General features: G+C 60.6%; 56 protein-coding genes and 1 pseudogene (2 of these 57 only partly in view). 36 read left to right on the top strand and 21 right to left on the bottom strand.

The genetic code is table 11. From position 1 onward, the window contains the following. The 5 genes from PSH57_RS17435 to PSH57_RS17455 form a co-directional block, all read left to right on the top strand. On the top strand, positions 1-269 hold the 3' end of the coding sequence (locus tag PSH57_RS17435) for a sensor histidine kinase (RefSeq protein ID WP_305384431.1). It extends 1,078 nt beyond the left edge of the window; only the last 269 of its 1,347 coding nucleotides appear in the window; its start codon lies off the left edge, out of view; its stop codon occupies positions 267-269. Positions 270-371: 102 nt separating this feature from the next. Continuing rightward, on the top strand, positions 372-893 hold the full coding sequence (kefF, locus tag PSH57_RS17440) for a glutathione-regulated potassium-efflux system oxidoreductase KefF (protein ID WP_305384432.1): 522 nt from the start codon (positions 372-374) through the stop codon (positions 891-893). Position 894: 1 nt separating this feature from the next. Further along, positions 895-2,721, top strand: a complete 1,827-nt coding sequence (gene kefC, locus PSH57_RS17445; protein ID WP_305384433.1) for a glutathione-regulated potassium-efflux system protein KefC — start codon at positions 895-897, stop codon at positions 2,719-2,721. Between the two features lie 198 nt (positions 2,722-2,919). Beyond that, entirely contained in the window at positions 2,920-3,300 is a 381-nt protein-coding gene (locus PSH57_RS17450; RefSeq protein WP_305384434.1) for a RidA family protein, read from the top strand. 500 nt (positions 3,301-3,800) lie between these two features. Then, positions 3,801-4,355, top strand: a complete 555-nt coding sequence (locus tag PSH57_RS17455; protein ID WP_305384436.1) for a thioesterase family protein — start codon at positions 3,801-3,803, stop codon at positions 4,353-4,355. Between the two features lie 66 nt (positions 4,356-4,421). Here the strand turns inward: PSH57_RS17455 and PSH57_RS17460 are convergent, their stop codons facing one another. The 4 genes from PSH57_RS17460 to PSH57_RS17475 all read right to left on the bottom strand — a co-directional run bounded on the left by PSH57_RS17460 (position 4,422) and on the right by PSH57_RS17475 (position 8,682). After that, positions 4,422-4,757 carry a lipoprotein gene (locus tag PSH57_RS17460; RefSeq protein WP_047227691.1) on the bottom strand — a complete coding sequence of 112 codons (336 nt, stop codon included), beginning with the start codon at positions 4,755-4,757 and terminating at the stop codon, positions 4,422-4,424. Between the two features lie 247 nt (positions 4,758-5,004). Next, entirely contained in the window at positions 5,005-6,237 is a 1,233-nt protein-coding gene (locus PSH57_RS17465; RefSeq protein ID WP_305384438.1) for a nucleoside permease, read from the bottom strand. 181 nt (positions 6,238-6,418) lie between these two features. Further along, entirely contained in the window at positions 6,419-7,519 is a 1,101-nt protein-coding gene (locus PSH57_RS17470) for a sugar phosphate isomerase/epimerase family protein (protein ID WP_305384440.1), read from the bottom strand. Then, on the bottom strand, positions 7,516-8,682 hold the full coding sequence (locus PSH57_RS17475; RefSeq protein WP_305384442.1) for a Gfo/Idh/MocA family protein: 1,167 nt from the start codon (positions 8,680-8,682) through the stop codon (positions 7,516-7,518). Before PSH57_RS17475 ends, PSH57_RS17470 begins: the two co-directional genes overlap by 4 nt. Positions 8,683-8,860: 178 nt before the next feature. On the opposite strand from PSH57_RS17475, the gene PSH57_RS17480 reads away from it, so the two are divergent. The 4 genes from PSH57_RS17480 (at position 8,861) to PSH57_RS17495 (ending at position 13,427) form a co-directional block, all read left to right on the top strand. Continuing rightward, positions 8,861-9,880 (top strand): LacI family DNA-binding transcriptional regulator, encoded by a 1,020-nt coding sequence (locus tag PSH57_RS17480; RefSeq protein WP_305384443.1) that lies wholly within the window; start codon positions 8,861-8,863, stop codon positions 9,878-9,880. A gap of 111 nt (positions 9,881-9,991) precedes the next feature. Beyond that, positions 9,992-10,942: a TAXI family TRAP transporter solute-binding subunit gene (locus PSH57_RS17485; protein ID WP_305384444.1), complete on the top strand. Its 951-nt coding sequence runs from the start codon at positions 9,992-9,994 to the stop codon at positions 10,940-10,942. Positions 10,943-11,022: 80 nt separating this feature from the next. Next, complete coding sequence (locus PSH57_RS17490) at positions 11,023-13,050, top strand: TRAP transporter permease (protein WP_305384445.1); 2,028 nt, start codon at positions 11,023-11,025, stop codon at positions 13,048-13,050. Beyond that, positions 13,047-13,427, top strand: a complete 381-nt coding sequence (locus PSH57_RS17495; RefSeq protein ID WP_305384447.1) for a DUF1850 domain-containing protein — start codon at positions 13,047-13,049, stop codon at positions 13,425-13,427. The genes PSH57_RS17490 and PSH57_RS17495 overlap by 4 nt, the downstream gene beginning before the upstream one ends. 117 nt (positions 13,428-13,544) lie before the next feature. Here the strand turns inward: PSH57_RS17495 and PSH57_RS17500 are convergent, their stop codons facing one another. Next, positions 13,545-14,636, bottom strand: coding sequence for an SMP-30/gluconolactonase/LRE family protein (locus PSH57_RS17500; protein WP_305384448.1), 1,092 nt, complete (start codon positions 14,634-14,636; stop codon positions 13,545-13,547). Positions 14,637-14,734: 98 nt separating this feature from the next. After that, on the bottom strand, positions 14,735-15,865 hold the full coding sequence (locus tag PSH57_RS17505) for a sensor histidine kinase (protein WP_305384449.1): 1,131 nt from the start codon (positions 15,863-15,865) through the stop codon (positions 14,735-14,737). 259 nt (positions 15,866-16,124) lie between these two features. On the opposite strand from PSH57_RS17505, the gene PSH57_RS17510 reads away from it, so the two are divergent. After that, on the top strand, positions 16,125-17,096 hold the full coding sequence (locus tag PSH57_RS17510) for an EamA family transporter (protein ID WP_305415958.1): 972 nt from the start codon (positions 16,125-16,127) through the stop codon (positions 17,094-17,096). Between the two features lie 59 nt (positions 17,097-17,155). Here the strand turns inward: PSH57_RS17510 and PSH57_RS17515 are convergent, their stop codons facing one another. From PSH57_RS17515 to PSH57_RS17525, 3 genes are read right to left on the bottom strand one after another with little or no spacing between them, the layout of a single operon-like run. Next, the gene (locus PSH57_RS17515; RefSeq protein WP_305384450.1) at positions 17,156-17,788 is read right to left on the bottom strand and encodes a Vgb family protein; all 633 of its coding nucleotides are present in this window, start codon (positions 17,786-17,788) and stop codon (positions 17,156-17,158) included. 34 nt (positions 17,789-17,822) lie between these two features. Then, the gene (locus PSH57_RS17520) at positions 17,823-19,049 is read right to left on the bottom strand and encodes a helix-turn-helix domain-containing protein (protein ID WP_305384452.1); all 1,227 of its coding nucleotides are present in this window, start codon (positions 19,047-19,049) and stop codon (positions 17,823-17,825) included. Between the two features lie 37 nt (positions 19,050-19,086). After that, positions 19,087-19,620, bottom strand: coding sequence for a cysteine hydrolase family protein (locus PSH57_RS17525; RefSeq protein ID WP_305384454.1), 534 nt, complete (start codon positions 19,618-19,620; stop codon positions 19,087-19,089). Positions 19,621-19,822: 202 nt separating this feature from the next. Between PSH57_RS17525 and PSH57_RS17530 the strand changes: the two genes are divergently transcribed. Beyond that, positions 19,823-20,257, top strand: coding sequence for a GNAT family N-acetyltransferase (locus PSH57_RS17530; RefSeq protein WP_305384455.1), 435 nt, complete (start codon positions 19,823-19,825; stop codon positions 20,255-20,257). Positions 20,258-20,385: 128 nt separating this feature from the next. Here the strand turns inward: PSH57_RS17530 and PSH57_RS17535 are convergent, their stop codons facing one another. Then, positions 20,386-20,736: a hypothetical protein gene (locus PSH57_RS17535; protein WP_305384457.1), complete on the bottom strand. Its 351-nt coding sequence runs from the start codon at positions 20,734-20,736 to the stop codon at positions 20,386-20,388. 142 nt (positions 20,737-20,878) lie between these two features. Here PSH57_RS17535 and PSH57_RS17540 point away from each other — a divergent pair, with 142 nt between their 5' ends. The 8 genes from PSH57_RS17540 to PSH57_RS17575 all read left to right on the top strand — a co-directional run bounded on the left by PSH57_RS17540 (position 20,879) and on the right by PSH57_RS17575 (position 25,182). Next, positions 20,879-21,139, top strand: coding sequence for a hypothetical protein (locus tag PSH57_RS17540; protein ID WP_092399159.1), 261 nt, complete (start codon positions 20,879-20,881; stop codon positions 21,137-21,139). 2 nt (positions 21,140-21,141) lie between these two features. Beyond that, the gene (locus tag PSH57_RS17545) at positions 21,142-21,477 is read left to right on the top strand and encodes a DUF6388 family protein (protein WP_305384458.1); all 336 of its coding nucleotides are present in this window, start codon (positions 21,142-21,144) and stop codon (positions 21,475-21,477) included. A gap of 234 nt (positions 21,478-21,711) precedes the next feature. Then, on the top strand, positions 21,712-22,104 hold the full coding sequence (tusD, locus tag PSH57_RS17550) for a sulfurtransferase complex subunit TusD (RefSeq protein WP_305390413.1): 393 nt from the start codon (positions 21,712-21,714) through the stop codon (positions 22,102-22,104). After that, positions 22,104-22,466: a sulfurtransferase complex subunit TusC gene (gene tusC, locus PSH57_RS17555; RefSeq protein ID WP_305384460.1), complete on the top strand. Its 363-nt coding sequence runs from the start codon at positions 22,104-22,106 to the stop codon at positions 22,464-22,466. Before tusD ends, tusC begins: the two co-directional genes overlap by 1 nt. Next, complete coding sequence (gene tusB / locus PSH57_RS17560) at positions 22,466-22,759, top strand: sulfurtransferase complex subunit TusB (protein ID WP_305384463.1); 294 nt, start codon at positions 22,466-22,468, stop codon at positions 22,757-22,759. The genes tusC and tusB overlap by 1 nt, the downstream gene beginning before the upstream one ends. After that, complete coding sequence (locus PSH57_RS17565; protein WP_305384464.1) at positions 22,756-23,091, top strand: TusE/DsrC/DsvC family sulfur relay protein; 336 nt, start codon at positions 22,756-22,758, stop codon at positions 23,089-23,091. Before tusB ends, PSH57_RS17565 begins: the two co-directional genes overlap by 4 nt. Next, on the top strand, positions 23,088-24,089 hold the full coding sequence (locus PSH57_RS17570; protein ID WP_305384465.1) for a glycosyl transferase family protein: 1,002 nt from the start codon (positions 23,088-23,090) through the stop codon (positions 24,087-24,089). The genes PSH57_RS17565 and PSH57_RS17570 overlap by 4 nt, the downstream gene beginning before the upstream one ends. A gap of 88 nt (positions 24,090-24,177) precedes the next feature. Continuing rightward, positions 24,178-25,182 carry a glutathione S-transferase family protein gene (locus PSH57_RS17575; RefSeq protein WP_305384466.1) on the top strand — a complete coding sequence of 335 codons (1,005 nt, stop codon included), beginning with the start codon at positions 24,178-24,180 and terminating at the stop codon, positions 25,180-25,182. A gap of 140 nt (positions 25,183-25,322) precedes the next feature. Here PSH57_RS17575 and cysG read toward each other — a convergent pair whose 3' ends face one another. From cysG to PSH57_RS17605, 6 genes are all read right to left on the bottom strand, one after another. After that, positions 25,323-26,717, bottom strand: coding sequence for a siroheme synthase CysG (cysG, locus tag PSH57_RS17580; protein WP_305384467.1), 1,395 nt, complete (start codon positions 26,715-26,717; stop codon positions 25,323-25,325). Continuing rightward, positions 26,718-27,998 carry a serine--tRNA ligase gene (gene serS / locus PSH57_RS17585; RefSeq protein WP_305384468.1) on the bottom strand — a complete coding sequence of 427 codons (1,281 nt, stop codon included), beginning with the start codon at positions 27,996-27,998 and terminating at the stop codon, positions 26,718-26,720. Between the two features lie 15 nt (positions 27,999-28,013). After that, a complete protein-coding gene (gene crcB, locus PSH57_RS17590) occupies positions 28,014-28,388 on the bottom strand; it encodes a fluoride efflux transporter CrcB (RefSeq protein ID WP_047227715.1) in 375 nt (124 codons plus the stop codon). Then, positions 28,385-29,710 (bottom strand): replication-associated recombination protein A, encoded by a 1,326-nt coding sequence (locus tag PSH57_RS17595; RefSeq protein WP_305384470.1) that lies wholly within the window; start codon positions 29,708-29,710, stop codon positions 28,385-28,387. Before PSH57_RS17595 ends, crcB begins: the two co-directional genes overlap by 4 nt. A 242-nt stretch (positions 29,711-29,952) precedes the next feature. After that, complete coding sequence (gene lolA, locus PSH57_RS17600) at positions 29,953-30,576, bottom strand: outer membrane lipoprotein periplasmic chaperone LolA (protein ID WP_305384471.1); 624 nt, start codon at positions 30,574-30,576, stop codon at positions 29,953-29,955. A 58-nt stretch (positions 30,577-30,634) separates the two neighbouring features. Next, the gene (locus tag PSH57_RS17605; protein ID WP_305384473.1) at positions 30,635-33,040 is read right to left on the bottom strand and encodes a DNA translocase FtsK; all 2,406 of its coding nucleotides are present in this window, start codon (positions 33,038-33,040) and stop codon (positions 30,635-30,637) included. Between the two features lie 319 nt (positions 33,041-33,359). On the opposite strand from PSH57_RS17605, the gene trxB reads away from it, so the two are divergent. The 4 genes from trxB (at position 33,360) to infA (ending at position 36,156) form a co-directional block, all read left to right on the top strand. Next, entirely contained in the window at positions 33,360-34,319 is a 960-nt protein-coding gene (trxB, locus tag PSH57_RS17610; protein ID WP_305384475.1) for a thioredoxin-disulfide reductase, read from the top strand. 72 nt (positions 34,320-34,391) lie between these two features. Continuing rightward, complete coding sequence (gene aat, locus PSH57_RS17615; protein WP_305384478.1) at positions 34,392-35,072, top strand: leucyl/phenylalanyl-tRNA--protein transferase; 681 nt, start codon at positions 34,392-34,394, stop codon at positions 35,070-35,072. A gap of 57 nt (positions 35,073-35,129) precedes the next feature. Continuing rightward, complete coding sequence (locus PSH57_RS17620; RefSeq protein WP_305384479.1) at positions 35,130-35,837, top strand: arginyltransferase; 708 nt, start codon at positions 35,130-35,132, stop codon at positions 35,835-35,837. A 100-nt stretch (positions 35,838-35,937) separates the two neighbouring features. Then, a complete protein-coding gene (gene infA, locus PSH57_RS17625; RefSeq protein WP_002553999.1) occupies positions 35,938-36,156 on the top strand; it encodes a translation initiation factor IF-1 in 219 nt (72 codons plus the stop codon). A 341-nt stretch (positions 36,157-36,497) separates the two neighbouring features. On the opposite strand, the gene clpA is transcribed toward infA, so the two are convergent. Continuing rightward, positions 36,498-38,768: an ATP-dependent Clp protease ATP-binding subunit ClpA gene (gene clpA, locus PSH57_RS17630; protein ID WP_047227721.1), complete on the bottom strand. Its 2,271-nt coding sequence runs from the start codon at positions 38,766-38,768 to the stop codon at positions 36,498-36,500. 29 nt (positions 38,769-38,797) lie between these two features. Continuing rightward, positions 38,798-39,160: an ATP-dependent Clp protease adapter ClpS gene (gene clpS / locus PSH57_RS17635; protein ID WP_003180089.1), complete on the bottom strand. Its 363-nt coding sequence runs from the start codon at positions 39,158-39,160 to the stop codon at positions 38,798-38,800. 227 nt (positions 39,161-39,387) lie between these two features. On the opposite strand from clpS, the gene cspD reads away from it, so the two are divergent. Beyond that, positions 39,388-39,660, top strand: a complete 273-nt coding sequence (cspD, locus tag PSH57_RS17640; RefSeq protein WP_422766042.1) for a cold shock domain-containing protein CspD — start codon at positions 39,388-39,390, stop codon at positions 39,658-39,660. Positions 39,661-39,741: 81 nt separating this feature from the next. On the opposite strand, the gene icd is transcribed toward cspD, so the two are convergent. Next, positions 39,742-40,998 (bottom strand): NADP-dependent isocitrate dehydrogenase, encoded by a 1,257-nt coding sequence (icd, locus tag PSH57_RS17645; protein ID WP_256228949.1) that lies wholly within the window; start codon positions 40,996-40,998, stop codon positions 39,742-39,744. Positions 40,999-41,480: 482 nt separating this feature from the next. Between icd and PSH57_RS17650 the strand changes: the two genes are divergently transcribed. The 9 genes from PSH57_RS17650 (at position 41,481) to aceA (ending at position 52,135) form a co-directional block, all read left to right on the top strand. Next, on the top strand, positions 41,481-43,706 hold the full coding sequence (locus PSH57_RS17650; RefSeq protein WP_305384481.1) for an NADP-dependent isocitrate dehydrogenase: 2,226 nt from the start codon (positions 41,481-41,483) through the stop codon (positions 43,704-43,706). A 199-nt stretch (positions 43,707-43,905) separates the two neighbouring features. Next, the gene (locus PSH57_RS17655) at positions 43,906-44,352 is read left to right on the top strand and encodes an NUDIX hydrolase (protein ID WP_305384482.1); all 447 of its coding nucleotides are present in this window, start codon (positions 43,906-43,908) and stop codon (positions 44,350-44,352) included. 59 nt (positions 44,353-44,411) lie between these two features. Beyond that, positions 44,412-45,536: a tRNA 2-thiouridine(34) synthase MnmA gene (mnmA, locus tag PSH57_RS17660; protein WP_305384483.1), complete on the top strand. Its 1,125-nt coding sequence runs from the start codon at positions 44,412-44,414 to the stop codon at positions 45,534-45,536. Then, positions 45,533-46,156 carry a high frequency lysogenization protein HflD gene (hflD, locus tag PSH57_RS17665; RefSeq protein WP_047227727.1) on the top strand — a complete coding sequence of 208 codons (624 nt, stop codon included), beginning with the start codon at positions 45,533-45,535 and terminating at the stop codon, positions 46,154-46,156. The genes mnmA and hflD overlap by 4 nt, the downstream gene beginning before the upstream one ends. 124 nt (positions 46,157-46,280) lie before the next feature. After that, the gene (gene purB / locus PSH57_RS17670; RefSeq protein WP_305384485.1) at positions 46,281-47,651 is read left to right on the top strand and encodes an adenylosuccinate lyase; all 1,371 of its coding nucleotides are present in this window, start codon (positions 46,281-46,283) and stop codon (positions 47,649-47,651) included. Positions 47,652-47,734: 83 nt separating this feature from the next. Further along, the gene (locus PSH57_RS17675; protein WP_305384487.1) at positions 47,735-48,901 is read left to right on the top strand and encodes a ribosomal protein uL16 3-hydroxylase; all 1,167 of its coding nucleotides are present in this window, start codon (positions 47,735-47,737) and stop codon (positions 48,899-48,901) included. Then, on the top strand, positions 48,894-49,319 hold the full coding sequence (locus PSH57_RS17680) for a GNAT family N-acetyltransferase (protein ID WP_305415959.1): 426 nt from the start codon (positions 48,894-48,896) through the stop codon (positions 49,317-49,319). Before PSH57_RS17675 ends, PSH57_RS17680 begins: the two co-directional genes overlap by 8 nt. A 270-nt stretch (positions 49,320-49,589) precedes the next feature. Then, positions 49,590-50,351, top strand: coding sequence for a secretin N-terminal domain-containing protein (locus PSH57_RS17685; RefSeq protein WP_305384490.1), 762 nt, complete (start codon positions 49,590-49,592; stop codon positions 50,349-50,351). A gap of 458 nt (positions 50,352-50,809) precedes the next feature. Further along, the gene (gene aceA / locus PSH57_RS17690; RefSeq protein ID WP_014337679.1) at positions 50,810-52,135 is read left to right on the top strand and encodes an isocitrate lyase; all 1,326 of its coding nucleotides are present in this window, start codon (positions 50,810-50,812) and stop codon (positions 52,133-52,135) included. A gap of 121 nt (positions 52,136-52,256) precedes the next feature. On the opposite strand, the gene PSH57_RS29325 is transcribed toward aceA, so the two are convergent. Both PSH57_RS29325 and PSH57_RS29330 read right to left on the bottom strand, forming a co-directional pair. Next, positions 52,257-53,120, bottom strand: coding sequence for a methyl-accepting chemotaxis protein (locus PSH57_RS29325; protein ID WP_422766105.1), 864 nt, complete (start codon positions 53,118-53,120; stop codon positions 52,257-52,259). A 39-nt stretch (positions 53,121-53,159) separates the two neighbouring features. Next, positions 53,160-54,179, bottom strand: a pseudogene (locus PSH57_RS29330) (methyl-accepting chemotaxis protein); the annotation flags it as partial. Positions 54,180-55,048: 869 nt separating this feature from the next. Between PSH57_RS29330 and PSH57_RS17700 the strand changes: the two are divergent. The 3 genes from PSH57_RS17700 to nuoC form a co-directional block, all read left to right on the top strand. Then, positions 55,049-55,462 carry an NADH-quinone oxidoreductase subunit A gene (locus tag PSH57_RS17700; protein ID WP_011062185.1) on the top strand — a complete coding sequence of 138 codons (414 nt, stop codon included), beginning with the start codon at positions 55,049-55,051 and terminating at the stop codon, positions 55,460-55,462. 10 nt (positions 55,463-55,472) lie between these two features. Next, positions 55,473-56,147: a NuoB/complex I 20 kDa subunit family protein gene (locus PSH57_RS17705; protein ID WP_003180065.1), complete on the top strand. Its 675-nt coding sequence runs from the start codon at positions 55,473-55,475 to the stop codon at positions 56,145-56,147. A 72-nt stretch (positions 56,148-56,219) separates the two neighbouring features. Continuing rightward, positions 56,220-56,304 carry the 5' portion of an NADH-quinone oxidoreductase subunit C/D gene (gene nuoC, locus PSH57_RS17710; protein WP_305384493.1) on the top strand. Its footprint extends 1,700 nt past the window's final position, so only the first 85 of its 1,785 coding nucleotides appear in the window; it begins with the start codon at positions 56,220-56,222; its stop codon lies beyond the right edge, outside the window.

Below are 56,304 nucleotides of genomic sequence, written 5' to 3' on the forward strand. Positions count from 1 at the left end.
GCAGCGAGCCGGGCGTTCAGCTCAAGGCGTTCATGGACCGCGTCGAAATTCGCGTCCACGACCGCGGACCTGGCATCGCGCCGCAGTTGCACGAGCAAGTCTTCGCACCCTTCTTCCGCATCGAGGGCTCACGCAACAAGAACACCGGTGGTGTCAGCCTGGGGCTGTCGGCGGCACGGGCGACGGTGCTGGAGCATGGCGGGACGCTGACCCTCAGGAATCGGCGCAGCGGCGGCCTGGAGGTCAAGGTCTCGCTGCCGCTCAACTGACCCGAACACGACACGCCGGCAAACAATGTTCTAAACAACACGCGCCTTCCTCGGTAGGATATCCGGCCTTTTGACCCGGACCGGCCTCCCGGAATTACCCTGATGATTCTGATCATTTACGCCCACCCCTACCCCGACCAATCACGGGTCAACCAGCAAATGCTCCAGCGGGCATCCAGCAATCCGGACGTGGTCATACGGTCGCTCTACGAGCTTTATCCGGACTTCAACATCGACGTCGGGGCCGAACAGCGCGCCGTCGAACAGAGCCAACTGCTCGTTCTCCAGCACCCGATGCATTGGTACAGCATGCCGCCGCTGCTGAAATTGTGGATCGATAAAGTGTTCACCCATGGCTGGGCCTATGGCAGAGACGCCACAGCCCTCAAAGACAAGCCCCTGCTATGGGCTGTTACCACGGGTGGCAACCACGATCATTTCCAGATCGGCGCCTGCCCGGGTTTCCAGGTGCTGGCCCAGCCCCTCCACGCAACGGCCATCTACTGCCACATGCGCTGGCTGGAGCCGGTCGTGGTACACGGCGCGTATGCCGGCGCGTCCGAGACCCTGGACGCACAAATCGAACACTACAGCGCACGCCTGGCCTCCTGGAAGGAAGATTGATATGGAGACTCACAGCCTGATTGAACTGCTTATCTACCTGGGTTCGGCGGTGTTGATCGTGCCGATTGCCGTCAGGTTGGGCCTGGGCCCGGTGTTGGGTTATCTGCTGGCCGGGTGCGTGATCGGCCCGTGGGGGCTCAAGCTCGTGACTGACGTACAGGCGATTCTGGAATTCGCCGAAATCGGTGTCGTCCTGATGCTGTTCGTGATCGGGCTCGAACTCGATCCCAAGCGGCTCTGGGCGTTGCGCAGGATGGTGTTCGGTGGCGGCGCCTTGCAGATGCTCGCCTGTGGCGGGGCAATCGCGGTGTTCTGCGCGGCCCTGGGGCTGAATTGGACGGCCGCGCTGCTGGTCGGCCTGACCCTGAGCCTGTCCTCCACGGCCATCGCCATGCAAGCGATGAACGAGCGCAACCTGACGTCGACCGCCGTCGGGCGCAGCAGCTTCGCCGTCTTGTTGTTCCAGGACATCGCGGCCATTCCCCTGGTTGCCATGATTCCGTTGTTGTCGGCCCACGGTGAAACGCCGTCAGGCACCGCTCTGGTGCTTTCGATCGTCAAGATCGTCGTGGCCATCAGCGTCGTCGTGCTGTTGGGACGCTACGTGACGCGCCCGCTGCTGCGCTTCGCCGCGCGGTCGGGTCTGCGTGAAATCTTCAGCGCCGTGGCGCTGTTCCTGGTGTTCGGTTTCGGTTTTCTTCTGGAAGAGGCCGGCTTGTCGATGGCCATGGGCGCGTTCCTCGCCGGGGTGCTGCTGGCCAGCTCTGAATATCGCCATGCCCTGGAAAGCGACATCGAACCGTTCAAAGGCTTACTGCTGGGGCTGTTTTTTATCGGCGTCGGCATGTCGATCGATTTTGGCACGCTGATCAATGCACCGCTGAAGGTCCTGACCCTGACCCTGGGTTTCATTCTGATCAAATTGCTGGTGATCAAGACCGTCAGCCGGTTCCTCAACGTCCCTACCGGCCAACGCTCATGGCAAGCAGTGTTGCTCGGCCAGGGCAGCGAGTTCGCCTTCGTGGTGTTCGGCGCCGCCACGCTGGCTGGCATTCTGACAGACCAGTGGGGCAAGAGCCTGACGCTGGCGGTGGCCCTGTCCATGTGCCTGACGCCCTTGCTGATCCTGCTGCTGGATCGAATAGAGTCCAACACCAGCAAAGACCGCCAGGAATCCGACCTCGTCGATCAGCAGAACCCACGGGTGATCATCGCCGGGTTCGGCCGCTTCGGACAGATCGCCGGACGTCTCTTGATGTCCTGCGGCGTCGAGGTGGTGGTGCTGGACCATGACCCCGACAACATCGAGACGCTGCGCAAATTCGGCGTGAAAGTGTTCTACGGCGACGCCACTCGCCTCGATCTGCTCCACGCGGCCGGTGCCGGCCAGGCGGTGGTGTTGATCAATGCGATCGACGACCAGCAGGACAACCTGACGCTGACCCGACTGGCCCGGGAGCACTTCCCCGCGTTGAAACTGATCGTCCGTGCGCGGGACATGGGGCACCTGATCACCCTGCGGCAGATGGGCGTGCAGGCCGCCGAGCGGGAAACCTTCGAGAGCGCGTTGGCATTGGGCCGAAATGCGCTGGTGCAGATGGGTGTCGGGGCTTACGAAGCGCGCGAGCGCGCGGATCAGTTCCGTCGTTTGAATCTGCAGATGCTGGAGGAAATCGTCGCCCAGCCGGAAGACGACCTCAAGTTCAGGCACGACGCCTACCGGCGCGCCAACGCGTTGCTCACGCAGATGTTCAACGAAGACCGTGCGCGCCCCGTCGACAGTTGGCCTGACCATCATCGAAACGAGACGGATGAGGCGCGCAGCTGATCTGTCTCCCGGCGTCGCACGCGCCCAAACTGGCGCCGATGCGATGGCCGGGCTCGAAGGCCGGATGCGGGAGTCGAGGGTTGTTCATGGGCAGAGAAAGGAAATCACGAAAGGCTCGACGATGGACGGTAAACTGGCCGCGCAAGGGCCGTCTGCGTCGCGACCGCCCCATTACCCTTTCCTGAACAAGAGGCTTTCATGGCAAACCAAGACATCACGTTCATTCCCGACCCAGACGCGGACTCCATCTCCTCCGACGTTGCCGGCTTCGGCGGCCTGCTGGTTTCCACCCAGATCCCCACTCGCCCTGACGGCAGCCTGGAACTGGGTGACATCACCCTGCAAAGCGAATGCACATTGCAGGCACTCAAGACAGCCCTGGAAGGCGCCGGCAGTTCCATGGAGCGGGTCTTGCACCTGACCATTTACCTCACCGACATGGCCGACCGCGCGGCCTTCAACGAGGTGTACCAGCGTTTCTTCGCCAAACCCTGGCCGGTACGCGCCGCAGTGGGGGTGGCAGCGCTGGCGGTTGAAGGGATGCGAGTGGAAGTGACTGCGATGGCGGCCAAAGGCTGAGGTTGCGGCTTTGTTGAACATCCGGCGCGGAGTTTGAAGCCCCCATAAGGTGAATCCAAAGTACCTCTTGTGACGAGGGAGTGGCCGCCGCGTCTGCGACGCTTCGTTGTCGCGCGGGGAACTGGCTCCTGTGGCGAGGGGATTTATCCCCGTTGGGCTGCGCAGCAGCCCCCAAACCAGGTAACTCGGTGCGCCAGGAAGATTGCGTTAACTGCTTTAGGGCCGCTACGCAGCCCAACGGGGATAAATCCCCTCGCCACAAAGGAGGCGCACTCACCTAACTGAGATCACATTGCCGCGTTGTGTTTGGCAGATTAAAAGTCAGCAGGTTGTAGTTTGTTCCGTGAGAGCTTGCTCCCTCGCCACAGGTTCTTGATGAGTTCAACCCGCCGGACATGTCCCAAATGCGCGACTTGCGCGAAAACAGTCATTTGCGCACCTAGCCCAAGCCTCGGCACCTGTCTAAAGTGCAGCGTTTTCCACCCTTGCGGGCGCATTTTATGAATCTCTGGTTCCGGCTGTTGCTAATGCTGTTTCGGCGTCCCTGGCGCAAGCCGACGGGTCCCCTGGATACCACCGTGGTGCGCATGCGGGTGTGGCCGTTGGACCTGGATCTCAACCGCCACGTTACCAATGGGCGCTACTTCACGCTGGCCGACGTAGGGCGTATGGATTACGTGCTGCGCAGTGGCGCTTACAAAGTGGCATTGCGCAACCGGGCAGTGCCGATCGTGGGGGATGTGTGGGGCAAGTTTCGGCGGGAGCTGAAGCTGTTCGAAGCGTTCGAGGTGCACACCCGCCTGTTGGGCTGGGACGAGAAGTGGACCTTCATGGAACACCGTTTCCTGAGCCAGGGGCGCGTGGTGGGCGTGGTGATGATGCGTGGCCTGTTCCGTTCGGCCCAGGGCACGATTGCACCGCAAGAATTTATTCGCGCGCTGGGGTTGGCCGAACACTCACCGGCCATGCCCGAATGGCTCAGCGCCTGGTCGCAAAGTTGCGATGGCATGAGCCTTGAGCTTCGGGAGGAGGAAGGTGCTCGCTCTGTTGGCTAGCGGTGACTGGATAAAATCACCACGCCAGCCAGCACTGCACATCCCTCCCCCACAACAGCTGGGGTCTTACTGAACGGTTTTCAGCTTGACCACATCACCGGACACCTTGGTGGTGTAACCGGTCAGGACCCAGGCCCAGAACCAGTCTTCCTGCACTTGGGTGTTGATCATGGCGTCGCCGCCCTTGGCCAGGATCGCGGCATTCTGAGCACGCACGAAACGGTTGTTCTGGCGGATCGGGATCATGCCGAACAGCAGCAGGCCGGTGGCCTTCGCTTCACTGTGACCGACAACGGTGTATTGGCTGCTGTCGTACTGCTTGGTTTTCATCGGGGTGCCGGTGCAACCCGCCAGGGCCAGGCCAACCAGTGCGCAGGCGACAATTTTGCTGAGGTGGTTCATTGAATACTCCATGAGAAAACGCCCGGGATCCATCTCTCGGGCGGCGCGTACTCTAACCGATCAGCATCAAATTGACATCACCCCGCTCAATCACCCGTAAAGCTCGACGCAGAGCCATTCCTCAGGTGCCACTGCAGCGCTCCGGGCCTTCGTCGATCCCCTGGACAACCTCGGTTCTTCCAGCGAAGGCGGAAAAGTCACCTACACCAAACTGGACGTCAGCCATACATGACTGACGTCCAGCACCTCAGGCCTTTGAAGCGGCCACGACCGCCTGCCGGCCGTTGAAGGTAAACAGGAAGCAGACCAGCACCAGCAGCGCAAAACCGGCCGGGAACAACCAGATGCTTCTCCACTCATGGCCGCCGTCCACGGCATAGTGATCGGTCACCTGCCCCGCCACCCAGAAGCCGATCAGCATGCCAACGCCATAGGTCGCCAACGTAATCAGCCCCTGGGCTGAGCTGCGAAAACGCTCCGGCGCCTTGGCATCGGTGTAGATCTGCCCCGAGACAAAGAAGAAGTCATAGCAGATGCCATGCAGGGCGATACCGGTGAAGAGCATGAACGCCAGATCGCCGTTATTGCCGTAGGCAAACAGCACGTAACGCAGCGCCCACGCCAGCATGCCTACCAGCAGCGCCAGTTTGATGCCAAAGCGCTGGATGAACAGCGGCAACAGCAACATGAACAGCACTTCGGACACTTGCCCGATGGCCATTTTCGCCGTGGGGTTGGTCATGCCGGTTTCGGCCAGGAACGGGTTGGCGTTCTGGTAATAGAACGCCAAGGGGATGCAGATCAGGATCGAGGCGATGAAGAACACCAGGTAGCTGCGATCCTTCAACAGGCCCAGGGCATCCAGGCCCAGCAGTTGTTTGACGTCACCTGCGCTCGCTTGCGCCTTGAGCGGTGCGGTGGCCGGCAACGTGAAGCTGTAGAGTCCCAAGACCAACGAGGCGATGCCCGCCATCAGGAAGGTATTGCGCAAGCCGCCCGCCGAGATCGCTTCGCGCGAATCCCAGGCAAACACAAAGCTGATCACCACGCCCGCGACGATCCAGCCGATCGTGCCCCACACCCGGATGCGGGAGAACTCCAGCGCCGGGTCGCGCATCTGGCGGAACGCCACGGAATTGACCAGGGCCAGCGTCGGCATGTAGATCACCATGTAGGCCAGCACGTACGGGTAGAACACGTCGAAGTCCGGCGCCGAATACAGCTGATACAACAACACCGCGCCCAACAGGTGCAGCACCGCCAGGATGCGTTCGGCATTGAAGTAGCGGTCGGCGATCAGGCCGATCACGAAGGGCGCAATGATCGCTCCCCAGGACTGGGTGGAGAACGCCATGCCGATCTGCCCACCGCTGGCGCCCAGGGAGCTGGACAGAAAGGTCCCCAGGGTGACGAACCAGCCACCCCAGATAAAGAACTGCAAAAACATCATCACGCTCAAGCGTGCGTTCATCGTGGTCATGACAGTCACCGTTTTATTGTTGTTCTTGTGAAGAAAAATGCTCAGGAGCGCTGTTGTGGGAGCAAGGCTTGCCCGCGATGGCCGCGCCGCGGTCTAACCGTTGAACCGCGTTTTCGTTCATCGCGGGCAAGCCTTGCTCCCACAATGAGTTTCCTCGCCATAGGGTTCTGGCTTGGGCCGGCTACCTCAATAGGCCCAATAACCGTCGGTTGGAATCTTCATCGGCTGTTACACCGGCAAAATCGTCAAACGCCTTTCGGGTCTTGCTGATCATGTGCTGACGGATGAACGCCGCGCCTTCTGCGGCGCCCTGTTGCGAGTCCTTCAGGCAACACTCCCATTCCAACACCGCCCAACCGCTGAAATCGTATTGGGTCAGTTTGCTGAAGATCGATTTGAAATCGATCTGGCCATCGCCCAGCGAACGGAACCGCCCGGGACGATCGACCCAGCCCTGGTAGCCGCCGTACACACCGGAACGGGCATCGGGCCGGAACTCGGCGTCCTTGACGTGGAACATGCGAATGCGCTCGTGATAGCGGTCGATGAAGCCCAGGTAGTCCATCTGTTGCAGGAGCAAATGGCTGGGGTCGTAGAGGATCGCCGCCCGTGGGTGATGATCGACGGCCTGTAAAAAGCGTTCGAACGAGGCGCCATCGTGCAGGTCTTCACCCGGATGTATTTCGTAGCACAGGTCCACGCCGGCTGCGTCGAAGCAGTCCAGAATGGGCAGCCAGCGTCGGGCCAGTTCGGCGAATCCTTGCTCTACCAGGCCAGACGGACGTTGCGGCCACGGGTACAGGTACGGCCACAGCAGCGCACCGGAAAACGTCGCATGGGCGGTGAGGCCCAGTCGCTGGCTGGCGCGGGCGGCGAGCTTCAATTGCTCTACCGCCCATTCGGTCCGCGCCTGGGGCTGGCCGCGCAGATGGGCCGGGGCGAAATCGTCGAACAGCGCGTCGAACGCCGGGTGCACCGCCACCAACTGGCCTTGCAGGTGCGTCGACAACTCACTGATCTGGACACCGGCCTGGGCGCAAGTGGCCTTGAGTTCGTCGCAGTATTCCTGGCTCTCGGCGGCGCGGGCCAAGTCGATGTATTGCGTGCCCGACGTCGGCAGTTGTATGGCCGTGTAACCTTGCGAGGCCGCCCATTGGGCGATGTTGGCCAGGGTGTCGAAAGGCGCATCGGCGGACATGAACTGCGCGAGGAAAATACCTGGGCCACGCAGGCCGGTGGGGGTTTGGGCAGTGGGATTCACGACGGGGCTCTCCTGATTCATTGGGTGCAGGCCAGTGCGGTCCACTTCGCGTCGCCGCGATGGTTGGCGATGGCCGCTTCGATAAAGGCCATGCCCCGCAGGCCGGTTTCGATGCCAGGTACGCCGGGGGCGTCTGGCCCTGGCGCCGGGTCCCGTATGGCGCGAGCCAAATCACCGTAGAGGTTGGCCATCGCCTCCAGATAACCTTCGGGATGCCCGGCCGGCAGACGCATCCGCTGGCGGGCGGCTTCACACAGCCAGGGCTGACCCACGCCGGAACGCAAGACTTGCAGTGGTTGATCGATGGAGCGATGGATCAGGCTGGCCGGTTCTTCCTGGCGCCATTCCAATCCACCCTTATCGCCATACAGGCGGATTTTCAGCGGGTTCTCTTCACCCGCGCAGACCTGGCTGGCAATCAGCACGCCGCTGGCGCCACCGGCCATGCGCAACAGCATTGCCGCGTCGTCGTCCAGTTGCCGACCCGCAATGTGGGTGCCCAACGCCGCGCATATCTGCTCGATGGGTTGGTCGGCGACGAACTCCGCCAGGGAAAACGCGTGGGTGCCGATGTCGCCAATACAACCACCCAGCCCTGACTGTTCAGGATCGTCGCGCCAGCCGGCCTGTTTGTTGCCTTGCCCGGCGACGTCCTGGCTGAGCCAGCCCTGGGGGTATTCGACCAACACTTTGCGCACCGCACCGATCACGCCGCTGCGTACCATCTCCCGGGCCTGCCAGACCATCGGATAACCCAGATAGGTGTGGGCCAGGCCGTAGAGCCGGTCGCTACCTTCAAGCACTTGCTTGAGGGCCAACAATTCACGCAGATTCAAAGCGGCGGGCTTTTCGCTGAACACATGAAAACCCGCCTTCAGCGCCTGGCTGGCGATGGGGGCGTGCAGATGATTGGGGGTGACGATCACCAGCAGCTCCATGCGCAGGTGGGCCGGCAGCGCCGCTTCGCTGTCGAGCATGCCTTGCCAATCGCTGTAGCAACGGGACGCGGCCAGCCCCAGGGCCGCGCCGGTCTGCTGATTGTTGTGCGCATCACGGCTGAACGCACCGCACACCAGTTCAAAACCACCGTCCAGGCCCGCGGCCTGACGGTGGGCCTGGCCGATGAAAGCGCCTTCTCCACCGCCGACAAAGCCCATTCTTATTTTGGCTGCTACAGGATTCATCACGACTCTCTTATGCTGGGACTGATGACGATGTAACCGGTTACATCATGGCGGAAATCTAGGCTCAGTTTTGCAGCGTGTCAAACCCGTTGGGCCATGCATGAGCATTTGTGCGAGGCGCAACCTGCGGTAAGCTCCCCAACCGTGCCGGCATTCCTGGCGCCGAATCGAGGTGATTTTGTCCAATATCCGTGAAGTGGCCCGGCTGGCCGGTGTGTCGGTGGCCACGGTATCCCGAACGCTGAAATCTCCCGAACGGGTGCTACCCCAGACTCGCGACAAGGTTAACGCGGCGGTGGAACAGGCCGGTTATCGGCCCAACCTGATGGCCGTGCAGTTTCGCTCCCGACGAACCGGCAACCTGGTGATTCTGGTCCCGACCATCGCCAATACCTTTTTCGCCCGGGTCATCAGCGGCGCCCAGCAGGCTGCGCAGGCGGCCGGTTATCGATTGCTGTTGTGCGACACCCAGGGTCGGGAAGAAATCGAGCGCGAATTTGCCGCCCTCGTCTACGCGCACCAGGCCGACGGGGTGATCCAGTTGCGGGCGAGCAACCCTTTCGAGTCGCTTCCTCCTGGCGCCGAATCCTTGCCGCTGGTCAACGCTTGCGAAGTAGTCAAAGGCGCCCCCTACCCGACCATCAGCCTCGACAACCGGGCCGCCGCCCAGGCCATGACCGAACACTTGATCGGCCTCGGCCACCGGCGCATCGGCATCATCAAAGGGCCCCGAAGCAGTCCTCTGACCCTGGATCGCGTGGCCGGTTACCAGGATGCCTTGCGCCAGGCCGGTATCGCCGCCGACCCAAGCCTGATCTGCCACGGCGACTTCACGTTGAAGGCCGGTTATGACGGGGCCGGCGCGATGCTGGCCTTGGCCGAGCGCCCCAGCGCGCTGTTTTGTGAAAACGACGAGATGGCCATTGGCGCGCTCAAGCGCATCAAGCAAATGGGCTTGCGGGTGCCCGAGGACATTTCGCTGGTGGGTTTTGATGACATCCCTTTCGCCGGGTATTGCGATCCGCCACTGACCACCCTTTCGCAACCCGCCGAAACGTTCGGCCAGAGGTCCGTGCAAATGCTGATCGCCCTGATCGAGAAAACGCCGATTGCCGAACGACATGTCGTGCTGCCGTTCGAGTTGACCGTGCGCGGCAGCACCGCCGCGCCAGGCCCGGCGTTTAGCGAGGATGCTTAAAAAAACGACGCCCATCACCTTTTGATGCGCTATTGACTCGCCACCTGCGGGCCCGTTTCGACTACAGTGGCACTACTCTGCATAAAGCCATAACAAGACGGAGATTTTCCCATGCGAGTCAACAAGCGCTTCACCCTTCTGGCCGCGGCAGCAGCCCTGGTGGTCACGACCACGGTCCAGGCCGCCCCGGTGTACATCAATATCCTGACAGGGGGCACCAGTGGGGTTTATTACCCGATCGGGGTCGGGCTGTCGCAGATCTATAGCGTTGGCATCAAGGACTCCAAGACCTCGGTGCAAGCCACCAAGGCCTCGGTGGAAAACCTCAACCTGCTGCAGGCCGGGCGCGGAGAGTTGGCCCTGGCCCTGGGCGACTCGGTGGCGGACGCCAAGAACGGTGTCGAAGATGCCGGTTTCAAGGCACCCCTGACCAAACTGCGGGCCATCGCCGGCGCCTACCCCAACTACATCCAGATCGTTGCCAGCCAGGAGTCGGGCATCAAGACCCTGGCCGACCTCAAGGGTAAATCCATCTCCGTGGGGGCAGCCAAATCCGGTACCGAGCTCAATGCGCGGGCCATCCTCAAGGCAGCGGGGTTGAGCTACAAGGACATGAAGGTTCAGTACCTGCCGTTCGCCGAGTCGGTGGACCTGATCAAGAACCGTCAACTGGATGCTACGCTCCAGTCCTCGGGGCTTGGGATGGCGGCCATTCGTGACCTGGCCTCGACCATGGCGCTCAACTACGTGTCGATCCCGGCAGACGTGGTGGCGAAAATCGGCAACCCGGCCTACCAGAGCGCAAATATCCCGGCCAATACCTACGACGGCCAGGCCGAAGCCGTGCCGACCGTGGCCATCACCAACATCCTGGTCACCCATTCGGATGTCTCCGATGAGGTGGCCTATCAGATGACCAAGCTGTTGTTCGATAACCTCACCCGCCTGGGCAACGCCCACTCGGCGGCCAAGGATATCAAGCTGGAAAATGCCGCGAAGAACCTGCCCATCCCTCTGCATCCCGGTGCCGAGCGCTACTACAAGGAAGTCGGCGCGCTGTAGACCGACCCGGTGCAGCGGCGATGATCGCCGTTGCACCCTCCTGGTTCGCACCTTCGATGTAGACAAGAGGCTTTCAGTTAATGAGTGAAATTCAGCACGGTCTTCCCTCCGACCCACGAGACTGGCCCAAGACGCTGTTCTACGTGGCCCTGCTGTTTTCTGTATTCCAGATCATCACCGCCGCCTTCGCCCCCATCTCCAGCCAGGTGCTGCGTGCCGTGCACGTGGGTTTCCTGTTGTGGGTGGTGTTCCTCAGTTATCCCGCCTATGGCGCAAGCCGACCCTGGCAACCCCTGGCATGGGTGTTGTCCCTGGCAGGCGTGGCCACGGCGGTGTATCAGTGGGTGTTTGAAGCCGACCTGATCCAGCGTTCCGGCGACCTGACGTCCACGGACCTCATCATCGGCATCGTTTTGATCGTGCTGGTGTTCGAAGCGGCCCGGCGGGTGATGGGGATTGCCCTGCCGCTGATTTGCGGGCTGTTCCTGGCGTATGGGCTGTTCGGTGAATACCTGCCAGGCGAGCTGGCCCATCGCGGCTACGGCTTCGATCAGATCGTCAATCAATTGTCCTTCGGCACCGAAGGCCTGTACGGCACGCCCACCTACGTATCGGCCACCTACATTTTCCTGTTCATTCTGTTCGGTTCCTTTCTTGAAAAGGCCGGAATGATCAAGCTGTTCACCGATTTCGCCATGGGCCTGTTCGGCCACAAGCTCGGCGGCCCGGCCAAAGTGGCGGTTGCCTCCTCCGCCTTGATGGGCACCATTACCGGCTCGGGCATCGCCAACGTGGTGACCACCGGGCAATTCACCATCCCGCTGATGAAACGCTTCGGCTACAAGGCCGCGTTTGCCGGCGGCGTCGAAGCCACTTCGAGCATGGGCAGTCAATTGATGCCGCCGATCATGGGCGCCGTGGCGTTCATCATGGCCGAGACCATCAACGTGCCATTCGTTGAGATCGCCAAGGCGGCGTTGATTCCCGCGTGCCTGTACTTCGGCTCGGTGTTCTGGATGGTTCACCTGGAGGCCAAGCGCTCCAACCTCAAGGGCTTGCCCAAGGACCAATGCCCTAGCGCGATGGGCGCCGTCAAAGAGAACTGGTACCTGCTGATCCCGCTCGCCGTGCTGATCTACCTGCTGTTCTCCGGTCGCACGCCGCTCTTTTCCGGCATGGTCGGACTGGCACTCACCGCCATTGTGATCCTCGGTTCGGCGATCATTTTGCGGGTGTCGAGTTTTGCAATGCGCTGCGCTTTCTGGATCGCGCTGGGCATCTTGTGCGTGGGCTTTTTCCAGTTAGGCATCGGCGTCATATTTGCGGTGATCGCGGTGTTGGTGGCGATCTGCTGGTTCATTAAGGGCGCACGGGAAACCCTGACGGTTTGCCTGCACGCACTGGTGGACGGCGCGCGGCATGCGGTGCCGGTGGGGATTGCCTGCGCCCTGGTGGGGATCATCATCGGCGTGGTGTCGTTGACCGGTGTGGCGTCGACCTTCGCCGGCTACATCCTGGCCATCGGCAAGGAAAACCTGCTGCTGTCGCTGATCCTGACCATGCTCACCTGCCTGGTACTGGGCATGGGCATCCCGACCATTCCCAACTACATCATCACCAGTTCGATCGCCGCGCCCGCCCTGCTGGAGCTGGGCGTGCCGCTGATCGTTTCGCACATGTTCGTGTTCTATTTCGGCATCCTCGCCGACCTGACGCCACCGGTAGCACTGGCCTGCTTCGCCGCCGCACCGATCGCCAGGGAAAAGGGGCTGAAAATCAGTTTCTGGGCGGTGCGCATCGCCCTTGCCGGTTTTGTCATTCCATTCATGGCGGTCTATAACCCGGCGCTGATGCTCCAGGGCGACAGCCTATGGATGACCGCTTACATGCTGATCAAGACGATACTGGCGGTCGGGCTCTGGGGCATGGCGTCCACCGGCTTCCTGCAACAGAAAATGCCGATCTGGGAACGCCTGATGTGTTTTGCCGCCGGGGCTTTGCTGGTCGTGGCGCTGCCGCTGACCGATGAGATCGGCTTCGTGTTCGCCGGGCTGTTGATCTTGCAACATGTGTGGCGCTCACGACGCGCCGGACGGGCCTTGGCGTGATCGGTTTGTGCCTGGGCCTGGCCGGTGCGGTCTGGGCCCGGCTTCCTGTCACTGATTTCACCCTGGCGTGGAATCACACCATCGAGAAAATCCGCTGGGAGGAAGATTACCGCGTGACCCAACCAGGGCTGGTCCTGGGCGAAGCCAGGGTCAAGGGCAACGGCGCCGGCATGGAAATTCCGGACGGTGCCCAGCTGAAAAATGGCAGTTGGCACTACCAGCGCCAATTGCCACCCCTGCAACCGCTGAAACTGGGGCGTACACCCGAGGCGGGGGATTACCAGTTGTGCTTCGACGGGGCTTGCCAGCCGATGAGCCATTGGCTCGGGCCGCCCAAGGCCAGTCAGCCAACGGTGGAGTTGTGGAGTTGCGGATAACGATGTCCCCTGGTCCCAACAGCACTCTGTGGCGAGGGGATTTATTGTGGGAGCAAGGCTTGCCCCCACAACCGATCCCCTCGCCACAATGACACTCAGGGTCTGAAGGTCAGTTACTCAGGCAAACGTTGCCCCACGGGTATTCACGAACAGTGCATACAACGAGTGGCTGCCGGCCATGAACAGCCGATTACCCTCTCGTCCGCCAAAGCAGACGTTAGGGCAGCGCTCCGGCAGGGAGATGTGTCCGATAGCCTTGCCTTCGGGGTTGAACACCCGCACACCGTCGAGCTTTTCCAGGTCGGCCTTGGGATCGCCATTACCGCCCCAACCACACCAGAGGTTGCCACTCTCGTCGCACTTGAGCCCATCGATGGCCGCGTAATCCAGGCCTTCGATGTGCTTGCGCCGCTCGCCCAGGGTGCCATCGTCCTTGACCGTGATCGCCCACACCAGGCGGTTCGGCTTGGCCCGGCCTTCGACCACGTAGAGGATCTTCTCGTCCGGGGAAAAGCACAGACCATTGGGCCCGGCCATGTCGTCGATCACCCGGGTGACCTTGCCGCTTTCACCGTCGATGCGATACACCGCGTGGGGCTGGGCAGGTGCGACTTTGTGCCCTTCGTAGTTGTTGCCGGTCTGGAACGGTGGATCGGTGAACCAGACAGAACCGTCGCGCTTGCACACGATGTCATTGGGCGAGTTGAAAGGCTTGCCCTCGAAACTGTCCGCCAGCACGGTGATGGTACCGTTGTGCTCGGTGCGGGTGACGCGCCGGCCTTCAGTCGACGTGGTGGAGCCTTCGCATACCAGCAATCGCCCTTGGCGGTCGCGACACAGGCCGTTGGAAAAGTTGGAGTTCTCGCGGTAAACCGACAGGCTGTCGGTGACTTCATCCCAGCGCATGATGCGGTTGTTGGGAATGTCACTGACCAGCAAATAACGACCGTCGCCCACCCACACCGGCCCTTCCGCCCAGCGCAGGCCGGTGGCGAGCTTTTCAACACTGGCGTTGAACAGCCGCAGGTCCATGAAGCTGGGGTCGAGGATCTTGATCAGCGGGTCTGGGTAGCGCTGGCTCAAGGGCTCTGCCTGAGTCAGCCCAGGCAGGTTGCCCAGGGTTGCGGCGGCGGCCGAAACCACCAAAGATTTTTTCAGGAATACCCGGCGGCCCTGATGGGCGGCCGTTGCAGGTTGCGAAGCATCCATCGTGCGTCTCCGTTAATTATTATTTGGACGGCGACGACAGTTTTACTCCGTGATAGGACATCGTACAAGTATGCTCCCTACCCTGCGCAAGAAAAAATTCAGTCGGCGTGGAGCGGGATCCGTACGGTGAAAGTGGTGCCCGATCTTGCCTTCGAATGCACCTCGATAGTGCCCTTATGGGCGGATACGATGGCTGACGCGATGTGCAGGCCCAGCCCGAGCCCGGCCGCAGAGCCATACTGCATGTCGCCGCTGCGCAATTGCCGGACCATGGGATTGAAGATGCTGGCAATGGCGTCTTTCTCGATAGGCTTGCCCTGGTTGTTGATCGCGATGACTGCCGTATCCTCTTCGGTGCTCAATGAAACGGTAATCGGCGCACCCTCGCTGCCATGCTGGACGGCATTACCGATCAGGTTGGCGAACACCTGCTCCATGCGCGCCTGGTCAAACTGGCCCTCCAGGGCACCAGTCGTTTCAAAGATGATTTTGCTTTCCGGATGATAGGCCCGCGCCTCCTCCACCATGCCCTCGCAGGCCGCCACCAGGTCACCGTTGAAGCGCTGCACCGGAATGCCCGCCCCCAATTGGGTACGGGTGAAGTCCAACAGATCGCCAACAATCTTGTTGGCCCGTTTGACACTGGTGTAGATGCGCGAAGAGATCTTGGTGGCTTTGGCGGGCAGGTCGCCTGCCCGCAGCAGCACTTCGGAACTCAGCAGGATCGCGCCCAGGGGGCTTCGCAGGTCATGTCCCAGAATCCCGAGAAAGATATTGCGGCCCGCATCGACGGCGCCTGAATAACTGACCACGGACTCCGCCAGGGCCTGGTCTACGGCTTCGTTGAAACGGATCACGTCGGACACCACTTGCTCGTGGTCCAGTTGGGTCTGCGGCATCCAGAGCATCAGCACACTGGTGCGCAGCGCCCGGTATTCCGAAACCATCTGCTCTACCGTAAACCCCGAGGACTGGCGAATGACCGCATGGGTTTCGGCTGCGGTTTCAGCCTCTGCCGCCGGCGCATCGCCCTGGGACTTGGCGATCTGTTCCTTGACCGTCTGCGAAGTACGCAGGTCAGCGGCGATGGTGCGCAGCATCTGCTCGGCGTGATCGCGCAAAGCCACCGAATCCATGCCATGGGACGCGGGCGTGATGGTTTTGGCGAAGTCTTCCCACGCCTGAAGAATAGGCTCGATATTGTCGAGAATGAAATCAGCCAGGCGCATGGGTTGCTCCGCAGAAGGGGTAGATCAAGGGCGGCGTGAAAACAACCCAACGATCAGGTTGTTTTACAGCAAACCGGCGAACAATGTGCGTGGACCGCCAAAGGATCGCGGTGAACCGGTAAAAAGCTTTCCAGAGGCGAAGCTTGTGTCTTGCATGCCTATGGGGTAAAAATCCAAGCCTAGTTGTACGACAACCTATAACTACAATAGCCGTTCCGAAGCGTCTTGCTTTGGCGGCCTGCCTTTGAGACGCCCTGCCATGACCCGCTCCACGGCTACACCTGACACCCCCACTCCGTTACCTCGGCACCTCGCCGTGCTGGTTCTGCTGTGCATGGGATGCGCCTTCGCCGGCAACCATGTCGCCGCCAGGGCGGCATTTGATGACGGTGCCGGGGTCTTGCTGGCGATCCTGCTACGCTCGGGCGGCACCCTGCTGGTGCTGGCCGCAATGGTGCTCTGGCAACGCCAGAACCTGCGCCTGCCACCAGGGGTCTGGCGCTGGCAATTAGTCCTGGGGCTGTTGATTGCCGCCCAGAGTCTGTGCCTGTATTCCGCGGTGGCGCGGGTCCCGGTCGCCCTGGCGCTGTTGGTGGGCAATGTCTTTCCGATCCTGCTGGCGTTGCTGACCTGGGCACTCGGCGGGCCACGCCCGACCGCACGCACTGCCGCGTTGATGGGCATGATTCTGGTGGGTCTGGTGTTCGTGCTGGAAGTCCCGGCCCGGCTGTCGTCGCAAGAGAGCGTCGGCCCGCAATGGTTGCTGGGTGTGGGTCTGGCCTTCGGTGCTGCCTGTGTTTTCGCCTGTGCGCTATGGATCACCGACCACAAATTGTCCCGGGTGCGCGGTTCGGTCCGCAGCCTGCTGACCATTTTCATCGTGTTCAGCAGCGTCAACCTCGCCGGCCTGACCGGCGCCCTTCCCGGTGGCTTCGACCTGCCGGCCAGCAGCACCGGCTGGTTTGCCCTGGCGACCCTGGTGGTGCTTTATGGCACCGGGTTTATCGTGCTGTTCATTTCAGTGCCTCGCCTGGACATGCCGCGCAACGCCCCGGTGATGAACATCGAACCGCTGGCGACCCTGCTGATCGGCTGGCTGGTGCTTGACCAGATGCTCAACCCGGGCCAAGTGGTGGGTGGCGCGATTGTGGTCACCGGCATTGTGTTGCTGACTTATCGCAAGGTCGAACGCATCAAGTCGCCGGTTGCCGACGCCGCTGGACGCAACTGAACTGACACACCAGCATCCATCCCCGCTGTGTGGGAGCAAAAGCTGCTCCCACACACTCTTCAGGCAGGCCGACGAACCGCCCTCACCTTCGCACTGCCGCCACCGCCGCAAAAGAACCGGTCGGCGCCGTCTGACTCAAGCCCCGACACGCCAATCCCCGGCGGCATGGTCACGCTTTCCAGCACTTGCGCGGTTTGAGGGTCGATGCGGCGCAGGTCGCTTTCATCGTTTTCCCAAGTGCCGTGCCAGAGTTCGCCGTCGACCCAGGTCACGCCCGTGACGAAGCGGTTGGATTCGAGGGTGCGCAGGATCTGGCCACTGGAGGGATCGATCTGGAGGATTTTGCGCGCCTTGTACTGGCCGACCCAGAGTGATCCTTCGGCCCAGGCCAGTCCTGAATCATCACCGCTATTGGGCGCCGCAATGCTCGCCAGTACCTGGCCAGTGCGCGGGTCGATCTTGCGAATGGTGTCGCCCGCGATCTGGAACAGGTGCTCACCGTCAAAAGCCGTTCCGGCGTCTGCCGGGACGTCCAGCGAACGCAACGTCTGGCCGCTGGCGGGATCGAGTGCGTGCAGCTTGTCGCCTGAAGCAAACCAGACGAGCTCGCCGTCGTGACTGACACCGTGAACGCAATCGACGTCGGGAAAAGGGCCGTATTCACGCAGGATCTGGGCATCTGAACGTTTCATCTCGCGAGCCTCATCGTTGGGGTGTGACTGCATCCTAACCACCGGGCAACAGCGCGGTGAGTAACAATACCGTCGTGAATCCGGGCATCGGTGGCGCCAGCCAGCGACAGGCCCGCCCACGCCCGACCGACTGCACCTTGCCCGACGCGGCCAGCGTGTCGAGGGCCCGTTGCACGGTGCGTTGGCTGGTATCCAAGGCCAGCGCCAGGGCGGAACTGGACCAGGATTGGCCATCGGCCAGCAACGCCAGCACCGCGGCGTGGGGCTCTTCTACAGGACGCGCGAGCACCGCCACTTCGCCGACCTTGCGCGGCACCAGAGCAAATCCACGCTGGGTCGCCGTCACCTCGGCCAGTGGGCGAAGCGCCACGCGCAACCGCCCGACTTCGACCCGCAGTCGGGCACGATGGGAGTCATCCGTCAGTTTCAAGCCAAAGGCCTGGGCAATGAGCATTTCCCTGGACACATCGGCAGGCCAGGCCTGAGCCAACTGCCTGGCGAGGGCGAACAACACCGGCCGCCTGGCAAGGGAGATCCACAGGCTCGCCCTGTTCACGCCATTGCGACAGGCATCCACCACCAACGCGTCGCTGGACAGGAGTGCTTCAACCTCTTCAAGGGCCAGCAATCGTTCCTCGCCCTTTGCAATCAGACGTGCCGCCGGAGCCTGCAGGACGCGCCAGGCGCTGGCGACTTCGGCAGTCAGCGCGCCGATACCCGCTTGTCGCGCCGCATGGCTGGCACGTTCAAGCGCGGCTCGTGCGGTTTTCGTGCGTAACCGCCGCATGGCAATGCCTGCCACCACCAGTTCGCAAGCAGCTCTGGACGGCGGAGGAAGACAGCCAGGGTCAAGGTCGACCAGCCTCGACTCCGCTTCGTCCAGGTGGCCTAGCAACAGCAAGCGACGGATTTCGATTGAGCGTGCGTGGGCCACGTTCGCCCGGTCACCATGGAATTCAAGCACCGCCCGCGCAGCCTCCAGACGCTTCACCGGCCAGGCCAGATCACGGGACGCCAGGGCGATTTCCCCTTCGGCCACCACGCACCGCGCCTGTGCCACGGCCTCCCGTGGCCCGAAGACCCGAGCCGCCCGCCGCATCAGCGCCCTGGCCCGATCCAGATCGCCCAACTGCGCCATGGCAATACCGCGAAGCGCCAAGGCCGGCGCATCGTCACGCAGGGAAACGCGATTGAGCGCGGCCACCGGATCCCCCGCCGCCAGTGCCCGTGCTGCTACGCTGATCAGCGGATCCGATGCCATCGCCCGGTTTCCCTCGCCAGAGGTTGGGGTTTCACGGTCAGAGACGGATTTCCCCCGCCGGCAGCACATCGATCCGTGATACCGCGCTGCTCAGGCGGCCCAGCCGGTTGTTGTGGTTGGCAATGATCTGCTCGGCCGCCATGCTGCCGTTGTCCACGGTGGAATGGGCGTCGGCGGCCAGGACCAGGTCGTACCCCAAGGCATGGGCCTGGCGTACGGTGGCGTTAACGCAATAGTCGGTTTGCAACCCGCAGATCACCACGCGATCAATCATCCGGGCTTGCAGCAGCGACAACAGGTCGGTCTGGTAGAAAGCGTCCGGTGTAGTCTTGCGTACTCGCAGGTCATCCGGTGCGGTCAACAGGCCGTCAGCCAGTTGCCAGGCGCTGGAACCATACGTCAGCGAACCCTCCAGCTCTTCGTGCTGGATCAGGATCACCGGCAAGCCGACAGCCCTGGCCCTGGCGCTGAGGTCGTTGATTGTCCGGAGCATGCGTGGGCTGTCGAAGCACTCTTCTTCGCCGCTGCACAGCCCGTGCTGGACATCGATGATCAGCAATGCGGTGTTCATGACGTTCCTCTTCAACACGTGTTGGATCCCGACAACAGATTAACAACCTACCGATCATTCCACGTCGCGGATCGCTTCAAAAACACTAGGCAGTATGGCCCGGTTTGCGTAATGCGCCTGTTCGCCGTCGCTTGGGTGACGCAAAAGCCAGGTTTGGGATAGGCTCGTGCGGCTCATCCCTCACCGCACAAGGACATTGCCGATGACGCTACGAATCGAACGTACGGACACCCCCACCGCACAGGACCGCGAGGCCATCCTCGTCCCGCTGCGCGCCTACAACACGGCCAAGACCGGCGGTACGGTGCCTGAGCTGGTCGCCTGGCTGGTGCGTGACGAACACAGCGACGAAATCGTGGGTGGGCTCTACGGTCGAGTGTTCTTTCGCTGGTTTTATATCGAGTTGCTGGTGGTGCCGGAACAGGCCCGTGGCCAGGGTACGGGGTCGACGTTGATGCAGATGGCCGAAGACTTTGCCCGAGAGAAAAACTGCGTGGGCATGTGGCTGGACACCTTCGACTTCCAGGCGCCCGCGTTCTACAGGCAACTCGGCTTCACGGAAATCGGCCAGATCGACGATTACCCGCCGGGCCACCAGCACTTCTTCTTCCAGAAGCGCCTGAGCCAGATCGATTGAAATGCGGACCCTGTGGGAGCGGGCTTGCTCGCGAAAGCGGTTATGTATTCAGCATTGTTGTTGACTGACCCACCGCTTTCGCGAGCAAGCCCGCTCCCACACTTGATACTGGATTCAGTCGCAGCTACTTACAGACAAGTCGCCAACGCCGCCAACCGACGCTTGGCAACAAAGTCGTCATGCCGGGCATAGTAGTTCAGCGCCGTGCCGGAAGCGCTGGTTTCCAGATCCACAAACGCTTCGGCAGAGCGGGTGTACACGGTCATGCCCCCCGTCTTGCCTGGTTGCAGATAGGCACCGGCATCGACGCCAAACACAGCTTCGTCCTGCCAGGAAAACTGCACACACTCGGCCACCACCTGCTGCGGTTTATCCGAAGTCAATGTCTTATAGGGCGCCTGAGTACGGGCCTGGTTCATCGCCGAACCCGCGCAGCCAACCAGCAACGTTGCGGCCACGGCCACCATCAGCATTCGCATTGCGTTCACTCATAGAGAAAAAAACCGACTGTAGCACTGCGGCCTGGGCCTTCATGCTGCTTTACTGAAATTTATACGCGACACTGGGCGATGATTCGCGCAACCTGTCGCGCCATTGCCACTTGCCCGCGCGGAACAGCCCATGACACCCAATGCCGAGTTCTACAAACCCACCACCGAATACGCTGACAAACTGATCAGCCAGATCGGCCAGACCCCGGCCTGGATCGCCAAGCGAATCGGCGTCACTGACAAGCGGATTCGCTACATCCTCGACGGTGAACGCACCGTCAAGGGCGAAACCACACCGATACAGATGACCTATACCGAACAGTTTGCCCTCGAATGCCTGGCCGCCGCGGCCAAGGCCAGCAAGAAACAACCCCCGGCGCCCAAGGAGTGACCATGGCGGCAACCGAACAGCAACATGAACGAGCGCTGGAAAAATTTCTCGATGAACGTCCCGAGCTGCGCGTCGAACTGGACAACCTCAACCCGCTGCTGGCCCAGGCCAAGGGCCAGACCGCCGCGCAGTATCGCGCCGAGCGCTTGCATGAAGCGTTCGAAGCCGAGGCTGAGCGCCAGGGCCTGTTCGCTTGGGAACTGACCCTGCAACTGACCGCTGCTTCCCCCCAGGACTACGAAAGCCAGCGCATGGAAGTACACAAGGAAGTGGCGCAGATGGCGGGGATGGAGTGGGTGGAGTATTGCGAGTTGAATGGTCTCAAAAACCAAGACTGAGCACGTCCCTGTGGCGAGGGGATTTATCCCCGCTGGGCTGCGCAGCAGCCCTAAAATCACCCACTCGGTGTGTCAGGTAGATTGAGTCTGCTGCTTTGGGGCTGCTTCGCAGCCCAGCGGGGATAAATCCCCTCGCCACAATGAGCCTGATCCAGATCCTGTATTGAAGCCTCACAATCGCCCCTGCGCCCATAAAGCTTTATCATGGCCGCAGTTTTGCTGATCGGGTCTGTCATGAAGTTCGCCATCGCGTTGTTTTCCGCCGCCCATGCGCCCTCCTCGCGCCGCGCCCTGTTGTTTGCCCAGGCTGCGCTGGCCGGTGGGCATGAAATCGTGCGGCTGTTCTTCTATCAGGATGGCGTCTATAACGCTGCCGACAACCTCGTAACGCCCCAGGATGAACAGGATCTGCCCAAACAGTGGCGCGCCTTTGTCAGCGACAACCAGCTCGACGGCGTGGTTTGCATCGCAGCGGCGTTGCGCCGTGGCGTGCTGAACGATGAAGAGGCCCAGCGCTACCAGCGTTCGGCAGTCAGCGTCGGGGCACCCTGGGCCTTGTCCGGCCTGGGCCAGTTGCATGATGCGATCCAGGACGCCGACCGCTTGATCTGTTTTGGAGGCGCGTAATGGCCAAATCCTTGTTACTCATCAGCCGCCAGGCTCCCTGGTCGGGCCCCGGGGCTCGGGAAGCCCTGGACGTCGTGCTGGCCGGCGGCGCGTTCGACCTGCCCATCGGCCTGCTGTTTCTCGACGACGGCGTCTTGCAGCTCGCCAGCGGCCAGAATGCCAAGGCAGTCCAGCAAAAAGACCTGAGCGCGAACTTGCAAGCATTGCCCATGTTTGGCGTCGAGGACCTGTACGTCTGCGCCGACAGTGCCGCCGAACGTGGCGTCGCAAGCGCTGCCCTGGCGCTGGACGAGCTGAAAATACTGAGCGCGCCGCAAATCGCCGCGCTCATTGATCGTTATGACCAGGTGATCACCCTCTGATGTCGACTTTGCATGTGTTGTCTCATTCCCCCTTTGGCGATAGCCGCTTCGCCAGTTGCCTGCGGGTGCTGGGCGAGCAGGACGCGCTGCTGCTGTGCGGCGACGCGACATACGCCTTGCGAGCCGCCACGGTGCCGTTTGAAGCACTGCAGCTCAGAGGCCTGAAGCTCTTCGTGCTTGGCGAAGACGCGCAAGCCCGGGCTCTGGACATTCCGCAATGGGCCGAGGCCATCGACTACCCGGCGTTCGTCGCACTGTCGATCCACCATGACAAGGTCAACACCTGGTTATGAACGTGCTGAACGTCGGCCAACGCGCCATTGCGCTGGACAAGGACGGCTACCTGGCCGATCTCGACGACTGGTCGGCCGAAGTCGCCACGGCCCTGGCGGCCGCCGAAGACATCCAGTTGAGCCCTGAACACTGGGAAGTCCTCGAACTGCTGCGCGGCTTCTACAACGAATTCCAGCTCTCCCCCGCGACCCGCCCGCTGATCAAGTACACGGCACTGAAACTGGGCGCCGACAAGGGCAACAGCCTGCACCTGAACCGATTGTTCAAAGGCACTCCCGCCAAACTCGCCGCCAAACTGGCGGGCCTGCCCAAACCGACGAACTGTTTATGACCGACTTCCCACCGCTGACCCTTGAGACCCCGGCCGAACATCCGTTCGCTCAATTCGTGCGCATCCTCGGCAAAGGCAAGCGCGGCGCCCGCGACCTGACCCGCGAAGAAGCGCGGCAAGCCATGGGTATGGTGCTGGACGAGCAGGTCGAGGAGACCCAGCTCGGCGCCTTCCTGATGCTATTACGTCACAAGGAAGAAAGCGCCGAAGAAATGGCCGGTTTCACCCAAGCCTTGCGTGAGCGCTTGCAAACCCCGGCGTTGGCGGTGGATCTGGACTGGCCGACCTACGCCGGCAAGAAGCGTCATTTACCATGGTACCTGCTGGCGGCCAAATGCCTCGGGCAGAACGGGGTGCGGATTTTCATGCACGGCGGCGGCGCGCATACGGCGGGCCGGCTCTACACCGAGCAACTGCTTGGCTTGCTAAACATTCCCTTGTGCCGCGACTGGCAGCAGGTCGGCGCAGCGCTGGACGACGGCGGCCTGGCCTTCATGCCACTGGTGGACTGGGCGCCGCAGATGCAACGGATGATCGACCTGCGCAACACTCTGGGCTTGCGCTCGCCGATCCATTCCCTGGCGCGGATCCTCAACCCCCTGGGCGCCCGTTGCGGGCTGCAAAGCATCTTTCATCCGGGCTACCAGGCGGTACACCGCGATGCCAGCGGTTTGCTGGGGGACACCAGCATCGTGGTCAAGGGCGACGGTGGCGAGATCGAGATCAACCCGGACGCCGACAGCCACCTGTACGGCACCCGCGGCGGTGTGAGCTGGGATGAAGAATGGCCGCGACTGGCCGAACAGCGCCACGTCAAACCGCAAAGCCTCGACCCTGAGCACCTCAAAGCCATCTGGCGGGGCGATGTCGAGGACAGTTACCCGCAACTGGCGCTGATTGCCACCATAGCCCTGGCCTTGCGCGGCCTGGGTCTGGCTCGGGAACAAGCTTTAGAGCAAGCCCGCCAATACTGGGCCGCCCGGGATCGATCGATTTAACCGATTATCAGCGCCCAACCTTTGCGCTTTTTGTTCGAACCGATGGGAATAGACTCCTCTCCAACGTTTATTGGCAGAGGAGATCGAGATGGGTTTGTTAGTCGAAGGTCGCTGGCAAGACCAGTGGTACGAAAGCAAGGACGGCACCTTCCAGCGCGAACAGGCGCAACGCCGCCACTGGATCACCGTCGACGGCAGCGCCGGCCCCACGGGCGACAGTGGGTTTGCCGCCGAGCCCGGGCGCTATCATTTGTATGTGTCCCTGGCCTGCCCCTGGGCCCACCGGACGCTGATCTATCGCAAACTCAAAGGCCTGCAAGACCTGATCGGTGTCTCGGTGGTCAGCTACCTGATGCTGGAAAACGGCTGGACCTTCGATAAGAGCCATGGATCCACCGGCGACAAACTCGATCACCTGGATTTCCTGCACCAGCGCTACACCGCCGATACGCCGGACTACACCGGTCGCGTCACCGTGCCAGTGCTGTGGGACAAACGGCAACAACGCATCGTCAACAACGAATCAGCGGAAATCATCCGCATGTTCAACAGCGCCTTCGACGGCTTGACCGGAAACGGCCTGGACTTCTACCCCGAGCACCTGCGCAACGATATTGATGCGTTGAACGAACGCATTTACCCGGCAGTGAACAATGGCGTGTACCGCGCCGGGTTCGCCACCACGCAGGCGGCCTACGAAGAAGCGTTCGATGGTTTATTCGCTGAACTGGACCGTTTGGAGGCATTGCTGCAAACCCGACGCTACCTGACCGGTGAATACCTGACTGAAGCTGATATCCGCTTGTTCACCACGATCATCCGTTTTGACGCGGTGTATTTCGGCCATTTCAAATGCAACCTGCGGCGCATTGCGGATTATCCGAACCTGTTGAACTGGCTGCGGGAGTTGTACCAGTGGCCGGGGATTGCCGAGACGGTGGACTTCACTCATATCCAGCGCCATTACTACGCCAGCCACAAGACCATCAACCCCAACGGGATCGTGCCCAAGGGGCCGGAGCAGGATTTCAGGGTTGCCCATGATCGGGAAAGGTTGAGTGGCAAAGGGGTTTGGATTGGGGCCCGGGATTGATTCGGGATCTTTGTTGCAGTTGAGGCCCTCTTCGCGAGCAAGCCCGCTCCCACATTGGATCGGCGTAGGCCTCAATTCTTAGGCTGAACGCGATCACATGTGGGAGCGGGCTTGCTCGCGAAGGGCGCGACGCGGTCTGTCTAGACCTGCCCCTGAGCCCCTTCAAACCACGCCAGTTTCTCACGCAGTTGCACCACTTCCCCAACAATCACCAGGGTTGGCGCATGAACCTCATGCTCGGCCACCAGCTTCGGCAAATCCGCCAGGGTGCCGGTAAAGACTCGCTGGTTGGACGTCGTGCCTTGCTGGATCAACGCCGCCGGCGTATCCGCTGCGCGACCGTGCTTGATCAATTCCTCGCAGATGATCGGCAGTCCCACCAACCCCATGTAGAACACCAGGGTCTGGGCCGGGGACACCAGGTCCGCCCAAGGCAAATCACTGGTCCCGTCCTTGAGGTGACCGGTGATGAAACGCACCGACTGGGCATAATCGCGATGGGTCAGCGGGATCCCGGCGTAGGCCGCACAGCCGCTGGCCGCAGTGATGCCTGGAACCACCTGGAACGGGATGCCATGGGCCGCCAGCTCTTCGATTTCTTCACCGCCACGTCCGAAAATGAACGGATCACCACCCTTCAACCGCACCACCCGCTTGCCTTGCCGGGCCAGGTCGACCAATTGCTGGTTGATCTGGTCCTGGGGCACCGCATGCTCTGAGCGACGCTTGCCGACGTAGATCCGCTCGGCGTCACGCCGGCACAGCTCCAGGATCGCCGGAGCCACCAGACGGTCGTAAAGCACCACGTCCGCCTGCTGCATCAGCCGCAAGGCGCGGAAGGTGAGCAGGTCCGGATCACCGGGGCCGGCGCCCACCAGATAGACTTCACCCGGTGCATTCGGCGCCTGACCTGCAATCTTTTCACGCAACAGGCGCTCGGCCTCGGCGCCCTGCCCGGCCAACTGCCGGTCAGCGATAGGCCCTTGGAACACCTCTTCCCAAAACGCCCGGCGTTGCTGCACATCCGGGAACAGCCCTTTGACCTGGCTGCGAAAACGCGCCGCCAGCCCGGCCAGTTGCCCGTAGGTCGAAGGAATCCAGGTTTCCAGCTTGGCCCGGATCAACCGCGCCAACACCGGCGCATCGCCGCCGCTGGACACCGCAATCACCAACGGCGAGCGGTCGACAATCGCCGGGAAGATCACGCTGCACAGGGCCGGCGCGTCCACCACATTGACCGGTACGCAGCGCTTATGGGCGTCAGCCGACACCTGGGCGTTGAGCGGTTCGTCGTCGGTGGCGGCAATGATCAGGCCGCAGCCGTCCAGATCCGCTTCAAGGTAACCGCGCAGGACGCATTCGCCGCCGCTGCCACTGACCAGTTCCCGCAGTTGCGGTTCGATGTGCGGTGCGACCACCCGCAGCAGCGCGCCGGCATCAACCAGCAGGCGAGACTTGCGCAAGGCAATTTCCCCGCCGCCGACCACCAGCACGCGACTGCCGCGCAGGTTGTGGAACAGTGGCAAATAGTCCATTTAGCCGATGACCTCGATGCCGCCCATGTAGGGCTTCAACACCTCGGGCACACGGATCGAACCGTCGGCCTGCTGGTAGTTTTCCAGTACCGCCACCAGGGTGCGGCCCACGGCCAGGCCGGAGCCATTGAGGGTATGGACCAGCTCCGGCTTGCCGGTTTCCGGGTTGCGGAAACGCGCCTGCATGCGGCGGGCCTGGAAGTCGCCACAGTTGGAGCACGAGGAAATTTCGCGGTACTTATCCTGGCTCGGGACCCAGACTTCCAGGTCGTAAGTCTTCACCGCACTGAAGCCCATGTCGCCGGTGCACAGCGCCAGAGTGCGATACGGCAGCTCCAGCAGTTGCAAGACCTTCTCGGCATTGGCGGTCAGGCTTTCCAGCGCTTGCATGGACACCGAGGGCTCGACGATCTGCACCATCTCGACCTTGTCGAACTGATGCTGGCGGATCATGCCACGGGTGTCGCGGCCCGACGCCCCGGCTTCACTGCGGAAGCACGGCGTGTGGGCGACGAACTTGATGGGCAGTTGCTTGGCGTCAACGATCTCGCCAGCCACGATGTTGGTCAGCGACACTTCGGCGGTGGGAATCAGGTACAGGTCGGCCTCGCCTTCGCGGCTGATCTTGAACAGGTCTTCCTCGAACTTCGGCAACTGGCCAGTGCCTTGCAAGGCTGGCGCCTGAACCAGATAAGGTGTGTAAGCTTCTTCGTAGCCGTGCTCGGTGACGTGCAGGTTGATCATGAACTGCGCCAGGGCGCGATGCAGTCGGGCTATCGGCCCGCGCAACAAAGCAAAGCGAGCGCCCGACAGCTTGGCGGCGGTTTCGAAATCGAGCCAGCCGAACTTCTCGCCCAGGGCGACGTGATCCTGCACCGGGAAATCGAAGGTTTTGGGCGTGCCCCAACGGCGCACTTCGACGTTGCCCTCTTCGTCTTCACCGACCGGCACCGATTCATGCGGCAGGTTGGGGATACCCAGCAGGATCGAATCCAGTTCGGTCTGGATCGCGTCCAGCTCGACCTTGCCGGCACTCAACTCACCCGCCATGCGCTCGACATCGGCCATCAGCGGCGCGATGTCTTCGCCGCGTTGCTTGGCCTGACCGATGGATTTGGAGCGCGCGTTACGTTCAGCCTGCAGGGCTTCGGTGCGGGTCTGGACGGTCTTGCGCTGTTCTTCCAGCGCTTCGATGCGCGCGACATCCAGGGCATAGCCACGGGAAGCCAGGCGGTCCGCTACGTCCTGAAGGTTGCTACGTAACAGTTTGGAATCGAGCATGTCGGTCTCTCGTTATCAAAGTTTGGTCAGGGACAGGCCGGCCCAGGTGGCGAGCAGCCCGCCGAATACGCTGATGGCCGCGTAGCCCAGGGCCAGCGGCACCTGCCCGCTTTCCAGCAGGCGCACCGTATCCAGTGAAAAGGATGAAAAAGTCGTCAGGCCGCCAAGAAAGCCGACCAACAGCCCCGCGCGCACCTCGATGGGCACCTCGGGGCGAATCAAAAACAGACCGTATAAAACGCCGATCAGCAGACAGCCCACGATATTAACGGCCAGCGTGGCGGTATAGAAGTGCCGTGGCCAATTTGCGTTGACCCAATTGCCAGTCGCAAAGCGCAACAAGGTACCGGCAACGCCACCCGCGGACACTGCAAGGATCAAGGGGATCAAGGTTTTCTCCGCTGCCTTGGACTCAGACGGTCCAGTTGTGCCAGATGATTGAGTTTCTCGCCGATCTTCAGTTCGAGGCCCCGAGGCACTGGTTGGTAGAAGCGCTGGGGTTCGAGTTCATCGGGGAAATAATCTTCACCGGCAGCATAAGCGTCCGGTTCGTCGTGAGCGTAACGGTATTCATCGCCGTAGCCCAATTGCTTCATCAGCTTGGTCGGCGCGTTACGCAGGTGCAGCGGCACTTCCAGGGAACCATGCTCGGTGGCGCTGCGCATCGCGGCCTTGAAGCCCATGTACACCGCATTGCTCTTTGGCGCGCAGGCCAGGTAGGTGATGGCCTGGGCCACGGCGAGTTCGCCTTCCGGGCTGCCGAGGCGTTCCTGCACATCCCAGGCCGCCAGGCACAGGCTCAGGGCGCGGGGGTCGGCGTTGCCGATGTCTTCGCTGGCCATGCGCACCACTCGGCGCGCCAGGTACAACGGGTCGCAACCACCGTCGATCATTCTGGCGAACCAGTACAACGCCGCATCAGGGTTGGAGCCGCGGATGGATTTGTGCAGCGCCGAAATCTGGTCATAGAACGCCTCACCGCCCTTGTCGAAGCGGCGCCGGGTATCGCCCAGCAGGCTTTGCAGCAGTTCGACGCCGATCTCGCTGTTGTCTTCGGCCAGGTCCGAGGCGTTTTCCAGCAGGTTGAGCAAGCGCCGGCCATCGCCATCGGCGGCTGAAAACAGGATCTGGAAGCCTTCATCGCTGAGGCTCAACTGGCGTTTGCCCAGGCCGCGTTCCTCGGTCAGCGCCCGGTGCACCAGCTTGCGCATCGCCGCTTCGTCGAGGCTCTTGAGCACATAGACCCGCGCCCGGGACAGCAAGGCGTTGTTGAGTTCGAACGAAGGGTTTTCGGTGGTCGCGCCGATGAAAATCAGCGTGCCGTCTTCGACGTAGGGCAGGAACGCGTCCTGCTGCGACTTGTTGAAACGGTGCACTTCATCGACAAACAGGATGGTGCGCTTGCCGTAATGCCCGGCCTGCTGCTTGGCCACTTCCACCGCCTGGCGGATTTCCTTGACCCCGGCCAGCACCGCCGAAACCGTTTCGAAATGGGCATCCGAGACTTCGGCCAGCAGCCGCGCCAGGGTGGTCTTGCCTACACCCGGCGGGCCCCAGAAGATCATCGAATGCAGCGCGCCCTGCTCCAGCGCTTCGCGCAGGGGCTTGCCGCGAGCGAGCACGTGCTCCTGGCCGACGTACTCATCCAGGTTGGTCGCGCGCAGGCGGGCGGCCAATGGCTGGGCAATCGGGGCGCTTCGAAACAGGTCCATCACAACTTATGCAACCTCCGCTGGGTCCTGGTGCCGATCCTCTCCGCCGGAGCAGATCTGTGGGAGCATCTGTGGGAGCCGACCTGAGGAGCAAGGCCTGTGGGAGCAAGGCTTATCGCCTCGGTCTACCAGACGCACCGAGGTGTCTGTATCGCGGGCAAGCCTTGCTCCCACAGATGCTCCCACAAGCCTTGCTCCCACAGGCCCTTCCCTACAGGTCATTTCCCACAGGGGCTTTGTGTTTATTCCTGGATCACGTCCGCACCCTTGGGGATGTCGAACTTGAACTTGGACGCGGCGATCGGCTCGTTGGCCTTGACCCCGGTGAACAGGATATTGGTGCGCTGGCCGACGCTGTCGATCAGTTGCATGTCGTTGACCAGGCCGTTGCGAAATGACAGGCGCAGGCTGTCGAACAGGCTGTCCGTGGTCTTGGGCTTGAGGGTGAAGTCAATCACACCACCGGCCTCTTTGGAGCTGATGTCGAAACTCTGGCTGATCTTGGAAACATCGCCGGAGAGCAGCAACGCCGGGGTTTGGGTCAGGCGCTGGTCCAGGGTTTTGATGGTGACCTGTTCCAGGTCCGGGTCCCACAGCGAGACTTTCTTGCCATCGGACACCATCAGTTGTTCGGCAGGCGCATCGGTGTGCCAATAGAACAGGCCCGGACGCTGCAAGGCCATCTCACCCGCGGTTTCCTGCAACTGGGTGCCGCTGCCGTCGAGGGTCAGTTGGGAGAAACGCGCGGTCAGGGTCTGGGAACGTTCCAGCAACTGGGTCAGGCGGGCCACGTCCTTTTCATCGGCATGGGCCGACAAGGTGGTCAGGGCCAGTACGGGCAACAGCAACATGCGAATCAGGCGCATGGGAGTCCTCTTGAAGTCGTGGGAGGTCGAGCGGCGTGTCACCAGGCCGCTCAGGTCATTAATCGCGCATCGGGCCCGGCGCCAATACTTCGCGCGAACCGTTGGTGTTCATCGCCGTCACGACCCCGGCCATTTCCATGGCCTCGATCATGCGTGCGGCACGGTTGTAGCCGATCTTGAGCTTGCGCTGAACGGCGGAAATCGAGGCCCGACGGCTTTCCAGGACGAACTGCACCGCTTCGTCATAGAGCGCATCGGTTTCGGCATCGTCGTCGCCACCACCGCTGCTGCCCTCGAAGCCGCTGCCGGCCTCCTCGACACCGTTGAGGATGTCATCGTTGTATTCAGGTGCGCCACGCAGCTTCCAGGCTTCCACCACTCTGTGCACTTCATCGTCAGACACGAACGCACCATGCACACGAATCGGCAGGCTGGTGCCCGGCGGCATGTAGAGCATGTCACCGTGGCCGAGCAATTGCTCGGCACCACCCTGGTCGATGATGGTCCGCGAGTCGATCTTGCTCGACACCTGGAACGCCATACGGGTCGGGATGTTGGCCTTGATCAGGCCGGTGATCACGTCCACCGAGGGCCGCTGTGTCGCGAGAATCAGGTGGATACCGGCCGCCCGGGCCTTCTGGGCGATACGGGCGATCAGTTCTTCGACCTTCTTGCCGACGATCATCATCATGTCGGCGAATTCGTCCACCACCACCACGATGGTCGGCAGCTTGTGCAGCAGCGGCGCTTCGTCATGGATGTTTTCGCGGTGGTACAGCGGATCGGTCAACGGCGTGCCGGCTTCTTCGGCCTCCTTGACCTTGGCATTGAAGCCCGACAGGTTACGCACACCCATCTTCGCCATCAGCTTGTAGCGGCGCTCCATCTCGGCGACGCTCCAGCGCAGGGCGTTGGCGGCGTCCTTCATGTCGGTGACAACCGGGCACAGCAGGTGCGGAATGCCTTCGTAGATCGACAGCTCGAGCATTTTCGGGTCGATCATGATCAGCTTGGCGTCTTCCGGGCCGGACTTGAACAGAATCGACAGGATCATTGCGTTCACACCCACCGACTTACCGGAACCGGTGGTACCGGCCACCAGCAGGTGGGGCATTTTCGCCAGGTCGGTGATGACCGGCTTGCCGCCAATGTCATGGCCCAGGGCCAGGGTGACCGGCGACTTGTGGTTGTCGTATTCAGGGGTCGAAAGCACTTCGGAGAAGCGCACGATCTGCCGGTCTTCGTTGGGAATCTCGATGCCCACGGTGGTCTTGCCGGGAATCACTTCCACCACCCGAACGCTGGTCACAGCCAGGGAACGCGCCAGGTCCTTGGCCAGGTTGGAGATACGGCTGACCTTCACGCCGGCGGCCGGCTGGATTTCGTAACGGGTAATCACCGGGCCCGGGTGGATCGAATCCACCGAGACCTCGACGCCGAATTCCTTGAGCTTGATTTCCAGCAGGTGACCGACCGCTGCCAGGGACTCGGGGGAGTAGTTGAGCTGTTTCTTCTCGGCCGGGTCCAGGATCGAGATCGGCGGCAAGGTGCCTTCCACCGCGCTGTCGACGAACAGTGGCGCCTGCTTCTCTTTTTGCACGCGCTTGCTCTGCTCCGCAGGCTTGGTCGGGGCCATGGTAATAACCGGCGGTAGCTGTTTTTCACGGTCGGACATGTGCTTGCTCAGGGCCTGCTCACGTTCGATCAGGCGTTCCTTGACCTTGGCCTGCTCACGCTTGTCCGTGACGGTCGGGGCCACCACGTCGTGGACGCGGTCGTCCACCTCACGCAGTTGCGCCACCAGTTGCTTGCGCTCGGTGCGCGCCGCCCACCAGCGATTCATGGCGCCCTGAATCAGTTCGATCAGGTCCAGGGTGATCTTGCCGGTGACGTCCATCACCTTGAACCATGACAGGTCGGTGAACACGGTCAGACCGAACAGGAACAGCGCGATGAACAGCAGCGTGCTGCCCTGGATGTTCAGGGCATTTTTGGCCAGCTCGCCAAGACTTTCCCCCAGCGCTCCGCCCGCTCCGGCCGGCAGACCGGTGGGTGCGTGGAAATGGATATGGGCCAGCGCGGCGCCCGACAGCACCAGGAACACCAGGCCGATCAGGCGCCAGGAAAATAGCCAGCCACTCCACTGCCAGGGCTCGTGGCGTTGACGGAAAATCTGATAGGCCTTGATCGCCAGCAAAAGCGGAAAGATGTAGGCGAAATAGCCCAGCACCATGAACAGGATGTCGGCGCTGTAGGACCCGGCCGGACCGCCGAAATTCTGCACATCGTCGATCTTGCTGTTATGGCTCCAGCCCGGATCGTCCTTGCCATAGGTCAGCAAGGCCATCATCAGGAACAGGCACAAGGCGCCGATGGCGATCAACGCACCCTCCTTGAGCCGGTAGTGCAATTGCTGGCGCCAGAGCGGAACGACTGTTTTAGGTGCTGCGGTGGATTTCTTCAAAACGCTTCTTTTCCTGCGCCAAAGGCGCGTCCATCTGTTGAATGACTATAAAAAACTGCCCATCACGAGCAGGTAAAAAAGTGAATGTGCACAACCGGTACTACTTTTACCACTGTGACATGCATCCAGAAAACCGCAGGTGTTGCCGAAGATTTTGATCTTTTGCCTCTCCTGCGTTCAAAACTCAAGCATTGTACGGGTTTGTCGGCCCCAAGGCATTGCCGGCACATTGGCTACAGCATAGCCAAAAAACAATATGTACTGGCGTCAATTGGAGCATGCATTCTCTTTTGTGACAAAGGCTTATGAGGTGTTTTTTATGAGCGAAGTGAAGCATTCACGCCTGATCATTCTCGGCTCCGGCCCCGCGGGATACAGCGCCGCGGTGTATGCCGCCCGTGCCAACCTCAAACCCGTTGTCATTACCGGCCTGCAGGCAGGTGGCCAGCTCACCACCACCGTCGAAGTCGACAACTGGCCCGGCGATGTCGAAGGCTTGACCGGTCCGGTGCTGATGGAGCGTATGCAACGGCACGCCGAGCGCTTCGACACGCAGATCGTCTACGACCATATCCATACCGCCAAGTTGCAACAGCGCCCTTTCGAGCTCATCGGCGATAGCGGCACCTACACCTGCGACGCACTGATCATCGCTACCGGCGCTTCGGCCCAATACCTGGGCCTGGCATCGGAGCAGACCTTCGCCGGCAGAGGCGTTTCCGCCTGCGCGACCTGCGACGGATTCTTTTACCGCAATCAGGTAGTGGCGGTGGTCGGCGGTGGCAATACGGCGGTTGAGGAGGCCTTGTACCTGTCCAACATCGCCAGTGAGGTACACCTGATTCATCGCCGGGACAAACTGCGCGCGGAGAAAATACTGCAGGACAAACTCTTCGAAAAAGCCAGCAACGGCAATGTGAAACTGCACTGGAACCAAAATCTGGATGAAGTGCTGGGCGACGCCAGCGGCGTGACCGGCGCACGCCTGCGCCAGAGTGAAACCGGCCAGACCAGCACCTTGTCCCTGGCCGGCGTTTTTATCGCTATCGGCCATCAACCCAACACAGAGTTGTTCCAGGGCCAACTGACAATGTGCGACGGCTACCTGATCGTGCGCGGCGGTAGTGAGGGTAACGCCACTGCAACCGATATCGAAGGCGTGTTCGCGGCGGGCGACGTGGCCGATCACGTGTATCGACAGGCCATTACCTCGGCCGGTGCCGGTTGCATGGCCGCACTCGACGCCGAGAAGTATCTCGATGACATTCCGGTGGCTTGACGGTTAACCTTGAAGCGGGCTCTTGTCTGCACGCAAGACCCGCCCTCCCCTTCTGCAAAAACCCGGATGACCATGCTGACCTGGTTACAACGCAACACGTTTGATTTTCCGCCACTGGCCAAAGCCCTGCGCGACCCTAACGGCTTGCTGGCCGCCGGTGGCGACTTGTCCGCCGATCGGCTGATCCAGGCCTATCGCCACGGCTGCTTCCCATGGTTTTCCGAGGGCCAGCCAATTTTATGGTGGTCGCCGGATCCACGCACCGTACTGTTTCCCGACGAACTGCATGTATCGCGCAGCCTGGGCAAGCTTCTGCGCAAGCAACGCTATGCCGTGACGTTCGACAAGGACTTTGCCGCGGTCATCGAGGCCTGCGCCGCGCCCCGGGGCTACGCTGACGGCACCTGGATCACCGAGGCCATGCAAACCGCCTATCTGGAGCTGCACCGACGTGGTTATGCCCATTCAGTGGAAGTATGGGACCAGGGTATGCTGGTGGGCGGACTGTATGGCCTGGCCATGGGGCAGCTGTTTTTTGGCGAGTCCATGTTCAGTCGGGCCGACAACGCGTCGAAATTCGGCTTCGCCACTCTGGTCCAACATCTCAAAGAGGCCGGTTTCGTGCTGATTGATTGCCAGATGCCTACCGAACACCTGCACAGCCTGGGCGCCCGGTCGATCCCCAGGGCTGAGTTTGCCGGTTATCTCAAGGCGCATCTGGACCAGCCCAACCACGCAACCTGGGTTTGCTGAGCGACAATGGCGCTCCTGGCTTACACTTAATCCAAAGCTTACTCCCGAGGGTTGATCATGACCGAGTTGGCGCGCTTGAAGTTTTATGCCACTCAACCTCACTCTTGCAGTTACCTGCCCGAGGAGCAGGCCACGACGCTGTTCCTCGACCCTAGCCAGCCCATGGATGTGCATGTCTACGCAGATCTGTCGGAGATGGGCTTCCGTCGCAGCGGCGATCATCTCTACCGGCCCCATTGCCAACATTGCAATGCGTGCGTTCCGGCGCGTATTCCTGTGACTCAGTTTGTACCCAATCGCCAGCAGAAGCGGATTTTCAAGCGCAACGCCGATCTTCAGGTCCGGCCGGCCAAGCCGCAGTTCAGCGAGGAGTATTTCGACCTTTACCAACGCTATATCGAGCAGCGCCACGCCGACGGCGACATGTACCCGCCCAGCCGTGATCAGTTTTCGACCTTTCTGGTCCGCGACCTGCCCTTTTCCCGCTTCTATGAATTCCGGCTCGAAGGGCGACTGCTGGCTATCGCCGTCACAGACTTGCTGCCCAATGGGCTTTCGGCGGTGTACACCTTCTATGAACCCGACGAAGAACGGCGCAGCCTGGGGCGTTTTGCCATTCTCTGGCAGATCAACGAAGCCCGGCGATTGGGGCTGGAAGCGGTGTACCTGGGTTACTGGATCAAAAACTGCAAAAAAATGAATTACAAGACCCAATATCGCCCCATTGAATTGCTGATTAACCAGAGATGGGTCGTCCTCAGTTAGAACCCCTTGGCTTAAACCCCCTTTTTCGGGCACAATGCACGCCGCTTTTGCCTGGCGCAGTTGCACCGGGCCATTCACTGGATACCGAGGGCTTTACTGCATGTCGAAAGAAGACAGCTTCGAAATGGAAGGCACTGTCGTCGACACCCTGCCCAACACCATGTTTCGTGTGGAGTTGGAAAATGGGCACGTCGTAACCGCGCACATCTCCGGCAAGATGCGCAAGAACTACATTCGTATTCTTACCGGTGACAAAGTGCGCGTCGAGCTGACGCCCTATGACTTGAGCAAAGGGCGCATCACTTACCGCGCTCGCTAACAAGTCAATACAAAACGCCCGGCTGATGCCGGGCGTTTTTGTTTGTGGGAGCCAAGCTTGCTCGCGATAGCGGAGTATCAGTCGACAGCAATGTCCACCGAACCGAAGCCATCGCGAGCAAGCTTGGCTCCCACAGGGAATTGGCGGTGAAACCCAAACTTGTGCCTTGCCCAAAACAAACTGTGGGAGCGGGCTTGCTCGCGAAGGCAGTGGGTCAGTTTGCATAGATGTTGAATGTACAACTGCATTCGCGAGCAAGCCCGCTCCCACAGGAGATCGGCGTGTTTCTGAAGTCAGCAAAAAGGCGCCTTTCGGCGCCTTTTGCTTTACTGCCAGTGCGATCAGGCCATTTCAGCCGTGGTTTCGAAGTCGAAGGTCAGCTCGCCGTCCTTGATGTCGATGTGGACCACACCGCCATGTTCGGCCAGTTCGCCAAAGAGGATTTCCTCCGCCAGTGGACGCTTGATCTTGTCCTGGATCAGGCGAGCCATCGGCCGTGCCCCCATCGTCACATCGTAACCACCGGCCGCCAGCCAACTGCGGGCCGCATCGGTGACTTCCAGCAGCACACGCTTGTCTTCGAGCTGCGCCTGAAGTTCGGTAAGGAACTTGTCCACCACACTTTTGATGACCTCATGGCTGAGGCGACCAAACTGGATAATGGTGTCCAGGCGGTTGCGGAATTCAGGCGTGAAGCTCTTCTTGATCACTTCCATCGCATCGGACGAATGGTCCTGATGGGTGAAACCGATCGAAGCGCGAGCCGCGGTTTCGGCACCGGCGTTCGTGGTCATGATGATGATCACATTGCGGAAATCCGCCTTGCGCCCGTTGTTATCGGTCAGCGTACCGTGGTCCATGACCTGCAGGAGCAGGTTGAAGACTTCTGGATGCGCCTTCTCGATTTCATCGAGCAACAGCACGCAATGTGGCTGCTTGGTGATGGCCTCGGTCAGCAGACCGCCCTGGTCGAAACCGACATAACCTGGAGGTGCACCGATCAAACGCGATACGGTGTGGCGCTCCATGTACTCGGACATGTCGAAACGAACCAGTTCGATTCCCATCGCCTTGGCCAATTGCCGTGCGGCCTCGGTCTTGCCGACACCGGTAGGCCCGGCAAACAGGAAAGAACCCACCGGCTTGTCCGGCGACTTGAGACCGGCGCGGGACAGCTTGATGGCGGTCGACAATGAATCGATGGCCGCATCCTGACCGAACACCGTCAGCTTCAGGTCACGCTCCAGATTACGCAGCAGCTCCTTGTCGGAACTGGTGACGTGCTTGGGCGGAATCCGCGCGATTTTCGCCACGATGTCCTCGACCTGTGGCACTTCGATGCGCTTGACGCGCTTCTCCACAGGCTGAAGGCGCTGATAGGCACCCGCCTCGTCGATAACATCAATGGCCTTGTCCGGCATGTGCCGGTCATTGATATAGCGCGAGGCCAGCTCAGCGGCGGCGCGCAGGGCCTCATCACTGTATTCGATGTTGTGGTGCAGTTCGAAACGCCCCTTCAGGCCGCGCAGGATACCGATGGTGTCTTCCACCGAAGGCTCCGACACGTCGACTTTCTGGAAACGCCGGGCCAGGGCACGGTCCTTCTCGAAAATCCCGCGAAACTCCTGGAACGTGGTCGAGCCAATGCAACGGATATCACCCGAGGACAACAGCGGCTTGAGCAGGTTCGAGGCATCCATGACGCCACCGGACGCGGCACCCGCACCAATGATGGTGTGGATTTCGTCGATGAACAGGATCGCCTGCGGACGCTTTTTCAGCTCACCCAGCAACGCCTTGAAGCGCTTCTCGAAATCACCGCGGTACTTGGTGCCGGCCAGCAAGGCCCCCAGATCGAGGGAATAAACCACACTGTTGGCGAGCAGGTCCGGTACCTGGTTGTCGACGATGCGCTTGGCCAGTCCTTCAGCAATCGCGGTCTTGCCCACGCCCGCCTCGCCCACCAGCAACGGGTTGTTCTTGCGGCGCCGGGCCAGGATCTGGGCGACCCGCTCGACTTCCGCCTCGCGTCCGACCAGTGGATCGATACGCCCCTGGCGCGCCAGTTCATTCAGATTGCTGGCATAGGCGTCCAGCGGATTGCCCGAAGAAGAAGACTCACCGCCCTCGTCATCCTGCATATCCTGTTCACCTTCGGAGTGATCGCCATGCCCAGGCACCTTGGAAATGCCATGGGCGATGTAATTGACGACATCGATGCGCGCAACACTCTGCTGCTTGAGCAGGAAAACCGCCTGGCTTTCCTGTTCACTAAAGATGGCAACCAGCACGTTGGCGCCGGTCACTTCACGCTTACCCGAGCTCTGTACATGAAAGACAGCACGCTGCAGGACACGCTGGAAGCCCAGGGTTGGCTGGGTTTCGCGATCCTCGTCATGAACGGGGATCAATGGCGTGGTGGAGTCGATGAACTCCTGCAGATCATGCTTGAGTTTATCGAGGTTTGCGCCGCAGGCACGCAAAACGGTGGCGGCAGCCTCGTTATCCAATAGGGCCAGCAGCAGGTGCTCGACGGTCATGAATTCATGACGCTTCGAACGAGCCTCCTTGAAGGCAAGATTGAGGGTGACTTCGAGCTCGCGGTTTAACATAGCTTCACCTCATACCCAAGTGGTCGGCGTTAACCGTCCTTCTCGATTTCACAGAGTAGCGGATGCTGGCTTTCCCGGGCGTACTGGTTGACCTGCATGGCCTTCGTCTCGGCGATGTCGCGGGTAAACACTCCACATACTGCCCGTCCCTCTGTATGGACGGCCAGCATGACCTTGGTCGCCAGCTCGCGATTCAGGTTAAAAAACACCTCGAGCACTTCGACGACGAAATCCATCGGTGTGTAGTCATCGTTGAACAAAACCACCTTGTACATCGGTGGCGCCTGTAATGCAGGCTTTGCTTCCTGAACAGCAATGCCTGCGGAATCGTCGTCGTGTAGATCCGGGCGATCCTGATTGAATGTTAGTCGAATCTGGCTGACTGCATGCATGGAAAGAAAGGTTCGTTTAGTTGGCGAATACAGTGATGGGGGCGCTTGTGGGCGATTTCAACCACGACCACCCGGCCACCTTGACTATCGGGAAAACGGTGTTACAACCAATAGAGCCCATCGTGGGTTAAAAAGGTCCGTGGAATCTATCTCGTTTTTCAAGATTAGACTGCGGATGGACTGGATGATACTCCACTGATGGAGTGTGTTGCAGAGGGATATGACCTATGTCGGTCGTCAAGATGAGTGGCAAAGTCAAATGGTTCAATAACGCCAAGGGCTACGGTTTCATTATTGCAAACGGCAGGGATGAAGACCTTTTCGCCCATTACTCGGCGATCTGCATGGAAGGCTATAAAACCTTGAAAGCCGGGCAACCTGTAACATTCAATGTCATCCAGGGCCCCAAGGGCCTGCATGCGGTCAATATTGCGCCGGAAACCGTCGAAGCCACCCCTTGCGCCACCCCCGTCAGCGTCATGACCACTGAAGTCCATTGATCGGCAGCCGCCGCACCGACAAATAACAGAATGCCCGGCTCGATCACTCGAGCCGGGCATCTCTGTTGAACACTGATCCGCTTACATGTGCGAGATCATTGCATCGCCGAAGCCCGAGGAAGACATCAACTTGGCGCCTTCCATCAAGCGTTCGAAATCATAGGTCACGGTCTTGGCCGAAATCGCACCGTTGGTGCCCTTGATGATCAGGTCGGCCGCTTCGGTCCACCCCATGTGACGCAGCATCATTTCCGCCGACAGAATCAGCGAACCCGGGTTGACCTGGTCCTTGCCGGCATACTTGGGCGCGGTGCCGTGGGTGGCTTCGAACATCGCCACGGTGTCAGACAGGTTGGCGCCCGGCGCGATACCGATACCGCCCACTTCCGCCGCCAGGGCGTCGGAGAGGTAGTCACCGTTGAGGTTCAGGGTCGCGATCACGTCGTATTCGGCCGGGCGCAGCAGGATCTGCTGGAGCATGGCATCGGCGATGGCATCCTTGACGATGACATTCTTGCCGGTTTTCGGGTTCTTGAACTGCATCCACGGCCCGCCGTCGAGCAGGGTCGCGCCGAACTCCTCGGCAGCCACTTCGTAGGCCCACTCCTTGAAGGCACCTTCGGTGAACTTCATGATGTTGCCTTTATGCACGATGGTCAGCGAATCGCGGTCGTTGTCGACGACATATTGCAAGGCCTTACGGGCCAGACGCTGGGTGCCCTGCTTGGAAACCGGCTTGACCCCGATGCCGCAGTTCTCGTCGAAACGGATCTTGGTCACGCCCATTTCTTCTTTCAGGAACTTGATGACCTTGGTGGCTTCGGCCGAACCGGCCTTCCACTCGATGCCGGCGTAAATATCTTCGGAGTTTTCGCGGAAGATCGTCATATCCACGTCGCCAGGCTTCTTGACCGGGCTCGGCACGCCTTCGAACCAGCGCACCGGACGCAAGCATACGTACAAATCGAGTTGCTGACGCAGGGCCACGTTCAGCGAACGAATACCACCACCGACCGGCGTGGTCAGCGGCCCCTTGATGGAAACCACGTAGTCCTTGACCGCGTCCAGGGTTTCCTGGGGCAGCCAGGTGTCCTGGTCGTAAACCTGAGTGGCTTTTTCACCGGCATAGACTTCCATCCAGGAAATCTTGCGCTTGCCGCCATAGGCCTTCTGAACCGCAGCGTCCACAACCTTGATCATGACCGGACTGATATCGACGCCAATGCCGTCGCCTTCGATGAAGGGGATGATCGGGTTGTCGGGAACATTAAGAGAATGGTCTGCATTGACGGTGATTTTGTCACCGACGGCTGGAACCTGAATCTTTTGATACCCCATGCTGAACTCCATTGCTTGGATTGAACATCTGGCTGCGTTCGAGCGTACCCCACTTGAATCGGCGCGCAAACCCTACGTTAGGCTCATCCGGGGAAAAGCGTTGCAGTTCGCGGTGTACAACCCTGAAAACCAAGGGAAAAGCGCCAAACGTGAGCATCGTCTGCTCCTTCGGCACTGCGACGTTTAGACCAATGGACGTGTACGGAAGTCTATGAACCATCGGCAGATTGCCAGCTACCTATGTATAATGCCGCCGCTGACCACAGGGTCACGCTGGCCGAGTGCTCTATCACAGGACTTTCCGCCAGTTTAAAAGCCGGACCGTTACCGCGGCCCAACCGCTTGACGCTCGACTGATGCACCCAACATCACCGCGAAGAAACCTCGACATTCGACTCACGGATGACTTTGAACGAACGCGCTTACCCGGCGCCCCTCGAGTTTCTGCGCATGCTTTAGCAAAGAAGAGAGTTAATCCGAATATGCCCACCCGCTCGAAGATCATCTATACCTTCACCGACGAAGCGCCCGCCCTCGCCACCTATTCGCTGCTGCCGATCGTCGAAGCCTTTACCGCTTCGGCCGATATCGCCATGGAAACCCGCGATATCTCCCTCGCAGGGCGCATCCTGGCCAGCTTCCCCGAGCAACTGGGTGACAAAGCCGTAGCCGACCACCTCGCCGAACTGGGCGACCTGGCCATTACGCCTGAAGCCAACATCATCAAGCTGCCAAACATCAGCGCCTCGGTGCCGCAACTGCAGGCCGCGATCAAGGAATTGCAGGCCCAGGGCTACGCACTGCCGGACTACCCGGAAACCGTGACCAGCGACGCCGAGAAAGACGCACGCGCCCGTTACGACAAGGTCAAGGGCAGCGCCGTGAACCCGGTCCTGCGTGAAGGCAACTCCGACCGCCGCGCACCGCTGTCGGTCAAGAACTACGCGCGCAAGCACCCGCACAAGATGGGCGCCTGGGCAGCCGACTCCAAATCCCACGTGTCCCACATGAGCAGCGGCGATTTCTACGGCAGCGAAAAAGCCGCCCTGATCGACGCCGCCGGCAGCGTGAAAATCGAGCTGATCGCTCAGGACGGCACTGCCACTGTCCTGAAGGAAAAAACCACCGTACAAGCCGGTGAGATCCTCGACTGCGCCATGATGAGCAAAAATGCCCTGCGCAATTTCATCGCCGCTGAGATCGAAGACGCCAAGCAAAAAGGCGTCCTGCTGTCGGTTCACCTCAAGGCCACCATGATGAAGGTCTCCGACCCGATCATGTTCGGCCAGATCGTTGCCGAGTTCTATAAAGACGCCCTGACCAAGCACGCACAAGTGCTGGAGCAGATCGGCTTCAACCTGAACAACGGCATCGGCGACCTGTACGCCCGCATCAAGGCCCTGCCGGCCGAGCAGCAGGCGCAGATCGAAGCCGATATCCAGACGGTCTACGCGGCGCGCCCGTCCCTGGCGATGGTCAACTCCGATAAAGGCATCACCAACCTGCACGTGCCGAGCGACGTGATCGTCGACGCCTCGATGCCGGCCATGATCCGTGACTCCGGCAAAATGTGGGGCACCGACGGCCAGTTGCACGACACCAAGGCCGTGATCCCGGATCGCTGCTACGCCACCATCTACCAGGCAGTGATCGAAGACTGCAAGCAACACGGCGCCTTCGATCCAACCACCATGGGCAGCGTGCCGAACGTCGGCCTGATGGCCAAGAAAGCCGAAGAGTACGGTTCCCACGACAAGACTTTCCAGATCAAGGCCGACGGCGTGGTTCGTGTTTCGGACAACACCGGTCGCACCCTGCTGGAGCAGAAGGTCGAGGCGGGCGATATCTTCCGCATGTGCCAGACCAAAGACGCGCCGATCCAGGATTGGGTCAAACTGGCCGTTAACCGGGCCCGTGCCAGCGGCACCCCGGCGATCTTCTGGCTGGACCCGATGCGCGCCCATGACGGCGTCGTGATCGAGAAGGTCCAGGCTTACCTGAAGGACTACGACACTGCCGGCCTGGACATCCGCATCATGTCGCCTGTCGACGCGATGAGGTTCACCCTGGCCCGTACCCGCGAAGGCAAGGACACCATTTCGGTGACCGGCAACGTATTGCGCGACTATCTGACCGACCTGTTCCCGATCATGGAACTGGGCACCAGCGCCAAGATGCTGTCGATCGTGCCGCTGATGAACGGCGGTGGCCTGTTCGAAACCGGCGCCGGCGGCTCGGCACCCAAGCACGTTCAGCAGTTGCTGGAAGAGAACTTCCTGCGCTGGGACTCCCTGGGCGAGTTCCTGGCCCTGGCCGCCTCCCTCGAACACCTGGGTGTGACCTACAACAACCCTAAAGCCCTGGTGCTGGCCAAGACCCTGGACCAGGCCACGGGTGAGTTCCTGGACCGCAACAAGTCGCCTTCGCGCAAGGTCGGCGGCATCGACAACCGTGGCAGCCACTTCTACCTGACCCTGTTCTGGGCTCAGGCATTGGCCGCTCAAAACGACGACGCAGCCCTCAAGGCCCAGTTCGCCTCCCTGGCCAAGACACTGACCGACAACGAAGAAAAAATCGTTGCCGAGCTCAATGCCGTCCAAGGCAAACCGGTGGACATCGGCGGTTACTACTTCGCCAACCCGGAGCTGACCAGCAAGGCCATGCGCCCAAGCAACACCTTCAACGCGGCGATTGCTGCGCTGGTGTAAGGTTGTAAGGGAACACCACAAACCCCGGCCTGGTGCCGGGGTTTGTGTTTCCAGACACAACGTAATTTCCCCTTGTGGGAGCGGGCTTGCTCGCGAAGGCAATTTATCATTCAACATCTGCATTGACTGACACACCGCTTTCGCGAGCAAGCCCGCTCCCACAGGATCTGCGTTCAAACAGTTATATAGAGGCAACGCTATGGACTGGAACCCCCACATCACCGTCGCCACCATCGTCGAAGACCACGGCCGTTTCCTGATGGTGGAAGAATCCAAGGGCGGACGAGCGGTGCTCAACCAGCCGGCCGGCCACCTGGACCCGAACGAAACCCTGATCGAAGCCGCCGTGCGCGAAACCCTGGAAGAAACCGGCTGGGACGTCGAACCCACCAGCGTGATCGGCATTTACCTGTACACCGCCCCCAGCAATGGCGTGACCTACCAACGGGTTTGCTTCGCCGCCAAGGCCTTGAACCACCGCCCCGACTATCAACTGGACGACGGCATCCTCGGCGCCAAGTGGCTGACCCGCAACGAGTTGCTCGAACAACGTGAGCACTGGCGCAGCGAGCTGATCATCCGCTGCATCGACGATTATCTGGGCGGCCATCGGCACAGCCTGACACTGATCCGTCCTTCTCTTTAGCCTTGCGCGTCCGGGCCTGATAGAATCGCGTCCTTTTTCAAGACACTCATTGAACTGCTATGCGTGATCCAGCCCCTTCTGACACCCCCAACAAGCGCGTCATTGTCGGCATGTCCGGCGGCGTGGACTCTTCCGTTTCCGCCCTTCTGCTGATCGAGCAGGGTTATGAGGTGGAAGGCCTGTTCATGAAGAACTGGGAAGAAGACGACGGAACTGAATACTGCACCGCCATGGACGACCTGGCGGACGCCCAGGCCGTGTGCGACAGGATCGGCATCAAGCTGCATACCGCCAACTTCGCCGCCGAGTACTGGGACAACGTGTTCGAGCACTTCCTGGCCGAATACAAGGCCGGTCGTACGCCGAACCCGGACATCCTCTGCAACCGCGAAATCAAGTTCAAGGCGTTCCTCGACTACGCCATGATGCTCGGCGCTGACCTGATCGCCACCGGCCACTATGTGCGCCGCCGCGATATCGATGGCCGCACCGAGCTGCTCAAGGGCCTGGACCCGAACAAGGACCAGAGCTACTTCCTGCACGCCGTCGGCGGCGAGCAGATCGCCAAGACCCTGTTCCCGGTGGGCGAGCTGGAAAAACCGCAAGTGCGCGCGATCGCCGAAAAACACGCCCTGGCCACCGCCAAGAAGAAGGATTCCACCGGCATCTGCTTTATCGGCGAGCGGCGCTTCAGCGATTTCCTCAAGCAGTACCTGCCAGCCCAGCCAGGCGAAATCAAGACCACCGAAGGCGAAGTCATCGGCCGCCACCATGGCCTGATGTACCACACCATCGGCCAGCGCCAGGGCCTGGGCATTGGCGGGCTGAAAGACGCCGGTGAAGAGCCGTGGTACGTGCTGGTCAAGGACCTGGAGCACAACGAACTGATCGTCGGCCAGGGCAACGACCATCCATGGCTGTTCTCCCGCGCCCTGCTCGCCTCCGACATCTATTGGGTCAACCCGATCGACCTCAGCCAACCGCGCCGTCTGACGGCCAAGGTTCGCTACCGCCAGAGTGATCAGCCCTGCTTGCTGGAAAAAACCGCCAGCGGCTATCGTGCCACCTTCGACGACCCACAACGCGCAGTCACACCCGGCCAGTCCGTGGTGTTCTACGACGGGGAAATCTGCCTGGGCGGCGGCGTGATCGAAGTCGCAGAGCCCTGGAGCAGCAAGGCATGAGCCCGACCCAGGAGCAACTGACGGCATTGGGCGGCGTGTTTCTCGCCGCCGTGCTGGTGGACCGGATCGCCAAGACCGGCCAGGCCACTGAAGCAGGCCTGAGCTGTATGCTCGGCAGCCTGCTGATTCGTGACCCCAAGGACACGCTTGAAGTCTATGGCGGCGACGACCTGAACCTGCGCGAGGGTTATCGCGCGCTGATCGGCGCCCTGGAGCGCGACCCCAGCACTCTGCAACGCGAGCCGCTGCGCTATGCCCTGTCGATGCTGGGCCTTGAACGTCAGTTGGCCAAGCGCGACGACCTGCTGGACACCATCGGCAATCGTCTGCCGCAGATTCAGTCCCAGGTTGAACACTTCGGTCCCGCCCACGAAAACGTCATCGCCGCTTGCGGTGCGTTGTACCAGGACACCCTGAGCACCTTGCGCCAGCGCATCCAGGTACACGGAGACATGCGCAACCTGCAGCAGCCGAGCAATGCCTCGAAGATCCGCGCCCTGTTGCTGGCCGGAATTCGCTCGGCGCGGCTGTGGCGGCAGTTGGGTGGTCATCGCTGGCAACTGGTGATCAGCCGACGCAAATTGCTGAAAGAGCTTTACCCGTTGATGCGCAACGAATAAGTCGCCTCAACCCGCTTTTGTAGATCGTTACGCGTAATACGCCGGTCAGTTGGCGACGGACCGGCGATTGTTTTCATGTATGATACGCGCCCCATTTCGTTGCCCGACTGTCCGAGAACACCCCATGCAGCTTTCTTCGCTCACTGCGGTTTCCCCTGTTGACGGCCGCTACGCCGGCAAAACCCAGGCCCTGCGCCCGATTTTCAGCGAGTACGGCCTGATCCGCGCTCGCGTCCTGGTTGAAGTGCGCTGGCTCCAGCGCCTTGCCGCTCACCCTGCCATTGGTGAAGTCCCGGCGTTTTCCGCGCAAGCCAACGCGGTACTGAACGCCCTGGCTGAAAACTTTGTGCTGGAGCACGCCGAGCGCGTCAAAGAGATCGAGCGCACCACCAACCACGACGTCAAAGCCATCGAATACCTGCTCAAGGAGCAGGCGGCCAAGCTGCCGGAACTGGCCAACGTCAGCGAATTCATCCACTTTGCCTGCACCAGCGAGGACATCAACAACCTGTCCCACGCCCTGATGCTGCGCGAAGGCCGTGATGAGGTGATGCTGCCGCTGATGCGCCAGACCGCCCAAGCCATCCGCGAGCTGGCGATCCGCTTCGCTGACGTGCCGATGCTGTCGCGCACCCATGGTCAACCGGCTTCGCCGACCACCCTGGGCAAGGAACTGGCGAACGTGGTGTACCGTCTGGAGCGCCAGATCGCCCAGGTTGCCGCCGTACCGCTGCTGGGCAAGATCAACGGCGCAGTGGGCAACTACAATGCTCACCTGTCGGCCTACCCGGACATCGACTGGGAAGCCAACGCGCGCGCCTTCATCGAAGACGAGCTGGGCCTGAGCTTCAACCCGTACACCACCCAGATCGAGCCGCATGACTACATCGCCGAGCTGTTCGATGCGATCGCGCGTTTCAACACCATCCTGATCGACTTCGACCGTGACATCTGGGGCTACATCTCCCTGGGTTATTTCAAGCAGCGCACCATCGCTGGCGAAATCGGTTCCTCGACCATGCCGCACAAGGTCAACCCGATCGACTTCGAAAACTCCGAAGGCAACCTGGGTATCGCCAACGCTTTGTTCCAGCACCTGGCGAGCAAGCTGCCGATTTCCCGCTGGCAGCGTGACCTGACCGACTCCACGGTGCTGCGCAACCTGGGCGTGGGTTTTGCCCATAGCGTCATTGCCTACGAAGCCAGCCTCAAGGGCATCAGCAAGCTGGAACTGAACGAGCAGAAAATCGCCGCCGACCTGGACGCCTGCTGGGAAGTCCTGGCCGAGCCGATCCAGACCGTGATGCGTCGCTACAACATCGAAAACCCGTATGAAAAGCTCAAAGAACTGACCCGTGGCAAGGGCATCAGCCCTGAAGCGTTGCAGACTTTCATTGATGGCCTGGACATGCCTGCCGAGGCCCGCGCCGAGCTGAAAAAGCTCACGCCGGCCAACTACATCGGCAACGCAGCAGCACAAGCCAAGCGCATCTGATCCACCGCTTTGCCCTGAGACGCCCGGCCGCGCCGGGCGTTTTTATTCGCGTCTGAAAAGTATATTTTTTCAATAGGTTACACATGAATCCTGATATTCCTCTGCAACTCTTGGGCGGCATCACGGCACGGGAGTTCCTGCGCGACTACTGGCAGAAAAAACCGCTGCTGATCCGTCAGGCGATTCCTGACTTCCAAAACCCGATCGATGCTGACGAGTTGGCCGGCCTGGCCCTGGAAGAAGAAGTCGAATCGCGCCTGGTCATCGAGCACGGTGAGCGTCCCTGGGAATTGCGTCGCGGCCCGTTTGCCGAAGACGAATTCAGCAAACTGCCGGAGCGCGAGTGGACCCTGTTGGTGCAGGCTGTCGATCAGTTCGTACCCGAAGTCAGCGAACTGCTGGAAAACTTCCGCTTCCTGCCGAGCTGGCGCATCGACGATGTGATGATCAGCTTCGCCGCCCCGGGTGGCAGCGTCGGCCCGCATTTCGACAATTACGATGTGTTCCTGCTGCAGGGCCACGGCCAGCGCAACTGGAAAATTGGCCAGATGTGCGACTCCGAGAGCCCGCTGCTGCAACACGCCGACCTGCGCATCCTCGCCGACTTCGAGGCCACCGACGAGTGGACCCTGGAACCGGGCGACATGCTCTACCTGCCGCCGCGCCTGGCCCACTGCGGCGTGGCCGTGGATGACTGCATGACTTACTCGGTGGGCTTCCGTGCGCCGAGCGCCGCCGAAGTGCTGACCCACTTCACCGACTTCCTCAGCCAGTTCCTGCCGGACGAAGAACGCTACACCGACGCCGATGCGCGCCCGGTGGCCGACCCGCACCAGATCCAGCACGACGCCCTCGATCGCCTCAAGGGCCTGCTGGCCGAGCACATGAGCGACGAACGTCTGCTGCTGACCTGGTTCGGCCAATTCATGACCGAGCCGCGCTACCCGGAACTGGTGGTAGGCCCGGAACTGGAAGAAGACGACCTGCTGGCCGGCCTGGAACAGGGCGCAGTGATCATCCGCAACCCAAGCGCCCGCCTGGCCTGGTCGGAAGTCGATGACGACCTGCTGCTGTTCGCCAGTGGCCAAAGCCGCTACCTGCCCGGCAAGCTGCGCGAACTGCTGAAAATGATCTGCGCCGCCGACGCCCTGCACAGCGAAAACCTCGGTCCGTGGCTGGCCGACGAAGACGGTCGCGGCCTGATCTGCGAGCTGGTCAAGCAAGGCAGCCTGGGGTTCGCTGATGAATAGAATTCACGTTCGTGTCGCAAACTGGCAAAAGGATAACGCCGAGATCCGGCGCATTCGTGAGACTGTGTTCATTGCCGAGCAATCCGTCCCGCCCGAGCTGGAATGGGACGCTGACGACCAGGGTGCGGTGCATTTTCTGGCCTTCGAAGGCGACTTCCCCATCGGCACCGCCCGCCTGCTGACTGACGGCCATATCGGTCGGGTCTCGGTGCTCAAGGACTGGCGGGGCCTGAAAGTGGGCGATGCATTGATGCATGCGCTGATCGCCGAAGCGGAGAAGCGTGGGCTCAAACAACAGATGCTCAGCGCCCAGGTGCATGCCACGCCGTTCTACGAGCGACTGGGTTTTGCCGTGGTCAGCGAGGAGTTCCTGGAAGCCGGGATTCCTCATGTGGACATGGTGCGGCACTCGGCCTGAACCTCTGTGGCGAGGGGATTTATCCCCGCCGGGTTGCGCAGCAACCCCAATGAATCTGACGCTATCAGCCTGATATACCGTGGCGGCTGTTTGGGGCGGCTTCGCAGCCCAGCGGGGATAAATCCCCTCGCCACAAAAGCATCCTGCAACACCCCAAAAACGCCCCGCCATCCACCGATGCCGGGGCGTTTTGCCGTCTAACATTCAACTTGCCCCACCCCAGGCCGACAAACTGGCAATATCAAGCCTTTGTCTCGCGGAGAAATGGACATGTCCTTACGCACCCTGCTCGCCACCCTGCTGCTCGGCTGCAGCCTATCGGTGATGGCCGCTACTGAAATCGTCCCGCTGAACTACCGAACCAGCGCCGACCTGTTGCCGGTGGCGCAGAATTTCATCGGCAAGGACGGCCAGGTCAGCGCCTATGGCAACCAACTGATCGTCAAAGCCGAGCCCGGGAAAATCGAGGAGCTCAAGGCATTTCTCGCCCAACTGGACACCGCCCCCAAGCGCCTGCTGATCACGGTCGACACCAACGAAAACAACTTGCAGGGCGACCAGGGCTACTCGATCAACGGCGCCGCCCCCAGCCAGACCCGCATCATCAACCGCAGCACCGCCAGCCGCGAAGGCGGTGTGCAGCAGGTACAAGCCAGCGAAGGCCAGCCGGCACTGATTCAGGTCGGCCAGAGTGTGCCGTTCACCAGCACCCAGACCGATACCTACGGCCGCCTGCAAAGCCAGACCGAATACCGCAACGTCACCCAGGGCTTTTATGTCACGGCCAGCGTCACCGGCGAGACCGTTCATCTGAACATCAGTACCAACCGTGACCGCATGAGCCAGGAACGTCCCGATGTAGTGAACGTTCAAAGTACCGACACAACTGTCAGCGGTCGCCTGGGTGAATGGATCACCCTGGCCGGCGTCAATCGTCAGACTCAGGCCGATAAACAGGGGCTGAGCCGCAGCTACTCGACTCAAGGTCGGGACGACATGATTCTGCGGGTTAAGGTGGACACCCTGAACTGAAGCACCAAAAACTGACTGACGAGTCGTATTAGACCAAAGATGTAGTGCCACAAAAAAACCACTACAAAACGTTTGACGAGCCAAAAAACCGAAGGCATGATGGCCTCGCTCCCGCTAATCAGGGGCCCTGGCAAGGGCCTTCGGGTCGACGCTTGCAATTACCCTGCGAGCCGATTCGTGTCTGTACCGCCCACAAGGTGTGTTTGACGAGGTTGCGACTGGAACGAAGTTGTCCCGAGGGACGGAAGCGTAACTAGGTAACCCGGCATCACTCTGAGTTCGTATAAAGGCCCACGACGCCCGAATGCGCCCGCAGTTCGCCTCTACCTGCTCACTTTTCCCCTCGAGCCCATCGTTCATCCCGTCGCCTCCCCGCCTGAACCGACTTGACCGTCCAACCCCTGGTCGGCAGGAGCAGGAATTTTCCACCCCAGACCTATGCGACGAGGTTTATCTCCATGGCACTGACACGCGAACAGCAAATTGCAGCCCTTGAAAAAGACTGGGCTGAAAACCCGCGCTGGAAAGGCGTGAAGCGCAATTACTCCGCTGCTGACGTCGTCCGTCTGCGTGGCTCGGTTCAACCTGAGCACACCTTTGCGAAAATGGGCGCCGAGAAACTGTGGAACCTGGTCACCCAGGGCGCCAAGCCGGCCTTCCGTCCCGAGAAAGATTTCGTCAACTGCATGGGCGCCCTGACCGGCGGCCAGGCGGTACAGCAAGTCAAGGCCGGTATCCAGGCGATCTACCTGTCGGGCTGGCAAGTGGCTGCGGACAACAACTCTGCCGAGTCGATGTACCCGGACCAGTCGCTGTACCCGGTGGATTCGGTTCCAACCGTGGTCAAGCGCATCAACAACTCGTTCCGTCGTGCCGACCAGATCCAGTGGAAAGCCGGCAAGAACCCGGGCGACGAAGGCTACATCGACTACTTCGCGCCAATCGTGGCCGACGCTGAAGCCGGTTTCGGCGGCGTACTGAACGCCTACGAGCTGATGAAGAGCATGATCGAAGCAGGCGCCGCCGGCGTTCACTTCGAAGACCAATTGGCCTCGGTGAAGAAATGCGGCCACATGGGCGGCAAAGTATTGGTGCCGACCCAGGAAGCCGTGCAGAAGCTCACCGCTGCCCGCCTGGCCGCTGACGTTGCCGGTGTACCGACCATCATCCTGGCCCGTACCGACGCCAACGCCGCTGACCTGCTGACGTCCGACTGCGACCCGTACGACCAGCCATTCGTAACCGGCACCCGCACCCAGGAAGGTTTCTACAAGGTTCGCGCCGGTCTCGACCAGGCGATCGCCCGTGGCCTGGCCTACGCGCCGTATGCCGACCTGATCTGGTGCGAAACCGCCAAGCCGGACCTGGACGAGGCGCGCCGCTTCGCCGAAGCGATCAAGAAGGAATACCCGGACCAACTGCTGTCGTACAACTGCTCGCCTTCCTTCAACTGGAAGAAAAACCTGGACGACGCGACCATCGCCAAGTTCCAGCGCGAACTGTCCGCCATGGGCTACAAGCACCAGTTCATCACCCTGGCCGGCATTCACAACATGTGGCACAGCATGTTCAACCTGGCGCACGACTACGCCCGCAACGACATGACCGCCTACGTGAAGCTGCAAGAGCAGGAGTTCGCTGACGCCGCCAAGGGCTACACCTTCGTGGCTCACCAGCAGGAAGTGGGCACCGGCTACTTCGACGACATGACCACCGTGATCCAGGGCGGCACCTCCTCGGTAACCGCGCTGACCGGTTCCACCGAAGAAGAGCAGTTCCACTGATCCTCGGCTTGTCTTGAGTAAACGGCCCTTGCGGACCGAATAAAAGCTAACCGCAAAGCCGACGTTCTAACGCCCCGACTGGTTCGGGGCTTTTTTTTGCCGGTTTTCACCGCTACATTTTTCACACCTTGAAGTGACTGACCAACTGCTGCAACTGGTTACCCAGACGCGCCAATTCGATGCTGGAGGCTGCGGTTTCTTCGCTGGCTGAAGCGGTCTGTTCGGATACATCGCGCACATTCAGGACACTGCGGCTGATTTCCTCGGCCACCGAGCTTTGTTGCACCGCGGCGGCGGCAATCTGCTGGTTCATGGCCTGAATGCCAGAAACCGCCTGGGTGATGTTGCCCAGGGATGTGCCGGCTTTGCCTGCCAACTCCACGCTGCTGTCGGTCAGTTCGCGGCTATTTTGCATCATACTCGCTACCTGCCGCGTGCCACTCTGCAAGCCCGCCACCAGACTCTCAATCTCTTCGGTGGAGTGCTGGGTACGCTGGGCCAGCCCACGTACTTCGTCGGCGACCACGGCAAAACCGCGACCGGCGTCACCCGCGCGAGCGGCCTCAATGGCGGCATTAAGGGCCAGCAAGTTGGTCTGCTCAGCCACCGCCCTGATCACGTCCATGATTTTGCCGATACGTCCGCTTTCTTGCTCCAGCTCGTTCATGGCTTCGACTGAGCGCCCGACCTCGCTGGCCAAGCGCTCAATCTGAACGATGGCTTGCGCGACCACTTGGTCGCCAATACGGGCTTGTGCATCGGCCTCTGATGCGGCTGCGCGAGCTTGTTCGGCATTGCGCGCGACTTCATGCACGGTGACCGACATTTCGTGCATGGCGGTCGCCACCTGATCGGTCTCGATCTTCTGACTATTGACCCCGGCACTGGTCTGCTCAGTGACAGCCGATAGCTCTTCGGCGGCACTGGCGATTTGGGTGACGCCATCGCGGATGCCACCGATCAGGTCGCGCAAGGTGGTGCCCATACGCTCAATACCCTGCTGCAAGACACCCAGTTCATCAGTGCGAGTCACGACCAGATGTTGCGTGAGGTCGCCTGCCGCAATGCGATCGACCACAGCCAATGTGTCTTGCAACGGCCGGGTAATCTGGCGGGTGATGATCAGGGCAGCAAAAATCCCCAACAACATCGCCAAGGCAGTACAGCTCAGTTGCAGGATACGAGCCTGGGCGCTGTCTTCGTCACGGAAGGCCAGTTGGCTGGCATACATTTCTTCAGACAGACGGGTGATGGTTTCACCCAAATCGACAGTGTCCTGCACAGCCTTGCCAATGGCCTGATTGCTGGCAGTGAAGTCCTGCACCGAACGACGGTAAGCAACCAGCGCGGTTTCCAACTGCTTGATGGTGTCGGCATAGGTCGGGCCGAAAGCGCTGTTGAGAGCTTCGATGCTCTTGAACGCATTTGCGAGCTGGCGGGTGGCGGCTTGTTCGGTGGTGCTGTTGGGGTTGCCGGTATAGCCACGCACTTCATAGCGAACCAGCGCCACGTCCTCTTTGGCCTTGAGAATGAGCTTATAAAGATCAAAGCGGCGCTCATCCGAGGCGGGCAATGCTTCTACGTCAGTGATGACCTTGGCAATCAGCGCGGCGCCCTTGACCGCATTGACGCCCATTTCCTTGCGCATGGCTGCGTCATTGCGATAAGCCTCGCGCATCGTATTCAGCGCCACTTGGTACTGCGTGCTGGCCTGCTCGATCAGTGCAAGTTTCTTCAGGTTTTCAGGTTTTTCCAGCTCTTTTGTGAGGCTTTTCTGCTTGGCGACAAACTGCTCCAGCGACGCCTGGATCAATGCGCCCTTTTGTTCATCGCCCCTGTCCAACTGGTACTGCAAGCGCGCCCTGCGCAGGTGATCAAGACGGCTGCCAAGCTCGGTAATGCTGGTCATTCGATCAGTGCGCTCGATCATTTTTCCCAGGCTGAACCAGCCGGTCGCGGCGAGAATAGCAGTCAGAAGCAGCACAACAGCAAAGCCCAAAGCCAGCTTGAGCATAACGCTCATATTCGCGATCCGAGAGTTCATGACTTTCCTTTGGTATCAGCCACGAACGATGAAAACTGACGCGGCTATCTAAGAAGGGGCCGAAAATCTAACCAGTATTGATATAGATGATTAGATGAATGAAGCATAAAGATAGCTATTTGATATCACCTCTTCAAGCCCTTAAGCCCAACCTCGTGCCGATTTTTGCTCGCAAAACGGCGTCGCTTAAACGCGCGAATCCCCGGCCACAGGTTCTGCGCGGGGTCAACTGAGCAACATTGATCGGACGCCACCGGTTTTTTCACCCGTTTTTTTTGAGGCAACCTACGCTGTAGGAGCAAGCCTGCATCTGTGGAAGTCAGGCTTGCCCGCGATGAACGAGTGCCCAGCCTGCCTGGGGACCGCGTTGCCGGCATCGCGAGCAAGCTTGGCTCCCACAGGAGCAATCCCCATGCAGATCCAACCTTGACTGAGCCCGCCCCCAAAAAACTTCGGCGCACGGGTAGAAAAATTGATCGAACGCAGTATCGGGCAGTCTTAAAAAGTGTAAAACGGCCGGCGCTACCAACTGCAGTTGCGGCCATGTAAGACAAGTTCTCAGTCACTACTGAGGAAGCGGTGATGGAAACCCCGCCCGAACAATAATAATTATCATTTGGAAGTCATTTGCATTGTTACATCCAGCACGAAATATAATTGATGAATAACCGTCCAATGCCCGCCGGGCCGGGGCTGTGGAGGCTTGGAGGTGGGCTATGTCCTTATTCCAATAAATAATTTCGCTATAGGAATTTTACTTGCCCGGTGTTTAGCCATAAAATCACCGCGATTGATTGCTGCGACATATCGTCACTGCGTTATTTCTTTTCAAGCTCAGAGACCTTTGCTCTCTGTTAAGGATTTCCAGCATGCCCGAAGCGACAGGACTCATGGCCCACAACTGGGGCTTTGCCATTTTCCTTCTGGGCGTTGTCGGCCTGTGTGCCTTCATGCTCGGCGTGTCGAGCCTGCTCGGGTCAAAAGCCTGGGGCCGCAGCAAAAATGAACCGTTCGAGTCCGGCATGCTGCCTACCGGTGGCGCCCGCTTGCGGCTCTCAGCCAAATTCTATCTGGTCGCGATGCTCTTCGTGATCTTCGATATCGAAGCCCTCTTTCTCTTTGCATGGTCTGTGTCCGTCCGCGAAAGCGGCTGGACCGGATTCGTCGAAGCTCTCGTTTTCATAGCAATTCTGTTGGCAGGTCTTGTCTACCTTTGGCGGGTGGGGGCTCTTGATTGGGCTCCGGAAGGTCGCCGTAAGCGGCAAGCGAAGCTGAAACAATGAGGCTTTGGCAATGCAATACAATCTCACCAGGATCGACCCCGATGCTCCTAACGAGCAGTATCCGATTGGCGAGCGGGAAACCGTTGCCGATCCGTTAGAAGATCAAGTTCACAAAAACATCTTCATGGGCAAGCTCGAAGACGTGCTGAACAGCACGGTCAACTGGGGTCGCAAGAACTCCCTGTGGCCGTACAACTTCGGCCTTTCGTGCTGCTACGTGGAAATGACCACCGCCTTCACGGCGCCCCACGACATCGCGCGCTTTGGCGCCGAGGTGATCCGGGCATCGCCGCGCCAGGCGGATTTCATGGTTATTGCCGGGACCTGCTTCATCAAGATGGCGCCGATCATCCAGCGTCTCTACGAGCAAATGCTCGAACCGAAGTGGGTTATCTCCATGGGTTCGTGCGCCAACTCCGGTGGCATGTACGACATCTATTCCGTCGTTCAAGGGGTGGACAAGTTCCTGCCCGTGGACGTCTACGTGCCTGGCTGCCCGCCTCGCCCTGAAGCTTTCCTGCAAGGCTTGATGCTGTTGCAGGAGTCGATTGGCCAGGAGCGTCGCCCACTGTCCTGGGTCGTTGGTGATCAAGGCGTCTATCGCGCCGAGATGCCATCGCAAAAGGAACAGCGTCGCGAACAGCGTATCGCAGTCACCAACCTGCGCAGCCCCGACGAAGTCTGATCCAGCTCTGCTCTGCATAAGAAACGAGAACCTGGCTTCATTCTTTACGTTGACCGAAAGCGATAAATAACCATGACTACAGGCAGTGCTCTGTACATCCCGCCTTACAAGGCAGACGACCAGGATGTGGTCGTCGAACTGAACAACCGTTTTGGCC

It is taken from the genome of Pseudomonas hefeiensis (assembly GCF_030687835.1).
Classification (GTDB): Bacteria; Pseudomonadota; Gammaproteobacteria; order Pseudomonadales; family Pseudomonadaceae; genus Aquipseudomonas; species Aquipseudomonas hefeiensis.

Excerpts from the sequence above, each read along its gene's own strand:
- PSH57_RS17535 (WP_305384457.1), bottom strand. The coding sequence starts at position 20,736 with ATGCGAATGCTGATGGTGGCCGTGGCCGCAACGTTGCTGGTTGGCTGC.
- PSH57_RS17540 (WP_092399159.1), top strand. The coding sequence starts at position 20,879 with ATGACACCCAATGCCGAGTTCTACAAACCCACCACCGAATACGCTGAC.
- PSH57_RS17485 (WP_305384444.1), top strand. The coding sequence starts at position 9,992 with ATGCGAGTCAACAAGCGCTTCACCCTTCTGGCCGCGGCAGCAGCCCTG.
- tusD (WP_305390413.1), top strand. The coding sequence starts at position 21,712 with ATGAAGTTCGCCATCGCGTTGTTTTCCGCCGCCCATGCGCCCTCCTCG.
- serS (WP_305384468.1), bottom strand. The coding sequence starts at position 27,998 with ATGCTCGATTCCAAACTGTTACGTAGCAACCTTCAGGACGTAGCGGAC.
- cysG (WP_305384467.1), bottom strand. The coding sequence starts at position 26,717 with ATGGACTATTTGCCACTGTTCCACAACCTGCGCGGCAGTCGCGTGCTG.
- PSH57_RS17455 (WP_305384436.1), top strand. The coding sequence starts at position 3,801 with ATGAATCTCTGGTTCCGGCTGTTGCTAATGCTGTTTCGGCGTCCCTGG.
- PSH57_RS17470 (WP_305384440.1), bottom strand. The coding sequence starts at position 7,519 with ATGAATCAGGAGAGCCCCGTCGTGAATCCCACTGCCCAAACCCCCACC.
- PSH57_RS17490 (WP_305384445.1), top strand. The coding sequence starts at position 11,023 with ATGAGTGAAATTCAGCACGGTCTTCCCTCCGACCCACGAGACTGGCCC.
- PSH57_RS17525 (WP_305384454.1), bottom strand. The coding sequence starts at position 19,620 with ATGAACACCGCATTGCTGATCATCGATGTCCAGCACGGGCTGTGCAGC.
- PSH57_RS17680 (WP_305415959.1), top strand. The coding sequence starts at position 48,894 with ATGAATAGAATTCACGTTCGTGTCGCAAACTGGCAAAAGGATAACGCC.
- kefC (WP_305384433.1), top strand. The coding sequence starts at position 895 with ATGGAGACTCACAGCCTGATTGAACTGCTTATCTACCTGGGTTCGGCG.
- tusB (WP_305384463.1), top strand. The coding sequence starts at position 22,466 with ATGTCGACTTTGCATGTGTTGTCTCATTCCCCCTTTGGCGATAGCCGC.
- PSH57_RS17530 (WP_305384455.1), top strand. The coding sequence starts at position 19,823 with ATGACGCTACGAATCGAACGTACGGACACCCCCACCGCACAGGACCGC.
- PSH57_RS17520 (WP_305384452.1), bottom strand. The coding sequence starts at position 19,049 with ATGGCATCGGATCCGCTGATCAGCGTAGCAGCACGGGCACTGGCGGCG.
- PSH57_RS17570 (WP_305384465.1), top strand. The coding sequence starts at position 23,088 with ATGACCGACTTCCCACCGCTGACCCTTGAGACCCCGGCCGAACATCCG.
- PSH57_RS17475 (WP_305384442.1), bottom strand. The coding sequence starts at position 8,682 with ATGAATCCTGTAGCAGCCAAAATAAGAATGGGCTTTGTCGGCGGTGGA.
- clpS (WP_003180089.1), bottom strand. The coding sequence starts at position 39,160 with ATGCATGCAGTCAGCCAGATTCGACTAACATTCAATCAGGATCGCCCG.
- PSH57_RS17700 (WP_011062185.1), top strand. The coding sequence starts at position 55,049 with ATGCCCGAAGCGACAGGACTCATGGCCCACAACTGGGGCTTTGCCATT.
- PSH57_RS17705 (WP_003180065.1), top strand. The coding sequence starts at position 55,473 with ATGCAATACAATCTCACCAGGATCGACCCCGATGCTCCTAACGAGCAG.
- purB (WP_305384485.1), top strand. The coding sequence starts at position 46,281 with ATGCAGCTTTCTTCGCTCACTGCGGTTTCCCCTGTTGACGGCCGCTAC.
- mnmA (WP_305384483.1), top strand. The coding sequence starts at position 44,412 with ATGCGTGATCCAGCCCCTTCTGACACCCCCAACAAGCGCGTCATTGTC.
- PSH57_RS17460 (WP_047227691.1), bottom strand. The coding sequence starts at position 4,757 with ATGAACCACCTCAGCAAAATTGTCGCCTGCGCACTGGTTGGCCTGGCC.
- trxB (WP_305384475.1), top strand. The coding sequence starts at position 33,360 with ATGAGCGAAGTGAAGCATTCACGCCTGATCATTCTCGGCTCCGGCCCC.
- PSH57_RS17465 (WP_305384438.1), bottom strand. The coding sequence starts at position 6,237 with ATGACCACGATGAACGCACGCTTGAGCGTGATGATGTTTTTGCAGTTC.
- PSH57_RS17515 (WP_305384450.1), bottom strand. The coding sequence starts at position 17,788 with ATGAAACGTTCAGATGCCCAGATCCTGCGTGAATACGGCCCTTTTCCC.
- PSH57_RS17595 (WP_305384470.1), bottom strand. The coding sequence starts at position 29,710 with ATGGACCTGTTTCGAAGCGCCCCGATTGCCCAGCCATTGGCCGCCCGC.
- PSH57_RS17575 (WP_305384466.1), top strand. The coding sequence starts at position 24,178 with ATGGGTTTGTTAGTCGAAGGTCGCTGGCAAGACCAGTGGTACGAAAGC.
- PSH57_RS17650 (WP_305384481.1), top strand. The coding sequence starts at position 41,481 with ATGCCCACCCGCTCGAAGATCATCTATACCTTCACCGACGAAGCGCCC.
- PSH57_RS17685 (WP_305384490.1), top strand. The coding sequence starts at position 49,590 with ATGTCCTTACGCACCCTGCTCGCCACCCTGCTGCTCGGCTGCAGCCTA.
- icd (WP_256228949.1), bottom strand. The coding sequence starts at position 40,998 with ATGGGGTATCAAAAGATTCAGGTTCCAGCCGTCGGTGACAAAATCACC.
- tusC (WP_305384460.1), top strand. The coding sequence starts at position 22,104 with ATGGCCAAATCCTTGTTACTCATCAGCCGCCAGGCTCCCTGGTCGGGC.
- PSH57_RS17450 (WP_305384434.1), top strand. The coding sequence starts at position 2,920 with ATGGCAAACCAAGACATCACGTTCATTCCCGACCCAGACGCGGACTCC.
- PSH57_RS17620 (WP_305384479.1), top strand. The coding sequence starts at position 35,130 with ATGACCGAGTTGGCGCGCTTGAAGTTTTATGCCACTCAACCTCACTCT.
- lolA (WP_305384471.1), bottom strand. The coding sequence starts at position 30,576 with ATGCGCCTGATTCGCATGTTGCTGTTGCCCGTACTGGCCCTGACCACC.
- PSH57_RS17565 (WP_305384464.1), top strand. The coding sequence starts at position 22,756 with ATGAACGTGCTGAACGTCGGCCAACGCGCCATTGCGCTGGACAAGGAC.
- infA (WP_002553999.1), top strand. The coding sequence starts at position 35,938 with ATGTCGAAAGAAGACAGCTTCGAAATGGAAGGCACTGTCGTCGACACC.
- PSH57_RS17655 (WP_305384482.1), top strand. The coding sequence starts at position 43,906 with ATGGACTGGAACCCCCACATCACCGTCGCCACCATCGTCGAAGACCAC.
- PSH57_RS17510 (WP_305415958.1), top strand. The coding sequence starts at position 16,125 with ATGACCCGCTCCACGGCTACACCTGACACCCCCACTCCGTTACCTCGG.
- PSH57_RS17505 (WP_305384449.1), bottom strand. The coding sequence starts at position 15,865 with ATGCGCCTGGCTGATTTCATTCTCGACAATATCGAGCCTATTCTTCAG.
- PSH57_RS17545 (WP_305384458.1), top strand. The coding sequence starts at position 21,142 with ATGGCGGCAACCGAACAGCAACATGAACGAGCGCTGGAAAAATTTCTC.
- cspD (WP_422766042.1), top strand. The coding sequence starts at position 39,388 with ATGTCGGTCGTCAAGATGAGTGGCAAAGTCAAATGGTTCAATAACGCC.
- PSH57_RS29325 (WP_422766105.1), bottom strand. The coding sequence starts at position 53,120 with ATGGGCACCACCTTGCGCGACCTGATCGGTGGCATCCGCGATGGCGTC.
- PSH57_RS17675 (WP_305384487.1), top strand. The coding sequence starts at position 47,735 with ATGAATCCTGATATTCCTCTGCAACTCTTGGGCGGCATCACGGCACGG.
- aceA (WP_014337679.1), top strand. The coding sequence starts at position 50,810 with ATGGCACTGACACGCGAACAGCAAATTGCAGCCCTTGAAAAAGACTGG.
- clpA (WP_047227721.1), bottom strand. The coding sequence starts at position 38,768 with ATGTTAAACCGCGAGCTCGAAGTCACCCTCAATCTTGCCTTCAAGGAG.
- hflD (WP_047227727.1), top strand. The coding sequence starts at position 45,533 with ATGAGCCCGACCCAGGAGCAACTGACGGCATTGGGCGGCGTGTTTCTC.
- kefF (WP_305384432.1), top strand. The coding sequence starts at position 372 with ATGATTCTGATCATTTACGCCCACCCCTACCCCGACCAATCACGGGTC.
- PSH57_RS17500 (WP_305384448.1), bottom strand. The coding sequence starts at position 14,636 with ATGGATGCTTCGCAACCTGCAACGGCCGCCCATCAGGGCCGCCGGGTA.
- aat (WP_305384478.1), top strand. The coding sequence starts at position 34,392 with ATGCTGACCTGGTTACAACGCAACACGTTTGATTTTCCGCCACTGGCC.